61 protein-coding genes and 3 pseudogenes (1 of these 64 only partly in view) are annotated in these 55746 nt (G+C 67.8%); 26 read left to right on the top strand and 38 right to left on the bottom strand.

Annotated features, from left to right (window positions below):
• The 7 genes from ACIRPT_RS38555 to ACIRPT_RS38525 form a co-directional block, all read left to right on the top strand.
• On the top strand, nt 1-76 hold the 3' end of the coding sequence (locus ACIRPT_RS38555; RefSeq protein WP_403836194.1) for a hypothetical protein. It extends 119 nt beyond the left edge of the window; 76 of the gene's 195 nt are visible here — the last part of the coding sequence; its start codon lies off the left edge, out of view; it ends in the stop codon at nt 74-76.
• 189 nt (nt 77-265) lie between these two features.
• Nucleotides 266-1933 (top strand): ATP-binding protein, encoded by a 1668-nt coding sequence (locus tag ACIRPT_RS38550; RefSeq protein ID WP_403836192.1) that lies wholly within the window; start codon nt 266-268, stop codon nt 1931-1933.
• A 70-nt stretch (nt 1934-2003) separates the two neighbouring features.
• A complete protein-coding gene (locus ACIRPT_RS38545; RefSeq protein ID WP_403836190.1) occupies nt 2004-2489 on the top strand; it encodes a roadblock/LC7 domain-containing protein in 486 nt (161 codons plus the stop codon).
• A 1-nt stretch (nt 2490) separates the two neighbouring features.
• Complete coding sequence (locus ACIRPT_RS38540) at nt 2491-2868, top strand: DUF742 domain-containing protein (protein ID WP_403836188.1); 378 nt, start codon at nt 2491-2493, stop codon at nt 2866-2868.
• A 37-nt stretch (nt 2869-2905) separates the two neighbouring features.
• Nucleotides 2906-3463, top strand: a complete 558-nt coding sequence (locus tag ACIRPT_RS38535; protein WP_403836186.1) for a GTP-binding protein — start codon at nt 2906-2908, stop codon at nt 3461-3463.
• A complete protein-coding gene (locus tag ACIRPT_RS38530; RefSeq protein ID WP_403836184.1) occupies nt 3460-4014 on the top strand; it encodes a GAF domain-containing protein in 555 nt (184 codons plus the stop codon). Before ACIRPT_RS38535 ends, ACIRPT_RS38530 begins: the two co-directional genes overlap by 4 nt.
• A 21-nt stretch (nt 4015-4035) precedes the next feature.
• Entirely contained in the window at nt 4036-5334 is a 1299-nt protein-coding gene (locus tag ACIRPT_RS38525) for an acyl-CoA dehydrogenase family protein (protein ID WP_403836182.1), read from the top strand.
• Between the two features lie 162 nt (nt 5335-5496).
• Here ACIRPT_RS38525 and ACIRPT_RS38520 read toward each other — a convergent pair whose 3' ends face one another.
• From ACIRPT_RS38520 to ACIRPT_RS38505, 4 genes are all read right to left on the bottom strand, one after another.
• Complete coding sequence (locus tag ACIRPT_RS38520) at nt 5497-6684, bottom strand: amidohydrolase family protein (protein ID WP_403836180.1); 1188 nt, start codon at nt 6682-6684, stop codon at nt 5497-5499.
• A 61-nt stretch (nt 6685-6745) separates the two neighbouring features.
• Complete coding sequence (locus ACIRPT_RS38515) at nt 6746-7873, bottom strand: MAB_1171c family putative transporter (RefSeq protein WP_403836178.1); 1128 nt, start codon at nt 7871-7873, stop codon at nt 6746-6748.
• Entirely contained in the window at nt 7870-8262 is a 393-nt protein-coding gene (locus ACIRPT_RS38510; RefSeq protein WP_403836176.1) for a hypothetical protein, read from the bottom strand. The genes ACIRPT_RS38515 and ACIRPT_RS38510 overlap by 4 nt, the downstream gene beginning before the upstream one ends.
• Nucleotides 8263-8462: 200 nt before the next feature.
• A complete protein-coding gene (locus tag ACIRPT_RS38505) occupies nt 8463-8903 on the bottom strand; it encodes a helix-turn-helix domain-containing protein (RefSeq protein ID WP_403836174.1) in 441 nt (146 codons plus the stop codon).
• Between the two features lie 813 nt (nt 8904-9716).
• Between ACIRPT_RS38505 and ACIRPT_RS38500 the strand changes: the two genes are divergently transcribed.
• The 11 genes from ACIRPT_RS38500 to ACIRPT_RS38450 all read left to right on the top strand — a co-directional run bounded on the left by ACIRPT_RS38500 (nt 9717) and on the right by ACIRPT_RS38450 (nt 17498).
• On the top strand, nt 9717-10076 hold the full coding sequence (locus ACIRPT_RS38500) for a hypothetical protein (RefSeq protein ID WP_403836172.1): 360 nt from the start codon (nt 9717-9719) through the stop codon (nt 10074-10076).
• A 2-nt stretch (nt 10077-10078) separates the two neighbouring features.
• Nucleotides 10079-11098 (top strand): hypothetical protein, encoded by a 1020-nt coding sequence (locus tag ACIRPT_RS38495; RefSeq protein ID WP_403836170.1) that lies wholly within the window; start codon nt 10079-10081, stop codon nt 11096-11098.
• Nucleotides 11098-11883, top strand: a complete 786-nt coding sequence (locus ACIRPT_RS38490) for an ATP-binding protein (RefSeq protein WP_403836168.1) — start codon at nt 11098-11100, stop codon at nt 11881-11883. The genes ACIRPT_RS38495 and ACIRPT_RS38490 overlap by 1 nt, the downstream gene beginning before the upstream one ends.
• Nucleotides 11884-11984: 101 nt before the next feature.
• Nucleotides 11985-12575: a WhiB family transcriptional regulator gene (locus ACIRPT_RS38485; RefSeq protein ID WP_403836166.1), complete on the top strand. Its 591-nt coding sequence runs from the start codon at nt 11985-11987 to the stop codon at nt 12573-12575.
• Complete coding sequence (locus tag ACIRPT_RS38480; protein ID WP_403836164.1) at nt 12572-13405, top strand: DUF2637 domain-containing protein; 834 nt, start codon at nt 12572-12574, stop codon at nt 13403-13405. The genes ACIRPT_RS38485 and ACIRPT_RS38480 overlap by 4 nt, the downstream gene beginning before the upstream one ends.
• Nucleotides 13402-13584 (top strand): hypothetical protein, encoded by a 183-nt coding sequence (locus ACIRPT_RS38475; RefSeq protein ID WP_403836162.1) that lies wholly within the window; start codon nt 13402-13404, stop codon nt 13582-13584. Before ACIRPT_RS38480 ends, ACIRPT_RS38475 begins: the two co-directional genes overlap by 4 nt.
• Nucleotides 13585-13686: 102 nt before the next feature.
• The gene (locus tag ACIRPT_RS38470) at nt 13687-13911 is read left to right on the top strand and encodes a hypothetical protein (protein WP_403836160.1); all 225 of its coding nucleotides are present in this window, start codon (nt 13687-13689) and stop codon (nt 13909-13911) included.
• Nucleotides 13908-14531 (top strand): MobC family plasmid mobilization relaxosome protein, encoded by a 624-nt coding sequence (locus ACIRPT_RS38465; protein ID WP_403836158.1) that lies wholly within the window; start codon nt 13908-13910, stop codon nt 14529-14531. The genes ACIRPT_RS38470 and ACIRPT_RS38465 overlap by 4 nt, the downstream gene beginning before the upstream one ends.
• Before the next feature lie 2 nt (nt 14532-14533).
• Nucleotides 14534-16285, top strand: a complete 1752-nt coding sequence (locus ACIRPT_RS38460) for a relaxase/mobilization nuclease domain-containing protein (RefSeq protein ID WP_403836156.1) — start codon at nt 14534-14536, stop codon at nt 16283-16285.
• 75 nt (nt 16286-16360) lie between these two features.
• The gene (locus ACIRPT_RS38455; RefSeq protein WP_403836154.1) at nt 16361-16768 is read left to right on the top strand and encodes a hypothetical protein; all 408 of its coding nucleotides are present in this window, start codon (nt 16361-16363) and stop codon (nt 16766-16768) included.
• A 94-nt stretch (nt 16769-16862) separates the two neighbouring features.
• Nucleotides 16863-17498 carry a hypothetical protein gene (locus ACIRPT_RS38450; protein ID WP_403836152.1) on the top strand — a complete coding sequence of 212 codons (636 nt, stop codon included), beginning with the start codon at nt 16863-16865 and terminating at the stop codon, nt 17496-17498.
• Between the two features lie 359 nt (nt 17499-17857).
• Here ACIRPT_RS38450 and ACIRPT_RS38445 read toward each other — a convergent pair whose 3' ends face one another.
• The 3 genes from ACIRPT_RS38445 to ACIRPT_RS38435 all read right to left on the bottom strand — a co-directional run bounded on the left by ACIRPT_RS38445 (nt 17858) and on the right by ACIRPT_RS38435 (nt 18850).
• Complete coding sequence (locus tag ACIRPT_RS38445; RefSeq protein ID WP_403836150.1) at nt 17858-18190, bottom strand: esterase; 333 nt, start codon at nt 18188-18190, stop codon at nt 17858-17860.
• Between the two features lie 86 nt (nt 18191-18276).
• Nucleotides 18277-18501, bottom strand: a complete 225-nt coding sequence (locus ACIRPT_RS38440) for a hypothetical protein (RefSeq protein ID WP_403836148.1) — start codon at nt 18499-18501, stop codon at nt 18277-18279.
• A 58-nt stretch (nt 18502-18559) separates the two neighbouring features.
• Nucleotides 18560-18850 carry a hypothetical protein gene (locus ACIRPT_RS38435; protein ID WP_403836146.1) on the bottom strand — a complete coding sequence of 97 codons (291 nt, stop codon included), beginning with the start codon at nt 18848-18850 and terminating at the stop codon, nt 18560-18562.
• A 343-nt stretch (nt 18851-19193) separates the two neighbouring features.
• Between ACIRPT_RS38435 and ACIRPT_RS38430 the strand changes: the two genes are divergently transcribed.
• Nucleotides 19194-19382 (top strand): hypothetical protein, encoded by a 189-nt coding sequence (locus tag ACIRPT_RS38430; RefSeq protein ID WP_403836144.1) that lies wholly within the window; start codon nt 19194-19196, stop codon nt 19380-19382.
• A gap of 120 nt (nt 19383-19502) precedes the next feature.
• On the opposite strand, the gene ACIRPT_RS38425 is transcribed toward ACIRPT_RS38430, so the two are convergent.
• The 15 genes and pseudogenes from ACIRPT_RS38425 to ACIRPT_RS38355 form a co-directional block, all read right to left on the bottom strand.
• Entirely contained in the window at nt 19503-20357 is an 855-nt protein-coding gene (locus ACIRPT_RS38425) for a DUF317 domain-containing protein (protein ID WP_403836142.1), read from the bottom strand.
• Between the two features lie 528 nt (nt 20358-20885).
• Nucleotides 20886-21359, bottom strand: a complete 474-nt coding sequence (locus ACIRPT_RS38420) for a hypothetical protein (RefSeq protein ID WP_403836140.1) — start codon at nt 21357-21359, stop codon at nt 20886-20888.
• Nucleotides 21360-21584: 225 nt separating this feature from the next.
• On the bottom strand, nt 21585-22196 hold the full coding sequence (locus ACIRPT_RS38415; protein ID WP_403836138.1) for a DUF4913 domain-containing protein: 612 nt from the start codon (nt 22194-22196) through the stop codon (nt 21585-21587).
• A 90-nt stretch (nt 22197-22286) separates the two neighbouring features.
• Nucleotides 22287-23186: a DNA cytosine methyltransferase gene (locus tag ACIRPT_RS38410; protein ID WP_403836252.1), complete on the bottom strand. Its 900-nt coding sequence runs from the start codon at nt 23184-23186 to the stop codon at nt 22287-22289.
• A 16-nt stretch (nt 23187-23202) separates the two neighbouring features.
• The gene (locus tag ACIRPT_RS38405) at nt 23203-23496 is read right to left on the bottom strand and encodes a DNA cytosine methyltransferase (RefSeq protein WP_403836136.1); all 294 of its coding nucleotides are present in this window, start codon (nt 23494-23496) and stop codon (nt 23203-23205) included.
• Complete coding sequence (locus tag ACIRPT_RS38400; RefSeq protein ID WP_403836134.1) at nt 23486-24094, bottom strand: hypothetical protein; 609 nt, start codon at nt 24092-24094, stop codon at nt 23486-23488. The genes ACIRPT_RS38405 and ACIRPT_RS38400 overlap by 11 nt, the downstream gene beginning before the upstream one ends.
• On the bottom strand, nt 24091-25281 hold the full coding sequence (locus tag ACIRPT_RS38395; RefSeq protein WP_403836132.1) for a DnaB-like helicase N-terminal domain-containing protein: 1191 nt from the start codon (nt 25279-25281) through the stop codon (nt 24091-24093). Before ACIRPT_RS38395 ends, ACIRPT_RS38400 begins: the two co-directional genes overlap by 4 nt.
• The gene (locus ACIRPT_RS38390; protein ID WP_403836130.1) at nt 25278-25526 is read right to left on the bottom strand and encodes a hypothetical protein; all 249 of its coding nucleotides are present in this window, start codon (nt 25524-25526) and stop codon (nt 25278-25280) included. Before ACIRPT_RS38390 ends, ACIRPT_RS38395 begins: the two co-directional genes overlap by 4 nt.
• 107 nt (nt 25527-25633) lie before the next feature.
• Nucleotides 25634-27427, bottom strand: a complete 1794-nt coding sequence (locus ACIRPT_RS38385) for a type IV secretory system conjugative DNA transfer family protein (protein ID WP_403836128.1) — start codon at nt 27425-27427, stop codon at nt 25634-25636.
• Between the two features lie 96 nt (nt 27428-27523).
• Nucleotides 27524-27949, bottom strand: a complete 426-nt coding sequence (locus tag ACIRPT_RS38380) for a hypothetical protein (RefSeq protein ID WP_403836126.1) — start codon at nt 27947-27949, stop codon at nt 27524-27526.
• A 25-nt stretch (nt 27950-27974) separates the two neighbouring features.
• Nucleotides 27975-28472, bottom strand: coding sequence for a hypothetical protein (locus ACIRPT_RS38375; protein WP_403836124.1), 498 nt, complete (start codon nt 28470-28472; stop codon nt 27975-27977).
• A gap of 44 nt (nt 28473-28516) precedes the next feature.
• Nucleotides 28517-29284, bottom strand: coding sequence for a hypothetical protein (locus ACIRPT_RS38370; RefSeq protein ID WP_403836122.1), 768 nt, complete (start codon nt 29282-29284; stop codon nt 28517-28519).
• Nucleotides 29285-29311: 27 nt separating this feature from the next.
• Nucleotides 29312-30025 (bottom strand): hypothetical protein, encoded by a 714-nt coding sequence (locus ACIRPT_RS38365; RefSeq protein WP_403836120.1) that lies wholly within the window; start codon nt 30023-30025, stop codon nt 29312-29314.
• 404 nt (nt 30026-30429) lie between these two features.
• Nucleotides 30430-31165, bottom strand: a pseudogene (locus ACIRPT_RS38360) (IS5 family transposase); the annotation flags it as partial.
• Between the two features lie 128 nt (nt 31166-31293).
• The gene (locus ACIRPT_RS38355; protein ID WP_403836118.1) at nt 31294-31800 is read right to left on the bottom strand and encodes a hypothetical protein; all 507 of its coding nucleotides are present in this window, start codon (nt 31798-31800) and stop codon (nt 31294-31296) included.
• A 363-nt stretch (nt 31801-32163) separates the two neighbouring features.
• Here ACIRPT_RS38355 and ACIRPT_RS38350 point away from each other — a divergent pair, with 363 nt between their 5' ends.
• From ACIRPT_RS38350 to ACIRPT_RS38325, 6 genes are all read left to right on the top strand, one after another.
• Nucleotides 32164-32460 (top strand): alpha/beta fold hydrolase, encoded by a 297-nt coding sequence (locus tag ACIRPT_RS38350; RefSeq protein ID WP_403836116.1) that lies wholly within the window; start codon nt 32164-32166, stop codon nt 32458-32460.
• Nucleotides 32461-32712: 252 nt separating this feature from the next.
• Complete coding sequence (locus tag ACIRPT_RS38345; protein ID WP_403836114.1) at nt 32713-33417, top strand: class I SAM-dependent methyltransferase; 705 nt, start codon at nt 32713-32715, stop codon at nt 33415-33417.
• Nucleotides 33418-33485: 68 nt separating this feature from the next.
• Nucleotides 33486-34001, top strand: a complete 516-nt coding sequence (locus ACIRPT_RS38340; RefSeq protein WP_403836250.1) for a nitroreductase family protein — start codon at nt 33486-33488, stop codon at nt 33999-34001.
• The gene (locus ACIRPT_RS38335; RefSeq protein ID WP_403836112.1) at nt 33970-34323 is read left to right on the top strand and encodes a DUF6092 family protein; all 354 of its coding nucleotides are present in this window, start codon (nt 33970-33972) and stop codon (nt 34321-34323) included. Before ACIRPT_RS38340 ends, ACIRPT_RS38335 begins: the two co-directional genes overlap by 32 nt.
• 799 nt (nt 34324-35122) lie before the next feature.
• Complete coding sequence (locus tag ACIRPT_RS38330) at nt 35123-36217, top strand: hypothetical protein (RefSeq protein WP_403836110.1); 1095 nt, start codon at nt 35123-35125, stop codon at nt 36215-36217.
• A gap of 493 nt (nt 36218-36710) precedes the next feature.
• Entirely contained in the window at nt 36711-37085 is a 375-nt protein-coding gene (locus ACIRPT_RS38325; protein WP_403836108.1) for a hypothetical protein, read from the top strand.
• A 172-nt stretch (nt 37086-37257) separates the two neighbouring features.
• On the opposite strand, the pseudogene ACIRPT_RS38320 reads toward ACIRPT_RS38325, so the two are convergent.
• The 10 genes and pseudogenes from ACIRPT_RS38320 to ACIRPT_RS38275 all read right to left on the bottom strand — a co-directional run.
• Nucleotides 37258-37392 (bottom strand): annotated as a pseudogene (locus ACIRPT_RS38320) (IS5/IS1182 family transposase); the annotation flags it as partial.
• A gap of 63 nt (nt 37393-37455) precedes the next feature.
• Nucleotides 37456-38202: a class I SAM-dependent methyltransferase gene (locus ACIRPT_RS38315; protein WP_403836106.1), complete on the bottom strand. Its 747-nt coding sequence runs from the start codon at nt 38200-38202 to the stop codon at nt 37456-37458.
• Between the two features lie 219 nt (nt 38203-38421).
• A pseudogene (locus ACIRPT_RS38310) lies at nt 38422-38808 on the bottom strand (FAD-dependent oxidoreductase); the annotation flags it as partial.
• A 949-nt stretch (nt 38809-39757) separates the two neighbouring features.
• Entirely contained in the window at nt 39758-41266 is a 1509-nt protein-coding gene (locus ACIRPT_RS38305) for an ATP-binding protein (RefSeq protein ID WP_403836104.1), read from the bottom strand.
• A 19-nt stretch (nt 41267-41285) separates the two neighbouring features.
• Nucleotides 41286-41741, bottom strand: a complete 456-nt coding sequence (locus ACIRPT_RS38300) for a DUF6238 family protein (RefSeq protein ID WP_403836102.1) — start codon at nt 41739-41741, stop codon at nt 41286-41288.
• 45 nt (nt 41742-41786) lie between these two features.
• Nucleotides 41787-43256: an SCO6880 family protein gene (locus ACIRPT_RS38295; protein WP_403836100.1), complete on the bottom strand. Its 1470-nt coding sequence runs from the start codon at nt 43254-43256 to the stop codon at nt 41787-41789.
• Between the two features lie 94 nt (nt 43257-43350).
• A complete protein-coding gene (locus ACIRPT_RS38290) occupies nt 43351-44745 on the bottom strand; it encodes an ATP-binding protein (RefSeq protein ID WP_403836098.1) in 1395 nt (464 codons plus the stop codon).
• Between the two features lie 31 nt (nt 44746-44776).
• Nucleotides 44777-45466 (bottom strand): hypothetical protein, encoded by a 690-nt coding sequence (locus ACIRPT_RS38285; RefSeq protein ID WP_403836096.1) that lies wholly within the window; start codon nt 45464-45466, stop codon nt 44777-44779.
• Nucleotides 45466-45774: a DUF6112 family protein gene (locus ACIRPT_RS38280; protein WP_030068283.1), complete on the bottom strand. Its 309-nt coding sequence runs from the start codon at nt 45772-45774 to the stop codon at nt 45466-45468. The genes ACIRPT_RS38285 and ACIRPT_RS38280 overlap by 1 nt, the downstream gene beginning before the upstream one ends.
• Before the next feature lie 84 nt (nt 45775-45858).
• Complete coding sequence (locus tag ACIRPT_RS38275) at nt 45859-46980, bottom strand: C40 family peptidase (protein WP_403836094.1); 1122 nt, start codon at nt 46978-46980, stop codon at nt 45859-45861.
• Between the two features lie 601 nt (nt 46981-47581).
• On the opposite strand from ACIRPT_RS38275, the gene ACIRPT_RS38270 reads away from it, so the two are divergent.
• Nucleotides 47582-48331: a DNA-methyltransferase gene (locus tag ACIRPT_RS38270; RefSeq protein ID WP_403836092.1), complete on the top strand. Its 750-nt coding sequence runs from the start codon at nt 47582-47584 to the stop codon at nt 48329-48331.
• A 95-nt stretch (nt 48332-48426) separates the two neighbouring features.
• On the opposite strand, the gene ACIRPT_RS38265 is transcribed toward ACIRPT_RS38270, so the two are convergent.
• The 6 genes from ACIRPT_RS38265 to ACIRPT_RS38240 form a co-directional block, all read right to left on the bottom strand.
• A complete protein-coding gene (locus ACIRPT_RS38265; RefSeq protein WP_403836090.1) occupies nt 48427-49344 on the bottom strand; it encodes a DUF5655 domain-containing protein in 918 nt (305 codons plus the stop codon).
• A 369-nt stretch (nt 49345-49713) separates the two neighbouring features.
• A complete protein-coding gene (locus ACIRPT_RS38260) occupies nt 49714-50532 on the bottom strand; it encodes an immunity 49 family protein (protein ID WP_403836088.1) in 819 nt (272 codons plus the stop codon).
• A 32-nt stretch (nt 50533-50564) separates the two neighbouring features.
• Nucleotides 50565-51425 (bottom strand): immunity 49 family protein, encoded by an 861-nt coding sequence (locus ACIRPT_RS38255; RefSeq protein ID WP_403836086.1) that lies wholly within the window; start codon nt 51423-51425, stop codon nt 50565-50567.
• Between the two features lie 288 nt (nt 51426-51713).
• The gene (locus ACIRPT_RS38250) at nt 51714-52553 is read right to left on the bottom strand and encodes an immunity 49 family protein (protein ID WP_403836084.1); all 840 of its coding nucleotides are present in this window, start codon (nt 52551-52553) and stop codon (nt 51714-51716) included.
• 276 nt (nt 52554-52829) lie between these two features.
• Nucleotides 52830-53699, bottom strand: coding sequence for an immunity 49 family protein (locus ACIRPT_RS38245; protein WP_403836082.1), 870 nt, complete (start codon nt 53697-53699; stop codon nt 52830-52832).
• A 37-nt stretch (nt 53700-53736) separates the two neighbouring features.
• Nucleotides 53737-55746, bottom strand: a 2010-nt coding sequence (locus ACIRPT_RS38240) for a hypothetical protein (protein WP_403836080.1), incomplete at its 5' end; no start/stop codon positions are given.

The raw sequence follows: 55746 nt of genomic DNA, 5'->3' as shown, positions 1-55746 counted from the left end.
CGGTACCTCGTTCGCGCCGAGCATCAGCCGCATCGTCCGGAGCGTGGCGGACGTCATCAGCCAGATCCGACTCTAGAGCGGGCAACCGTCCCGGCCCTGCCATTGACCACCAGCAGCGCCCCTTGCGCCCCTGCCTTGGTGGCTCTTCCCCACCCGCCCTTCTTTGTTCCGGGCCGAGTGCCCAAGGATGCAGATGCCTGACCTTTTCCCCTCTCCCGATCCCCTTCTTCGTCCTTCCGGCCTGCGTCGTGGTCGGCGCCGCCGTATGGCTACGGTGGAAGGCCGGGGCATCGAAGAGGACCTACGCTCACGGCTGCGGCTGTTGTCGATGGTGCCAGGGCTTTCGGTGATGGTGCTGCTGTGCGCCACCTGGGCCCTTCACGTCCTGGCGGGCACGGCTGTGCCGTTGCTGGTCGTGGGGGCCGGCCTGGGCTGCGGGGTCGTGCTGCTGCTCAGCGACCGGGTCGCCGTCGCTATTGCGCAGGATGCCGGTGGACGGGTCGGCCGGGAGCTGGAACGGCGACAGCGTGCGCAGGAGAGGTTGGTGCAGGAATCGCTCCAGCGCCTTGAATCCGTGGTCGAGACGGGGCGTACGGACCTCGTCGCGATGGTGGAGCAGGTCGAGCGAGGGGAGGCCCCCTGCCTACCCAGGCTCGACCCGGCCGCGGGCAGGACCGGTCATCCGTTCGCCGATTTGGAACACGTGCTGCTCCAGGCACAGATCGAAGCGATGGAAGCGGTGGTCAAGGTCGGCGCGCAGCGTCGGAAGCAGGTCGGCCTTGAGGCTGAGGCGTTCGTGTATGTCGCTCGGCGCCTGCACGCCCTGGTCAGCCAGGCACTGGCCCAGCTGTCGGTCATGGAGAACAGCTGGGAGGACACTGAACTCCTCGACGCCGTTTTCAAGCTCGACAACCTGGTGACCCGCACCCGCCGCGCGGTGGAAAGCATCGCCGTCTTGGGCGGCGAGATCGCCCGCCGCGTCAAGAAGCCGCTCCTGCTGGGGCACGTGTTGCGCCAGGCCGTCGCCGAGGTTGAGCAGTTCGCGCGGGTTCAGCTGCACGTCCCTCGCCAGGAAGTGGTCTTTCCCGGGCCCACGATGACGCAGATCGTGCCGTTGATGGACGTGTCTCTTCCGGGCTACGCGGGACCGGACATCATCCACCTGCTGGCGGTCCTGGTCGAGAACGGCGCCAACTTCTCTCCGCCAGAGACAACGGTGTGGCTGCGGGCTGAGGAGATACCCGCGGGGCTGGCCTTCGAGATCGAGGACCGGGGCCTGTCCATGTCGCCGGGCAAGCTGGCCCAGCTCAATCAGTTGCTCGTCTCACCGCAGCACACAGATCTCCACCGCCAGGTGCGCGATGGACAGATCGGCCTGCTGGTCGCCGCACGGATCGCGAAGCGGCATGGCATCCACGTCCAGCTCCGGCAGAACCCGCGCGGCGGCACACTGGCAAAGGCCGTCGTTCCGCGCGCGTTGCTGGTTGCCCCGCCAGAACCTGCACAGCCCCAGGCGAACACCCGTACCTCAGTGGCCCAGTCGGGGACCACGGGGCCGGTCCTCGCCCCGGGACCTTTGCCCGCCGAATCACCGGACGGCACAGCCGAGTTGCGACAGCAGCAACCTCCCACAGCGGACGTCCGAAAGCCCCTAGCACCTGCACTGCCACAGCGGCGCAGGCAAACCACAGGGAGCCCCTCCACGATCCGTGCCGCCGCCGCACCAGATGGAGACCGGCCGCCCTTGCCCCGCCGCCGCGAGGCGCACAGGGCCCCGGACCTGCCCGAGCCTGGCCCAGTTCCGACTCCGCGCCGCGCAGTGTCGTCCAGTCCACCGACCGCCAGCTTGATGGCCCGCTACCGCGACGGCATCCGGCGCGGGGTCAATGACACCGCCGCAGAAGAAGCATGCTCACCCGGCTCGGCGGACTGATGTCCGGCGCCTTGCACCTTCCGCTGTGCCCGGCCGATATGCCGTGGCACCGAACCGTACGGAGATCTCGATGACGAACGATGTGCCCACCAATGGGACGGGCAAGGACCTGAGCTGGCTGCTGGAGAACTTCCTCAGTCGGGTGCCCCGCAGCTCTGGCGCCCTGCTTGCCTCCCGCGACGGGATGAGACTGGCCGTGGCGGGAGTGAGCGTGGACCAAGCGGATACCATGGCCGCGGTGATGTCCGGCCTGTACTCCCTGGCCGCGGGCGTCGGCCGGATCAAGGGCCCGGCCGGTGAAGTGCGGCAGGTGGTCACCGAACTCGACATGGTGAACATGTTCGTGATGAGCGCCGGCGACGGCCTGCCGCCTGGGGCGCCGTTCCAGCCGGTCACCGATCTGGGGAAGGTCGGCAGCATCCTGGGTGTGCTGACCGAACCCGACGCGGACCCGGGCGTGGTCGGACACGAAATGGCGGCGCTGATCACGGCTGTCGCCGAGCACCTGGTCACCCCCACCCGCGGGCGCGAGCCGCACCTCGGCGACGGCCAGTGACATGGCCGGTTTCAACGGCCCGGCGTGGACGGACGAAGAAGAGCAGGACGTGCGTCCCTACGCCGTCACGGGCGGGCGAACGAAGCCCCGGCACACGATGCGCCTGGAGTCCCTGCTGGCGGCAGGGCCCACTGCGTCTGCCGGTGACCTCGGGCCGGAGGCCAGCCAGGCTGTTGCGCTGTGCCGCAGTGGCCCACGGTCGGTCGCCGAGCTCGCCGCGGTTCTCCGCCAGCCCGTGCAGGTCACGAGGGTCGTGCTGTCCGACTTGATCGACTCCGGTGCCCTGCGCCTGGCCATATCCGATACCTCGTCCAACCCCCACGACCCGCAGCTTCTGGAGGCTCTCCTTGCGCGTCTCGAACGCCTACCCGCCGCCTGAGCCGGCCGGCCCCGGAGCTGGCGCGGACCTGGCGTGCATGAAGATCGTGATTGCGGGTGGGTTCGGGGTTGGGAAGACCACGCTGGTTGGCGCAGTCAGCGAGATTCCTCCGCTGACAACGGAGCAGCTGCTGACCGACGCCAGTAGCCGGACCGACAGCCTCGTCGGTGTGGAGAGCAAGACGACCACGACTGTATTCATGGACTTCGGACGTATCACCTTCGACGCCATGGTCCTGTTCCTGTTCGGCACCCCGGGCCAAGAACGCTTCTTGCACGTGTGGGACGACCTGTCCCACGGCGCCGTCGGCGCCGTCGTCCTCGCAGACACCCGTCGGCTCGAGGACAGCTTCACCGCCGTCAACTACTTCGAACAGCGCGCCACCCCGTTCGTCGTAGCGATCAACGAATTCGGTGACGCCTACCAATACCGCACCGACGAAATCCGGCACGCCCTCGAACTGCCGGACGCCGTGCCCCTCCTGCGGTGCGATGCCCGCGACACCCGGTCCGCCATCAACGTGCTGACCGCCCTCGTCCGACACGTCCTGTCCACCACTGCCTCCTGCTACCCCGCCCTGGGAGCCCGCCCATGACCTTCGACAGCGACTCCGGCCTCCACCTCCCCACAGCCGACGACGAACTCGACCAGCGGATCGACCTGCTACGACAACTCGGACTTGGCGACCTGGATGACGAGTTCGACCGCTTCGCGGCCCAACTCGCCCGTGACGCCGGCGAACCGTACGCCATGGTCAACCTGATCACTCACGAACAGCACTTCGTTGGCCTGCACACCCCGCCCGGCAGCGAGTTCCCCGTGGTGGGGCGGACCATGCCCCGCGACCACGGCTACTGCCCCGACGTCATCGCCCGCCGCAAAGCCTTGCCGCTGCCCGACGTATGCGCTCACCCGCGGTTCGCCGGCAACGCCGTGGTCGACAAAATCGGCATCCGCACCTACTTCGGCGCGCCCCTCATTCACCAGCCCACCGGCACAGTCCTGGGAACCGTGTGCTTCGTGGGCACCACCCCCCGCCCCCTCTCCACGGGCCAGGCATCGCTCCAGCTCATCAAGGAACGCGCCAACACGCTCATGGACCTCATCCACCAACGCGCTCCCCGCATCCACTGCCCGCGCCCATAGCTGCCGAAAGGAGAGAACACGATGCCCACGCCGTACCTCACAGACGAACACGAGCGCCTTCGCACCTGGGTACGCCACTTCGCGGAGGCCGAAGTCGCCCCTCGTGTAACGGAAATGGAAACCGCTGCGGACGTCGACCGTGACCTGTCCGCGCTGATCGCTCAGCAGGGCTGGATCGGCGCCACCATCGACCCCGCCTACGGAGGGATGGGCGCCGGCCACATCGCCAAGACCCTGATCATCGAGGAACTCTCCCGGGTCAGCGGCGCTATGGGGGCCATGGTGCAGGCATCCCAGCTCGGCGTCGCCAAGATCATTCACTTCGGGAGCGACGAACAGAAGCGGACCTGGCTGCCCCAATTCGCCGACGGCTCCTGCCTGCCCACCATCGCGGTGACCGAATCGGGCTCCGGCAGCCACGTACTTGGCATGCACTCCACCGCACGGCGCGTGGGCAAGCACTACGTCCTCAACGGTCACAAGATCCATGTCGGCAACAGCCACATAGGGCAAGTCCACGGCGTTGTCGTCCGCACTGGCCCCGGCTCCAAGGGGCTGTCCGCCTTCCTCGTCGAATCCGACCGACGCGGCTTCTCGCTCACTCCCCACCGCAATGCCATGGGCCTGCATGGCTTCAGCTTCGGCGAACTCCGCCTCGACAACTGCCGCGTACCGGCCACTAACCTGATCGGACAGGAAGGCGACGGCCTGAGCATCGCCTACTCCTCCAGCACCCTGTACGGCCGGCCCAATCTGACCGCAGTCGCTCTCGGCATCCATCAGGCAATCATGGAAGAGGCCGTCCGCTACACCCAGGAGCGGACCCGATATCGCCAACCGCTGGCCAAGCTGGGCACGGTCCACCGAAGGCTGGGGCAGATGCAGTCCCGGCTGATGACCGCACGGCTGACCGCGTACCACGCTGTGCATCTTCTGGACCAGGGCAAGGCGTGCGACGAGGAGCTGATCAACGCCAAGTACGTCAACATCAAGATGGCGACGGACTCTGCTCGGGCTGCGATGAAGATCCACGCTGCCGCCGGTCTGCAAACCGACCGTCCCGTGGAACGTCTCTTTCGGGATGTCCACCACCTGGATGCGCCCGCCGGCACCGGCGACATCCAAATCCATCGCTTGGCCGAAGCGGCTCTGGGCATCTCGCGTGGCCAGTGGTCTCAGCGGTTCGCCCACCTGGCAACAACCTGCCAAGCCAGCACGCCGGCCACCGGCTCTCGCGATGACGGGGCGCTCAAGCCGCTCCTTGTAGATCACCGTGGTGTTGCCCCCAACAGCGGACGTGTCACACAAAGCCACGCATGACGCACGAAACCCCGCACGCCGCCGTGACCAGGCGACCGCGAAGCGGCCATCCGCCCAAGGCGTCGCCGCCTTCGGCGTGGACGTCATCGTCCTCGATCCTGCCGGGCCCGTCCTGATCGGACAGCACCGGTCGGGCACGCGGAGTTCGGATGCAGGGGCAGTTCACCGGCGGACGGTTTTGCCGCCCGCAATCACCAGCTGAACGTTGCGCAGGGCAGTGATGTCGGCGAGAGGGTTTCCATCAACGGCGAGAATGTCCGCGCGGAGCCCCTTGGCCAGGTGGCCGGTATCAGTGCTCTTTAGCGCCTGGGCTGCGTCGGTGGTGGCCATGTCGAGGATCTTCGCGTTGGGGATTCCCAGGTACTGGTAGAACTCCAGGCTGTTGACGAACTTGTCGAAGACCGCCCGCGTCACCCCGGCATCAGTGCCAGCGATCATGGGAACTCCTCTATCAGCCATCCAGCGCATGGAGGAGAAGAGATGCTCCGCGCGGTCGTGGCCGACCCGTTCGGCGAACGCCCTCCAGTTGGGGCTGGTCGCGGTGCACACGTAGATGCCTTGGCTTTTGATTTCGGCGAGGAGGTCGTCCCGAAGGTCGAATTCGCCGCCTTCGGTCATCCAGGTGCAGTGCTCGATGGTGTCGACGCCGGCGGCAACGGCGGCTGCGATGCCGTCCGTGCCGTGGGCGTGGACGGCGACGGGTAGCTCGAGGCGCTGAGCTTCCTCGACCACAATGCGCAGCTCGTCCTCGGTGAACTGGTTCTGCCAGATGGCAGGGCCGCCCTTGGTCATGCCACCGCCCGTGCCCATGATTTTGATGACGTCCGCTCCGAGACGGGCATTGCGTCGCACCAAGTCCCGGATAGCCTGCTCGCCCTCGACCTCTCCGCCGAAGAAGTTGCAGTGGCCGCCGGGGGAGGTCAGTGGTGTCGCTGCCGACAGGATGCGCGGTCCGGGCAGGGCGCCAGAGGTGATGGAGTCGCGCAGGCGGATAGCAAGGCCGTTGCGGTCCCCCAGGTCCCGAACGGTCGTTACGCCGCTGTGGACCAGTTGCTCAGCGCGCTCGGCCATGCCCTCCAGCAGTTCCTCGTCACTGTTGTCCTGGACGGCAGCTACGGGGTCGGCACTCGCGTCGAAGATGAGGTGCGTGTGCGCATCGATCAGGCCCGGCAGCACCGTGCCGTCCGGAAAGGACAGGGTGCGGAGCTCGTGGAGTGCGAGCTGCTCGACCTCCTCGCGCGGGCCGACCGCGGAGATGCGGTCTCCGCGGACGAGAACGGCGCCATCGGTAACGCTGGTGCCGTTGGGCCCGGTGATGACCTGGCCAGCCGTGATCAATGTGTCCGTCATGGTGCCGCTCCTCGTTATGGGTCGCTTGTCGGTCTCGTCCGGCTGCATGCCCGGGTGTTGGCTACCGCGCTTGCGCATGCGGTTTGAGCGCATCCGACAGCGAGATCAGCTGTTGGACATCGGCATCGAGGTCGTCCTCGCCCGGGAGTGCCACGGCAACAGCTTGCGACGACGTCGCCTCGCCCTTGGCCTGGGCGCGCAGCGCGTGTCGTAGGTGGTCGGCCAGAGACGCGTGCGGCGTGCCGTCGGTCACGCCTTGCTGGGCCAAGTACGGGCTGATTCTCACCAGGCCGTCACGGCATTCGATGACCCGGCGGTAATAGCGGTAGTGGGTGCCACGCAGGGAAAGGATCTCCCTCCAGCCGCTGGTGGGCACGCGACTGAGGGCGTCTTGCGGAAACGCATGGTGCAGTGCTTCCCACAGTGGGCGAAGACGCCGGCACGCCTTGCGGTGACATAGCCAGACCCGCACTCTCGCCAATCGCATCGCGGCGCCGGAATAGATGACGCCGACGATGAACACGGGGACCGCAAGCGCCAGGAGGCCCTGCGTACCGTGGTGCAGCCACGCCGGGACGTGTGCACCACGCCACCGTGTCACATCGATACCGAGGCGGCCGAGGTTGGCCATCACCATGCCGGCCAGGGCCCCCACCGTGAGCCACAGACCCGTGGACAGCGGTCGGAGGGACATCCGCGCATACCGCCAGGTCCACCACAGCGCTGCAGCGAGCGCGTAGATCAGGTAGAGCAGAGCCGCCATGAAAAACAAGGCCACTGGCGTTGCGGTCACGTCAGCGGCATCGAATTCTCGTCCCCTGAGACTGACCGGCGTGGCGACGGTCGTCAGTACAAGGACGAGAACGGCCGATGCCAAGGGCAGGGCTTCCCAGCGGGCACGGCGGCCGGCACGCTTCCGCTCCTCCGCGGAGAAGAGGTAGACGCACATCAGACAGTAGACCGCGCCGAGCAACAGGACGTTCTGTACCAACCGCGCGGATCCTGGGCCCACCAGGTCGTCCACGAGACGAGCGGCGGAATCCAGGCCGAGCGCAAATGAAGCGCGGGTGCAGATGAGGCACAGGGTCACAGCGCGGAGAGGAAGGTCGTGGGGATCCCGGGCGAGCTGAACGAGCTTCCACACCACGGCCAGGTCGAGGATGACAGCGGAAAAGAGAAGGCCGGTCACAGCCACCCCTGCCGGTCACCCAGGGCCGCCTGCACGCGCCGCAGAGAGGGGGAGGCGGCCCGACGCGGCGCGACCCGGTCCAGAACCGAAGCCCACTCCAGAATGATGGTGGCAACCAACTCGGCCTGACGTTCATGCTCTTCGTCATAGGACGTCCGCCGCAGGAGCCGCTTGACCGATCCTGACGAGAGGTCCGGGACTGCGCCTTTCCAGAGCGCGACATCGTCGACTTCGTCGCTCTGGTGATCCGCCAGGATGTGGCCCACTTCGTGGAGGATGATGTGCCGCTGATGACTCGCAGTGGTCTCCTGCTGATACAGGATGTAATCGGTAGACGGGGTGGCGATCCACGCACCGAACGGCCCTGGCACCGGCATCGGGTGCGACACCAACCGGATGGGGCGGCCACGCCGTTCCCCTAGCTGCTGACAGAGCACGTCCACTTGCAAGGGGGGCTGGATGCCAAGGGCTCGCAGTTCTCGTTTACAACTTCTGCGAAGCTCTCGCTCTTTCACGGTCAATCTCCCGCACACGACACGTGTCGCGGCAACAGCATCCCCTCGCCGCGGAATCACGCCGTGACGGCGCGTCATTCGCGGTGCTCTGCCTGCTCCAACTTGTAGACAACGTCAAGCAGGTCCATTACCTGCTTTCTTCGCGCTTCCGACAGTTCGCCGGCGCGCATTGCCATCAACTTCACATCGCGGTCTTCGAGTGCCTCGTTGACGCTCACGCGCTCGGCTTCCATTTGAGCCAGTCGGCCATGGACTTGCCCAGCTACGGCGTCATCGAAAAAGTACGAGATCGGCACACCGAAAAAGTTCGCCAGACCCTGCAGGTGGCGCACGGTCGGGTTGTCCTTCTTCCCCTTCCGCAGCTGCCAGATGTAGCTCATGGAGATGTTGATCCCCGTCTGGCTGATGGCGTTCGCCGCGTAATCGTTGCTGTATTCCCTGCCGGCATCGTCCTTGATCGTCGCGAACAGATGGTTGATCTTCTCCGCCAAAGAGCGGCCTGTCTCCTCACTCACCACTTCCCCTCCTCTCTTCGAGAGTCGATCAACCAGTGTACACGGGTGAATGACGCACGGGTTGATTCCTTTACCTCAGTTGAGTGCTTGGCGATCCCGAGATAGGGTCCCCATCAGCATCTTCCACTGAGGTGAAAGGCTTGGAGGTGTCGATCTTGTATTTGAGTGAAGGAAGCGATCAGTTCGAGCGTCAGTGCTCGACGTGGGGTGATCCGGTCTCGATGGCCGGCTTCCGCTCGGGCCGCTCTCGGCGCCCCGGTGAACACTTTGCCACCCTTCGCCCGGCGGGCGGATCTCGCTTCGGCGCGGACAGTCGACGCAAATCGCCCTTTTCGTCTGCGCTGAGAGAGGGGGATTCCAGCGTGAAATTGCCGCGACCAGCGCCGCAAGAAGATCGAATTACTTTCGGGGGTTGCGCGGAAACTCTGCGCGCTGTGACGGACCCCTCGAAGTTGTTCGCGGACCGTCAGCCTGCCTGCGGGTGCGGTCGGCGGAGTGGCGGTGCGGGCCTCTCGCTGGGCGCGAGGGAGGCACTCCCGGTTATCTCTGGATCTTGGCGCGGAAACTGCATATGTTGCTGGTCCCTCGGCGGCGCAGCCGAAACGCGAGCCAAACAACAGGAAGGATGGAGAGGGCTGAGTAAGCGTCAAATCCCAGACTGCCAAGGGAAATGAAGAAGGCGCCCAGAAGTTAGCAGCTTCCGGGCGCCCACCCCGCCACCCCGAAGGGGGCGGATGCATAACCGGGGCGAGTCGGCTGACCTTTTCGACGAGAACGGCCGCCTCACCCCGCCTACGAGTGAGGAATTCTCGCATGCCCAAGTCTCCAAGCGGAAGGCGCCTCGCTGCCCCGCAGGCCAAGGCCGGCGAACCCACAGCTGGCGCCCGTCGGCACCGCCTGGCTGCGCTCCTTGCGGACATGGTGCCCGGAGCCCGCACCATCCGCGTCGCGCAGCGCCAACCCGGCCAGAACTGGCCCAGCCCGTACGCCCGCGCTTATGACGCCCAGGGGCAGCTCGTAGCCCTCAACCGAGCCCAGCGTCTGTCGGCCGCTCGCTGGGTGATCCGCGCCCACCCCGACATGAGCTGGTACGAGACGTACGACCTCGACCTGGCCACCGGCGCTCTCCGGCTCGCCGTCGCGGCATCCACCCCAACGGGCGACGGCCGCTGAGCATGGCCAGGATCCGCACCATCAAGCCCGAAGCATTCACCAGCGAGTCGCTCGCTGAGGTGAGCGTCCACGCCGAGCGAACCTTCTTCGGCCTCCTCACCCAAGCCGACGACCATGGCCGATTCCGCGACAACCCGGCCGTCATCGCCGGGCTGCTGTGGCCGCTGCGCGCTGAGCACACTGCGGTGCACGTAGAGGAAGACCTGCAGCAGCTGGCCGACGCGGGGCTGATCTGCCGGTACCTCGGCTGCGACGGCCGCCGGTATCTGCACATCGTCACCTGGTTCGAGCACCAGAAGATCGACAAGCCCTCGCAGACCCGTATCCCGGCTTGCTCGGACCACCACGCCAAAGAGCGCTGCGGATCCTGCAAGGGCACCTGCAGTGTGTTCACCGAAGGCCAGACGAACACGCACCGAGGACTCCCCGAAACCTCGGCGAAGGCTCCCCGGACCCTCGATCGGCCGTCGAAGACTGCTGTGACACCTCCCGCCGCCCGATCCTCGAGCACGAGCGGCCAGCAAGCGACGCTCGACGGCACCATCGATGCCTCCAAGCGGATCGCAAAGAAAACCACAGGTCAGAAGCCTGCAAGGGCGGATTCCCCGAAGGCTCCCCGAAACCTCCCCGAAGGCTCGGCGCCTGGATCTAGGATCTTGGATCCTGGATCTTCTAATCCTTCGGGGCGCACAGCGCCCGCACCCAGCCCGTCGGCTCAGGATCTCCTCGGCGAGTACGTCGCCGCGTGCACGCAACGCCCGCCCGGCGACGTGATCGGCCACCTCGGTCGCATCACCAGGAAACTCCTGGACGAGGGCATCGCCCCGGAGCACATCCGGAGCGGCCTACAGCGCTTCGCCGCCAACCCCAAGCACCCCAGCGTGCTGACCAGCATGGTCAACGAAGCCATGAACGCCTCCCCAGCCGGTTTGGTGCGGCTCGAATCGCGGCCTAACCTGCCCGGTCACCGGGCCTGGGCCAACCCCGCCGACCCTGCCGCCGCCTACGCCGAGGAGCTGTGATGCGCGACCACGACGCCCAGCCCGTCGGCGGCATCGCCCGCCGCCTGGCCCACATCCTCACCACTCGGGGCATCGACCCGAACGCCCAACTCACCGACCCGGCCGAGCCCGTACCCGCCCTGCAGGCGGCGCAGGCCCGCATACCGGCCCGCTACCAGGCTGCCCTCGCCGACCACCCCGCGGTCACCGCCTGGGTTAGCGAGGTCGCTCAAGCTGGACGTCCTGGCCCCAAGGGGGCTCCGGGCATAGCCCAGGGCCGCTCGCTGCTGATCGTCGGCACCACCGGGACCGGCAAGACCCACCAGGCATACGGCGCCGTCCGGTCCCTGCTGCTGGCCGGCGTCCGGCTGCGCTGGAAGGCGATCACGGCCGCCGACCTGTACGCAGAACTGCGGCCCCGCCCCGGCCACGACGGCGAGCGGGAGCTGAGGGACCTCTCCCGCTGCCCGCTGCTGATCATCGACGACCTCGGTGCGGCCAAGAGCAGCGAGTGGACCGAGGAGATCACCATGCGGCTCATCAACCGCCGCTACAACGAGATGCTCCCGACCCTGGTGACCACCAACCTCGGCATGGCCGACCTGCGCCAGCACATCGGCGACCGCGTCGCCTCCCGCCTGACCGAGATGACCGACAAGGTCATCCTCGACGGCCCCGACCGCAGAAGAGCCCTCGCCGCCCAGCGCCTCAGCCCCGCTGCCACCGCCGTGCCGACAACGCGTAGCGAACCCGTCGCACCAGCTGCTGCCACCGCGGTGCCGGTTGCGCGCCGCCTCGGCCGCTAACAGCCTGCTCGCGACCGCCGGCACCGGCCGCCTCCCTCACCGACCAATCCCCAGACGCTGCTGCCCTGCCCGAATACGCCCTGGGGCAACGGAGACCTCCCATGCACCACACCGAGAACCAGACGCCGCGCACCCTCGGCGACCTCACCTGGCACGACCACGCCACCTGCCGCCCCACGAACCGGGACCAAGCCGACCCAGACATGTTCTTCCCCGAACCGGACGAGATGGACCGCATCCGCGCCGCCAAAGCCCTGTGCTCAGAGTGCCCCGTCCGCAACACCTGCCTCGACGCAGCCCTCGAAAACGGCGACAACGTCGGGATCCGGGGCGGCATGACCGAAGAGGAACGCGCCTCTCTGCACAGCAAGTTCCAGCGCCGCCTCAACTACGCCCGCGTCAACGCCGTCCTGGCCGGTCATGACGTCCACCTCACACACGCCGAACGACACGCTGTCGTCCGCGCCGCCTACCTGGACTCGGTCCCAGCCGAAGAACTCGCCCGGATGCTCAAGATCACGAAGGAGCACGCCCAGAAGCGATACCGCAAGACCCGCCGTGAGATCCGCGACCGCGCGATCGACCAGGAGAAGGAGGCGAACAAGGGGAAGAAGAAGCCCACAAGCCAGACCTCGGCGCTCAAGGACCCCAGGACGAAGACGTCGCGCGACGACCTCGGGACGGCCGCGTGAGCCACACCGTGCCGATACCCGCGAGGATCAACGGCTGGGACCGGGCCGCCATCGTCGCCCTGGGCGGTGCCGGGTGCGCCCTCTCCTACGACGCCCTGCAGCAGATGGCCATCGCCATCCACATCCGCGGATTCCTCACCTACGTCTTCCCCCTGGTGATCGACGGGTTCATCGCCTACGGCGTGCGCGCCCTCCTGGTCCTGCGGACCGCGCCGCTCGCCGCGCGGTGCTACGTCTGGCTGCTGTTCGGCACCGCGACGGCGGCCAGCATCTGGGCCAACGCCCTGCACGCCGTACGCCTCAACCAGCAGCAGGCACAAGGGGCGGGGCTCCGGCTTGGCGACGTCACCGTCGGCATCTTGTCCACCCTCGCCCCACTCGCCCTGGCCGGAGCAGTCCACCTGTACATCCTCATCGCCCGGCGAATCACCGACCCGGCCGGACAGCCGGGCACCACCAGTGTCCAAACTGACCGGCTCACCACCGACCGCCAAGTCACTCCCGTCGGCCAGGCCAAGCCGCGGCCGGCGCCGGTCACCTCCGGACACCCGGTCGAGCTGTCCGCCCCGGAGACCAGCCGCTCAGCGGTCACCGCCGGGCAGAACATCCAGGAGGCAGTTGCCTCGCAGGACCCGTTCGGACAAAACAGGATGGTCTGGCCGAGCCGGAGCACGGCGGTCGAACCTTGGACCTGGGCGGACACCCGGCAAGCAGACCCGCCCCGGTCACCCGCATCCACCCGGCCGCACCGCCTGCCGAACAGTCGGAGACTGCCGCGGTCACCGCGGCGCAACACGAGGACAACCGCACTTCGGACACCGATCCGGTGACCGAGGAGCTCCTGCCGATCGCCCGCCGGGCGGTCACCGAAGCGGGCAAGGTCACCCGCCAGGTCGTCGCCGACGCCATCCGCGGACAGAACCGACCGCTCAACAACGACCGGCTGACCGTCCTGATGCGCCGGCTCCGGGCCGAGACCAGCACGAAGCCGGTCACCAAAACGGGCTGACCGAACCCACGACGCGGCGCCGGTGACCGGGCCATCCAGATCGCCGGTCACCGGCCCCGTGCACCCCACCACCGACTTCTCCACACACGGGCAAGGACCACGATGCGCATCACACCGGCCACCCACGCCGAGGCCGACGCCTGGATCACCGTGCTTCGCGACCACGGACACCTCCACCGGGCCGAACCCGGGCCTGAGGGCAGCTGGACTGTCCAGCGAACGCAGGCAAGCACCCCCAGGACCCTCCACCACCCGGTCCTGGCCATGGACTGGATCGAAGAAATCCTGCGCGAAGACCAGCACCACTACACGGAGCCGGGCCAGTGACCACCTCCGAGACGCCGGACACCACCTCTGAACTGCAGCAGGACCACTGCCCGGCACGAGGCCGAGCAAGCTGTACCTTCCGAAACTCCTCCGCAGCCCCTGGCAGCGGAGGAGTTTCGGAAGGGCTTGCCCCCGCCCCAAGGGGGGCGAGGGAGGCCCGGCACCAGGGGGCGCCAGGCACTGGGACTGCGACCGAGGGCGGACCGCAGCCGGAAGGGGAACCGCGCGCGCACGCCACGCTGCGCACGCGCCCCCGTCTGCGCCAGAGCGAGCACCGCGACCAAGTCCGCAGCGTCCGCCTGACCCGCGACGAACTCGAGTCCATCAAGTGTGCCGCCGAAGCGGCTGGTCTGATGACCGCCGGCTTCATCGCCGACGCCGCCGTCGCGGTCGCCCAGGCCCACGGCGGTCCGAAACCCTGGCTGTTGGACCAGCGTGGCCGAGTGGAGGAGCTCATGGCCGCCGGTGCACAACTGGCCCGCGTCGGCAACAACCTCAACCAGATCGCCCGCATTCTCAACTCCGGTGGCCAGGCCGCCTACGTGGACCAGGCAGTAGCCCGCATCCTGCGGGCCGCCGCACGGGTCGAGGAAGCGGCCGTCGGGATGGCGAGGCGCTGACCGTGGTGCCCGACATCTCCACCGGCGGCCGCACCTACGGGCTACTTGCCTACCTCTACGGTCCTGGTCGCCGGGAGGAGCATACCGACCCGCACCTGGTCGCCGCCTGGATTCCCGAGCTGGCCCCCGACCCCGGACGCGACCCGGCCGCCACGCTCAAACAGCTCACCGACCGACTCGACCTCCCCGTCCTTGCCCTGCCCAAGCACCGCCGCCCAGCCCAGCACGTGTGGCACTGCCCCGTACGCACCGCCCCGGGCGATCGCCATCTCACCGACGCCGAATGGGCCGAAGTCGCCCGCCGTATCGTCCACGCCACCGGCATTTCCGAAGACGGCGACGACAAGGCGTGCCGCTGGATCGCCGTACGCCACGCCCACGACCACATCCACATCGTCGCCACCCTCAAGCGCGAGGACGGGCGCAGCCCCCGCCGCCATGAGGACGGCATCCGCGCGCAGGCCGAATGCCGCAAGATCGAGAAGGAATGGGGCCTACAGATTCTCAACGAAGGAGACCGCACCGCCGCCCAGCGCCCCACCAGTGCTGAACGTGCCAAGGCCGAACGCGCCGGACGCACGGCAACGGCCCGCGAAATCCTGCGCGAGCGCGTCCGCCAGGCCCTTGCCGGAGCGGCGAGCGAAGAGGAGTTCTTCCGCCGCCTGGCCGAGGCCGGACTCCGCGTCGACAAACGTCTCGCCCCCTCCGGAGACACCCTCGGATACAAGGTCGCCTTGCCCGGAGACCGCAACCGCCACGGCGAACCCATCTGGTTCCCCGGCTCGAAACTCGCCCCGGACCTTTCACTCCCCAAGATCCGCCAACGCCTCCATATAGGTCCGCCCGCCGACACCCCGAAACTCGGCAGCCGTCCTGGCGAACACCTCCCTCGGCCCGCTCGCGCTCGACGCGAAGCCACCGACGTTGCCGAACAGGCGACCGTGGTACTGGCAGGGGACAACGATGCAGAATCCGCCGCACACCTGGTCGGCGTCGGCGAACTCCTCGACGGACTCGCCCAGGCCTCCCCACCCTCGACCCGCAAGGAACTCACCGAAGCCGCTCGTGCCTTCGAGCGCGCAACGCGCTCCCACATCCGCGCCGAAAGCGCCGACAACCGCGCCCTCCGCTCCGCCGCCCGCGGCATCATCCGCGCCGGCAACGCCCTGGGCAAAGGCGAAGACGGTGGCGCCACCGCCATGCTCCTGTCCACCATGGTCCTCGTCACCATCGCCGCCGCCCGCTGGCACTCCGCCCGCGGCCACGCCCAACAAGCCGCAGCAGCACAACAGGCCGCTCAACACCTCCGAAGCGCCTACCGGCAGGCTGCCGCCACCCCCATGATCGCCATGCGCGAGCAGGGCCGCAGCCTCCCGGAACCCATGCGACAGCGCTACGCCACCAGCCTCGAAGCCGCCCTGCCCGAGCAGGCTGGCCATCTCCGGCGCGAACCGGGGTGGGATGCACTCGCCGCCACCCTGGCCCTGGCGGAGCGTGCCGGACACGACCCCGACGCCCTGCTCCAGCAGGCCATCGCACTGCGTGAACTGGAAACCGCCGACAACATCACCGACGTACTGGTCTGGCGACTACGACGTCTCGGCAATCTCCCCATCACCGCAGGAACGCCACGCGTGCGTACCGGCCAGCGCGTCACCCCACAGCCCTCCCGAGCACCGCAGCCGCAGGCGTACCAGCCCCCCGACCGGACCGAATCCCACACCTCTCACCCGCGCAACGCGAGGGGGCGCTGACCAGCACAACAAAGGACTGGACACCACAACTGCTGTCAGCTACGGCTGGTCAAAGAGAACAAGGAGACGACGCCGATGCTCACCAACAACCTCCAGACCCCCAGAACCGCTACGCCCCCAACGGCCACCGACGATGTCGACCCACTGCTGCGGCTCCAGCAGGAGACACAGCCGGCCAACAACGACATCGGACTCCGCGCCACCACCCACCCCGAGGAAATCCGGATCACCGGCATCACGGTCATGTGTCCCAAGTGCGGCGCCCGACGCGACTGGATGGTCATCTGCGACCGCAACGAGATCAGCATCCGATGCCGATGTGCCCACCAATGGGTCGAACGCGAACTGACCCGCGTCGAGTACATGGCGATGATCAGCGAGGGCATCGGACAGGACTACCCGAGCCTGGAGGTCGCAGCCCAGGCCGTGGGGTACGACGGCACGCTCGCTGGCACCTACCTCAACGAGCCTCGGCCTGCCTAGTGACCTGAGTCGGAGATTCGGTGGCACAGAGCTGGCCATGCCTGCCGCTCTGATCGGGCAAACTGCTGCCATCGACGCGGCGAGAGGTGCACCTATGTGGAACCCCGACACCCAGCTCCAGGAGCACGCCCAGCAGTACGCAGCGGCGCATGACGGGCGGCACCCATACACCGATGCCTGGCCATGGGCCGAGGCAATCGTCGCTTGGCAGGAACAGTACTCCGACCGGTCCCGCCGGATGCCGCATCTGGAGCCGGAGGAGCGTGTTCTGGTCGTGGCCGGCGTCGCTGAGTCACTGCGGCTGGCGATGGCGCGTGGCCAAGCCGTTGGAGACATCGCGCTGTACCAGCTCAAGGACGAGCTGTTGACGTGGCTGTGGCTCGGGGAGGAATTCCCCGTCCCTGGTGAAGCCGGCTGGCCCGCGCCGTCAGGGCCGCACGCCAACCAGTGGCGGGCCCTGATGAACCTGGTCCACGCAGCCCCCGAAAGGGGCCGGATCATCACTCGGGCCGGCCGTGTGATCCTTGGCGACCTCTGCAACTACGGCGGCCACCGTCCGCACCTGCCGGGCGCCGCCTACCGTGAACTGACGGAACGCCGATTCCGTGCGCGTAACTACGACGTGGTCTCCCTGGCCGAGGTGGCCCCGGCCCTCGGCCTCCCGGCCCTGGTCGCAGATCCCGGCTGGTACGAGGGCGTCATCGGCCTCGTAGCTGAACACGCTGCCTGACCGGCTGCGATGGGGAAATACAGATACGGCAGCGCCTGATTCGTGACGCTCTGGTTTAAGCCTGCGCGTAGTGCCGTCAGCACTCACGCGGTCCGGGAGCCGGGTCTTGGCCGGTGTCCACGGCCGGTACGTTGCCCCGCGCGCCGTTGTCGAGCTGCGTCCAGTACCAAATGTCGTTCCCGCCAGGTGCGGGTCGCCATGTCCCCAGCACTGGAACCAGTTGAATGTCCCCACGAGCGTTCCACGCGTCGCCGAACGGTAGGAAGGGTTCGGCCGCGGGTGGTCCTTCCGTGAGCATCATCAACCGAGAGGGCCGCCCAATGGGTGGGCGGCCCCCGGGTGATCGGAGTGAGCGGTTGTTAGGCGGCGGCCAGGTCGTTTGCCAGGTTCAGGGCGTCGGTGGCTACGGACAGCGCGGCGTGAAGGCCGGTGACCTCGAACAGTGTGGGGTGGACGAGAGGTATCCAGTCGCCGTGGAGCGCTGGCCAGATGGCGAGCGTGACCTCCGCGGTGGCCAGGCCGAGCAGCGCAGTGACGTCCATGCCTCCTTCGGCGCCAGGCTTCCAGATCAGCAGGATGGAGCCAGGACGGAGTCGGCTGGGATTGCCGGTGGGTGACCAGATGACGCGGATCGGTTCGGTGGGGAGCGGCGGCACTGAACGGAGGAGGGCGCCGCGGGCGGTCTCGGGCATGGGGCGATGGACGAGATCGCGGAGCGAAAGGTTGCGGTCTGCGGTGTTGGTAGGGATGGCTGGCTGATGTGGACGCGGGTGGCGGGTCATACGTTCGCCCAGCTCAGCTGGGTGCGGACGGCGGGGGGCAGAACGCCTTCCTGGCCGTCCTCGGCGATGTAGACGGCGCCGTCCGGCCCGGTGATCTGGACGATCTGGCCGATGCGGTGGGTGTGGGGCCAGTCCGGGTTGATGGCGAAGTATGCGGGCAGTTCGGGGTCGAGGGTTTGAAGCTGGTGGATCAGCTGGCGGACGGTGAGCTCGTACGACACGGCAGGCTCCATGAGAGAACGGGGTCGAGGAGAAGCGGGGGTGAGGAGTGTGCACCTCTCAGTCGGCGTCGAATTGCAGCAGCTCACGCAGTGCGGCAGGGCCGTGCGCCGAAGTTGGGGATTTCGCCTGGTGCTGTGATCCGCGGTGCCGTCTGCCCATTTCGGTGGCGTAGTTCTTCGTGGACGAGGGGTTGCCAGTCCATTTCTTGCAGCTGCAGGTCGCGAGGAACATCGTCCGGCCGGTGCATCCCTCGGTGAGGGGTTTGCCGCTGGTGGTGTACCGGTGATCTGAGGGGCAGACGGTGCGGTCCGGGTGATACGCGGTGACGGTGATGGAGTGACGGGGCATGGGGGTCTCCAGGGCAGGCGGGGAGTGCTTCCCGCATGAGCCGGGTGGGTGGTCAGATGAAGGCGCAGTGGCGGCGGGGGCCAGGGGAGGGAGGTGTGGCAGGAGCTTGGAACGGGGTGGCAGCGGTGAGCATCACGAGTAGCAATTCCTCCATTGAACTGCGACTTTTCGTGGTGCCAGTACGTTGACATGGCCTGCGAGGGGGTCTCCAGTCCTGGCCGGCCGTGTGCGTCTGCCTTGGGCGAACTGGCAAGGGGAGCGGCTGCTGATGTCCGTGCAAGGGGGAATGGATCGGTCGCCCCAGGGGCTGTTCCGGGGGCGACCGAATGCTGAGGGAGGTTGGGTGGAGAGCGAAGACATCCGTACGTACTACGAGGCGGTCGACGATGAGAAGGCCGGGTCCGTTGGCCGGGCCCGCATGGCCGATGCCAGACGTATCGAGCTGACCGTGGACGAGCTGGCGCGGCTGCTCGGCGTCGAAGCCACAGGCGAGCGTGGCGCGGGCCAGCATGGTGCGATCGATGCCGCTTAACAACGGGGCGAGCGCACCTCGTTGTCGTGTGGACGGCGTTCTGCGTATCGGGGGAGACGCAGACCTCCCTGTACGGGGTGTAGGTGAAATGGCGGAACTCCAAGGTGCGGGGTGGCGCGGTCAGCGCTGACGACGTGAGCCAGCAGTGGGGGGCGTGAGCGGAGCGGCTGCGGGGGCCGGGAGCTGAACGGTGGGCACCGCCTCGGTGCGCGGACTGCGTGCCCGTGCCGCTTCGGCGCGCGGGGTGACGTCGCCCTGTAGCACAGGCCGGACCTCGACCAGGGAGCGGTGACGATCGGGGATGTGGTCTGCGGCGCGGATCACGGGCTGTGGATCGATGAGGGCGGTGGCTGAGGCAGTAATGAGGTGCTCGGGGGTGTAGCCGCTGAAGTACGCCTGCCAGCTCGGCGCGGTGAGCGAGTCGGGACCGGCGGACATGCGCCAGGTCGAATTCCGCGGGTCGAGCAGCTCGTCGTATTCGTGGAGCCAGCCGCTGCGTATCCGGAAGGTGGCATATCCGTCGGGCGAGACCGTACAGAACGGCCCGGCAGCCTGAAGGGGCTCCCACTGACGGTTCGCGAACACCTCGGCGGGTGACTGCCCGGTGTGGTGCTTGCCGCCGCTGAGGTTGTCGGCGAAGTGGTTGGGCAGTCCGTCGACGAGGGTGTCGGTGAAGGCCGCCACGATCTCCTGCGGGGCGTTGCGGTCGAAGGTCGTGATCCAGTCCGAGACGCCGAGCGGGTCCTCGGCATAGGCGATCGTCCAGCCGCCGTAGCGGCTCTCGACGGTGTTGGCGATGCGGACGCGCTGGCAGGGGCTGGTGTAGTACGTGTCGGCGCCGAAGGTCACCCTCTTCCAGCCTGCGGCGGTGTCGAGGGTGCGGGCGATGGCTTCGCCGGTGCCGGGGCCAGCCAGGTAGCAGGGGGTGACCAGAACCTCGGTTTTGGTGCGGGAGTGAGGTTCGTTGAGGGGCATGAGGCGCAACTCCGGTGAGCGGCGGGTGACGGGCCCCTGCGCACTTCGCGATGGAAGGCGCGTGGGAATTGATCCGGTTGCGAGGTCTGGCCGCGGACATGTCGATCACCTGGTCCGGGAGGGGTGGGAGAGGGCGGTGATGTGCGCGGGGACGCGCGGCTGGGCTACTGAGGCGGTGCGAGAACATCCCGGAGAAGGCCGAAGGATTGCGTAGTACGGCTGTGTTCGCCCGCTGCGTGTCGACGGTGCCGAGGATGGTGCTGCCGATTCCTCGCCCAATCGCCTGCAGCTCCCGGTAGGCGGAGCGGGAAGCTTGCACGATCTTGTGATCGAGTTCGGCGGTCTTCCAGGCGGCATCCACGATGAGGGCCGCCATCTGTTCTTGGGGGCTGAGGAAGTTGTGCCAGGCCAGCAGATCGGCAGGGCGGTCGACGTCGAGAGCGTCGGCGACCAGCCGGGTGCCGAGCCCCGGCGGGGTAGAGGAAGGCATGGGGCGTCCTTCGTGCGGTGGTGCGAAGCGGGGGTGGTTCAGCGGGCGCGGCGGGCGCGTGGCTGCGAGGCGGGAGCCACAGGCGCGGCCGGGCCGACGTTGTTCCCGGAGGCGGTGCGGTTGTGCGGGGAGCGGGCCCTGGCAGCCTGGGCACGATGCTCGAGAGGAGACCTGCGTGCGGTCGCCTCGCGCTCACGCTCCAGTCGGTGCGCCGCGGTGCGGTACGCCGCCTGGTCCTGACGCTCACCGACCGCCAGGAGGTAGATCTCCCGGCGGTGTTGGGAGGAGGCGGGGGCGTCGCGGTACTGGACGACCATGCGCCAGCGAGTTTCCGGATCGACGTAGACCTTGTGGCAGCCGGCCAGCTCGCGCTGCAGAGCGGCGCCGCGTTCATTGCCGTGGACGAGGTGCTGCAATTCGAGCAGGGCAAGGTCGCGGATGTTCTCCGGGGCAGCGCGCAGATCAGCGAGGGCTTCAGGGTGGGCCGCGAAGGCGTAGCGAGCCCGGCTCACGACGCGCTCCGACCAGGAGGCGCTTGCGCGGCAGCCACTGCTGACCATGGCCGTACGACCGGAGCCGGAGCCGCTGCGACGCCAGCACCCTTGACGGCCGAGCGCCCACGAGCAGCCTGTGCCCGGCGGGCAACCGGGCCCGGCAACGCAGGGGTGTTTCGCTCCATGGCCCACGTATTCGCGGCTTCGGCGGTGGCGAAGGCAGGGGCAGATGCATTGGCCATATCAGATTCCGCCTGGCTCGGGCGCGGCCAGGAGCCGATGGCTGGGCCGGGCGGGGCTTGTGGTGCAGGCACCGAATGGCCCGTCTGCTGCGCGTAGTTGCAGCAGGGTTGGGTCGAGATGGTCGCGGTGCCAGGTGGAGGGGCCGGTGAGGCCGGCCTTGACGGCGGTGAGCTGTTGCCAGGCCAGCCACAAGGCGTGCAGCCGAGCGACGGCCTCGGGGTGCTCCTGCCACTGTTGGCACCAGGGCCGGACGGTGGCGATCTCCCGTCCGTAGACCGGGAGGAGGAGGTGGTGCACCCAATTCGTCAGCGCGGCGAGTTCTTCCGCGTACGCCGTGCCGCCGAGCGCCAGGATGAAGATCGAGGACGGCTCCTTGCTCGGAGCGCTCGGCTCATCGTCTCCCGCGGAGGCGGAGGGCGACGCCGTACCGTCGGCGTGATGCGGGTCGGCCTGCTCAACAGGCTCCTGGGGTGGCTGCTCGTCAATGAGTCGTGCGAGCGTCTCGCCCTGTTTGCGGCTCTCCGTGACGAGTTCCGTGACCGTGGCGACGAGGTCGTCCAGATCGTGATCTGGTATGCGTACCGGCTCGCTCTCGTGAGCGGGTTCAGACATCGAGGCCCCTTCGTGTGCTGTATGGGGTGTCGAGGTTCCGGAGAAATCCGGGTTTGGTGATACCGGAAATTCGGTGTTAGAAGGCGCATCTCAGAGCGAGGTGCAATGGCCGCAGGCTCCAAGCGGCGGTGCCAGGATCTGGAGGGCTCGGGCGGCCTGTTGTGGCACAACACCGTTGCCCAGAGCGGCCATCTGTGCGGAACGCCCAAGCCCAGGGGTGGCGGTTACCCAGCCGGGATCAAGACCCTGCATCCACTCCACGAACAGCGGGCTCAGACGGCCTGCGCCATCGGTCGGTGGCGGCGCGGGGCGGGTGAGGTTCTCCCATCGGGCGATGGAGGCGGCGTATGCCCCCCAGGCCCCGGCCCGGTCTCCGCGTCCGCCGACGTCGCGAACAGCGGCAGGAACCGCGCCAACGCCCCCTGGCCCGCGGTCCCCTCCTGCCCCTGCACTGTGCGCGAGTGTTTCACACCGGACGGGCGTGAGAGCTGGGCTGCTGCTGACGACAGGGCCACGTCCCCATTGCCGTGGCGTTGGTTGGGTGAGGCCTTGGTCCCGGCGGTGGCTTCGGTGGTGGGCAGGAGCCACTCGACCTCGTCCGCCAGGTTCGGGCCGTGGCCGCCCTGCTTCCGTTTCGCCGGGTGCTGGCTGCCGCCGTTGGTCGCCAGATTGCTGGTCGGTGTCTTGAGCAGCGGCGGTCCGCCCGGACGGCCAGGCGGCGAGGAAGACCCGTTCCCGTCGGTGCGGGGCGCCGACGTCGGAGGCGCGAAGCACGCACCAGCGTGCATCGAACCGGAGGTCGGCCAGGGAGCCGAGTACGGCACCGAGTGCGCGCACAGCAGGCTGGCCTGTGCCGTCTCCCAGACACCACGGACAGGGTTCCACGTCGCCAGGGGAACCGGCGGGGGAGGACAGGAGTCCTCGGACATTCTCGATCACCACCAGGCACGGGTTGAGGGCGTCGATGGCACGGACGACGCGGTGCCACAGGCCGGACCGGGTGCCCTCAGCCAGTCCGGCGCGGCGGCCGGCGACCGAGACGTCTTTGACAGGGGAAACCGGCCGTCAGGACGCACACTCCGGGGACGTCGGCCCAGTTGACGGTCGTGATGTCGCCGAGGTTGGGCACGGCCGGCCAGTGGCGGGACAGGATCCGGGACGCCCCCGGATCGATCTCGGCGTGCCAGGCAAGCGTGCCGCCGCCCAGGGCGGCCTGGACACCCAGGTCCAGGCCCCCGTATCCGGAGCACAGACTTCCGATCAATGGCGAGGTCGGCGGCATCGTCAGGTCAGCGGGCATGGCGGGGGGCGGGGGTGTCGGCGAGCCGGGTGGGCGTTGGTGTGGGGGCGTGGGGTTCTGGAGCGATCCGGTAGATCGAGTTCGTCGGGCGGGCTGAGCGGCTCAGTGCGGCCAGGATGCGTGGTGGCGTGTTGTCGATGCGGTCGGCCGAGCCCCGCAGCGTGTTGGCGGCTTCCTTCAGATCGTCGCGGACGTAGATCATCCGCTCTTGGCAGACGCAGAATGCGGCCAGTTGGGCGTCCCGAAGGTCTGCGGTGGCGTGGGCTTCGGGGAAGCGGCGCAGGAATCCGAGCTGGGCGTATGCCTGGGTGTAGTTCTCCATGGCGCGCCCGGCGGGCACCGAGGCCGAGGTGTAGGCGTTGATGACCAGTCCGAGGTCGAGCTCGGGGGAGTCGTTTTCCGCGCTGTACCGGACGGCCTCCGACAAGTCCTTGGTCAATCCCGCCAGGGTGGCCAGTTGCTTGGATGCGGTCGTGAGGTGGGGAAGCCCGCTGGGTGCCCCGGGAACGCTGATCGTGGTGCGCAGCTCGTCGAACTCGTGGGCAACGGCGTACAGCCCTTCGCGCTCCAGACCGGCGCGGCCAGTGTGATCGGTCATGACGGACTCCGGCGGTGAGGACGGTCGAGGACAGCGGGATGCGAGGCCGCGGTGGATGCCGCGGCAGGGGCGGCGTTTGAGAGGGGAGGGCGGCTGCGGGATCGGGCCGCTTCGATGCGGGCAGCAGGCGGGTCGGCGGCCGTTTGGTCGGCGGCGTTGCGCGGCTCGGCCTGGGTTCCGGTGGCGATACACCAGCGGCGGCGGACTTCCTCCAGCGGACCGAGTGCGTGGAGGGCGTAGCCGATCAGCCGCCCCGGTGCCAGTGATTCGTCGTCGGCCAGTGCCCGCACCTGGCGGGCCGAGGCGGCTGCCGTCCGAACGAGGGAGGCTCGCACGACCTGCTCGCCGACGTACTCCGCCGACCCTGCGAACGCCGAGGGGTCGCAGATCCGCAGCACGCGTTCGGCATCGAGGGTTCGGTCGGCCAGGGCGCCGCGGCGTTGGGTCTCCCACAGGACGGTGAGCTGGTCGATGGGCTCGCCGCGATGGTGCAGGGCGCCCAGGGAGTGGTAGATCTGCTGATGGCCGGCATCGGCGAAATCGCCGGGGTGGAGCCAGCCCACGACCTCGTCCAGCTTCTGGGGACGCGCACTGAGGCATCCGAGGAGGAACTCCTCATCGGCCAGCAACTGCTCATCCACCACCTGCGGATGAGCAGGAGGAGGTGGTGCCGATGCAGGGGGTGCTACGGGCCGGGGTTCGCCGCCCCAGCGGCGTGCGAGATCGGCCAGCACGTCGGACAGAACTTGGGCGTCGTGCACCGTTTCCTCAGCGCCGCCGCGGATGGCGTCGGCGCGGGCGGTCTGGTGCAGTCGTGTGGCGTGCTGGGCGACGCTGCGGTGGATGGCGCCCTCCAGCACCATTCGTCCGTAGATCGCTGCGTGTTCCGGCCGTGGACAAGCCGCCACCAGGGAGTGCGCGTAGGAGGCGGTCAGGCCCCGGGTGTGCTTGCTGGCCTCGGTGACCGTGTCGGTCATCCATGACATCGGGACGGGGCCGCCAGCGTCCTGGGCCTTCGAGGCGGGGTGGTCGTCGGCTCGGAGCTTGAGCATTGCGGCGTAGATCGCGGTGTGTGCCGGACGGGAGAAGTGCTCCGGCCGAAGCCAGGGCGAAAGGCGGTCAAGCTGGCCGGGAGCCAGGAAGACCGAACCCAGGACGGCCTGCTCAGCTTGGACGAGCGGCGTCACCGTCGAACCTCACGAACGGGAGTGCCGGAAGCGTCGCGTTCGCTGCGCAGATCAGCGACGGCACGGTTGGCGGCGGCCATGTCGGTGGCGAAGCGGTCCAGTTCGCCCGTGAAGGCGCGGTCGGGGGCGAGAACGGCTCCGGAGGACGATACGAGCCACCAACGGCCGCCGCGGCGTACGACGGGAGCGTCGGCCAGCCGCTCGGATTGGCTGAGGCAAGCCCAGGACGATGCGGGGTGTGACATGGGAGAGCACCTCGTGAAGAAGGCGAAGGCCAGGAAGTGGACCGGGCGGCGCGGCGCGAGGGCCGCGCCGCCCGGTCTCGCCCGGGTGCGGAGTTGCGCGGGGCCGGTCATGCCGCGGGAGTGAAGTCGTTCTGGCGCAGCGCCTTGGCGGCAGCGCGTTCGCTGATCGCGGCCGTGGCCTTGGCGGACGCGGCGCCCAACTTCTTGGCGTCGCGGCCCTTGTACCAGGGCTTGAGGTCCATGAGCGCGAGGCGGATACCGGTGGCCATCAACACGGCGGTGCCCTTGGGCATTGCTCGGAGCACATCCAGTGGCAGCACCCGCTCCTGGCGCATCGAGACCGAGGTGGACTTGCCCGACTCGCCGGTGGAGACCGAGACCGTGCGCACGTCGTGCTCACCGCCGAGGCGCGAGATCTTGTCGGCGAAGTCGGCGTCGTCCATGCCCGAGCCGATCACCTTGATCGTCGCGGCGGAGAGCAGCGAGTCCATGCCAGCCTGGCCCCAGACCCTTACGCCCTGCTGGTAGGACTGCAGGATCGTCATCGGGATGACGCCGCGGGAGCCGAGATGCGAGTACAGATCCGGCAGGTCGGCGATCTTGCAGACGTTGGCGGCCTCGTCCAGGATCGCCAGCAGTGGAGCATCGAGACGTCCGCCGTCGCGTTCGGCCTGGATGACGGCGGCGCGCATGATCGCATCGGCGGCTGCGGCGATGATCGCCGAGGCGGAGCCGCCGCCGTCCTTCGACAGCAGGTACAAGGTGTCCTTGCTGGTCGCGAACGCTTCCGGCTTGAACTCCCGTACTTTTTCAAGGCTGTTGGGCCGGGTGACCCAGGCGGCGATGCCGGGGTCGAGGAGGCAGCTGGCGTACTGCCGGGCGGTTTCGAATATGCCGTCGCGGGTTTCGACGGCGCCGGCCACGGTTCCCTGGAGCTGGGCGGCGACCGCGTCGAACCCTGCGTCCTGGAGCAGATCGATCGCGGTGCGGTCGGCCGGTGAGGCGAGCCATGCCAGGACGTCCGTGATCGGGCGTCGGGCTTGGGCGGCGGCCAGGAAGAAGGCGGTGAGGGTGTTGGCGGCGGCCGTGGACCAGAAGTCGCCTGCACTGGATTCGTCGACGGAGGCGGTGACGAAGTGCCCGGCGAGCCGCCGGGCTCCGGCGAGATCGCTTGCGCCGGCGAGGATGTCCCACCACATGGTCTGCGGCGCATGGGCGATCTGCTGCGGATCCAGCGTCCACACCGTCCCGACCTCGGCGCGTGCGTCGATGGTTGCGGTGTAGGCGTCGCGCGCCGCCTTGTTGGAGGTCAGCAGCACGGGGCCGGGGGCACGCAGGATCGCCGGGATGGCCAGGCCGGAGGTTTTGCCGGAGCGGGGGGCCATGATCGCCAGGACCACGTCCTCCCAGGAGGAGCGGAGTTCGTCCTTACCCGGCTTGAGGGTGCCCAGCAGGACGCCCCGGTCGTCGGGGGCGACGTCCTTGGGCTTGGTTCCCTCCAGGCTGGGGCGCAGGTCGATGGCCTTGGCGGCGATCTGTTTCGCCAGGAGAGGTTCCAGGTCACGTCGGGTGGCCAGCCTCGACGGGCTGCTGCGGTAGCGCAGCCAGACCTTCGCGGCGACGACGGCGGTGGCTGTGAGGACGAGGGTGGGAAGGACGTAGCAGCCGGTGATCAGGGCGGGCTGCGGCAGATGAGGCCAGACCCGCTCCGGGTGGAGAAACGTTTCTTCAGGGTGGTAGGCGGCCCAGGGGTCGGAGCCTGCGATGGCGTTGGTGAGGTTGCCGAACAGCCAGGCCAGTGAACCTCCTGCCATGCCGAGCCCGGCGACGGCGAGCAGCAGGTAGAGGAGGAGGTCGGTACCGGTGGTGGTCGAGGGCGTGCTGGTGCGTGGGGACGACAAGGTGAGTTCCAGGTGGCGCGGCGCGGTGAGGGACGGCGGGGCGGCGCGTTGTTCTGGTGATCACGAGGGCTCCTGGAGGCTGGTGAACGAGGTGGTCTACGGGCGGCGGGACGCGGCGGTCTGTGTGCTCGTCGCCGCGTGCGTGTCGGTGGTCGGGCTGATGGGCCGGCCGGGGTGGTCCGGGCGGCGGTCGCGGATCTCGGCCCATGTGGCGGCGAGCGTGGAATCGCAGACCAGGCGGGAGGCGATGTCGGTGTAGTGGCCGGCATGGAACAGGTGGACCACGGCCTGGGTGGCGCGGGCCTTCTGTTCCGCCTCGCTCAGCCCCTCGGGCAGGCGCAGACGGAAGGCTGTGGCCGTCCTTTCGAAGCCGCAGGCCAGGAAGATCCGGCGGGCACAGTTGTTGCGGCAGTCGGCGATGACCGCGCCGCTGGTCGGGGCGCGGTAGATCTCGGCTTCCCGCCCGTACACCTCGTACAGGGAGGAGATGCAGCGGGACGGGAATCGGGTGATGCGGGACATAGGACGGCCTTTCGGGGGAGGCGTTTTAGAAGTGGGGATTTTCGTTCGGCCGGTTGCTCTCGGTGGCGGCGTCCAGCAGTTCTGGCAGGTCGGCGGCGTCGGCGTCGCGCTGGTCAATCCACCAACTGGCGCGGGTCAGGTGCCTCACCGCGTCCTCGATGGCCTCCCATTCCGCTTCGCTGGTGGTGCCTTCGAGGACGAGGGCGGTGTAGGCGGCGGAGACGAGCCGGTCGCGGCACCAGGTGCCCCAGGCGGTGGCACGGTCGGTGCCTTCCAGATCGGGCATGCGGTACTGCTCGGACCACTCCTGGGCCTCGGCCTGCCCGGCGGCCCGCTTCTTCGCCAGCCACCCGGCCCTCGACTCGTCCTCCTCGCCCCAGGAAGCCCGCCAACAGTCCGTGCAGTCACGGGCCGAGAGCCAGCGGGCGTAGCCGGCACGCCGGTCGGCCGAATGGTCGGCAAGGTCGGTCTCGGTGGTGTGTCCGCAGGCGTGGTCGATGCTCCACAGCGTCTTGACGACCATGGCAGGAACTCCTTCTTCCGTGTTTCTGGGGTTGGAAGGGATGGTCAGCGTGTACGGCGGGGGCTGGGCGGCGCGTCGCGGGAGCGGGGTGCTTCATCCGGGGCCGCAGCAAGGTCGGCTGGGCGTTTCGGTGAGGAAGCCACGGCCGCACGGGCACGGGCGGTGTGTGTGACAGAGGGGACGTCGTGGCGCTTCGGGAGCGGCACGTCGGCCAGCGGCGGGGCATCCTTGGGTGTCACATCCGGCATGACCGACAGATCGAGCTGCGCGTCGGCCAACCGGTCGTCGAGGAAGGCGACATGGTGCGCGATCGTGCGCAGGTGCTGGCTCAGCTCCCGGCCGCCCGGGGTATCGAGTCGCTCGCACCAGGCGGCGGTGTCGACGAACTCCTCCAGATCGCCGACGGCACCGTGGTGCTCATCGAGAATCTGCTCCAGAACCTCGGCGACGTCGGCCGAGCGACGCAGCTCGTGCAGCTCGCCGGTCAGGGCGGTCAACGACTGCCCAGGCTGCGTTGTACGTGCGGTCACGCCGTCTGGTGTGGGGACGGGGGGCGGTAGCAGGATGCGGGGATCGGCAGCGACGGTATGACCGGAGCGCTGGAACACGCGGGTGGCGGCGGCCACGGTCCGGACCGCGGTGTTGTGTGGTGTGCCCTCCGGCAGGAGGTAGACGTCCAGGTCCTTGCTGTAGCGGAAGTGGTGCTTGCGCAGGATCTCGTCCAGGTGCGGCCGGTCATCCGCTACCGCGGCGGCCACACTGAGATCGGGGTGGACTCCGAAGGCGACGTCGGGGTTGTTGGGGAGGTTCATCGCGAAGGCTCCTTCGAGGCTGGGGCGTCAGCGGGCGCGGGCCGGCTGCTGGGTGGGGGTAGCCGGGCGGAAGGTGACGGTGGCGGCTGGCTGCTGCGGCAGGGCGACCCCGGCGCGGGCTGGGGAGATGGCGGTGGCGGCCTGAGCGCGGCGCTGCATCATCGACGACCTCGGGTCCCGACGCTCGTTGCCGGGCATCGAGTAGAAGGCGTCGAACGCGCGGCCGGTGTGCTCCAGCCGGGCCTCGACGTAACGCCGATCGCCTTCGCCGTGGAGCAGCAGTCCCTCGCGGGTACGTACGTCCGTGCCGACTGCGCGCAGCGTTCCCTCACGGTCACGGACCTGGTCGTGCACCACGATCTGAGCAGCCCGTATGTCCGCGTCGAGCGCGCGGGCGGAAGCGAAGGCCGCCTGCCCGGCGCTGTGCACCTGCGCGGCGGAACGATTCTCCAGTCGGCCAAGACTCTGGTGGGGGGTGAGCGGGGTGTGGGGGTTGAGCTCGTACGCAGCGTCGGAGGTGACGTGGTACTGCGCGGCCCGCAGGGACTGGACTGCCTGCTGTCCTCGGCGGGTTGGGTCGCGGTTCGGTTCGGTGAGGGCGTAGAGGTTGCTGCCGGGCAGCCGCTCGAAGCCGACCCGCCGCAGCATGTGGTCGGCGATGTGGTGTTCGTGCGAAGCCGCTGCCACGACGCCGAAGCGGCCGTGGTGGCTGACGGTGATGTGCGGACGTGTTTCCGCCACGAGAAGTGCACCTCGCAGGGGTTGGGGCCGTGCGGACGACGAGGATGCGGCCCAAAGACGGGTTTGGTGATGCCGGAAAAATGCGCTAGCGCGAGTGAGGCCGACGGTCGTGCCCATGCACATCGACCGGCGCCGCGCCGGCGCGATCGGCTTCAGCCATGACGGGTCCCAGCGCGATCACGAGCGGTCACCTGGCGTGCAGCACTCGTGCGGCGAGTCTCATCCAGGACGCTGAACGGGCCTGTGGCCAAAGGGATGTGGCTATGGGCGGCGTTGGCCTTCGCGGCGTCGATGTAGAGCTGGACGAGCCGAACGTGCGGCACGGCGGATGGTGGTCTGCAGACGCATGGGACGGATTCCTGATGCTTGGGAGGGCGGATGGCGGAGGGGTCAATTCCTTAGCGGTCGCGGCCGAAGCTGGCGGACCTGCCGCCTTTTCTGCCTTTGCGTCGCCGGTTGGCCCGTTGGTCCCTCGGTTCCGGGATCGTGTGCCGGATGTGGCGTCTTCGCAGGTAGCGGCGGTTTCGGCGGGAGCTGTATGCCTTGTCGCCGCTGACGTGCTCGGGCCGGGTCCGGGGCCGTCCGCCCAGCGGCCTGGGGGCCCGGATCCGGTCCAGGACCTCGACCATCTGCGGGGCGTCGCCCCACTGGCCCGGCGTGAGCAGAAGGGCCATGGGGCGGCAGCCGCCTTCGCCCGCGAGGTGGATCTTGCACGTCAGGCCGCCCCGGGACCGTCCGAGTCCCTCGTCGGGGCCGTGGTGCCGGGGCGTCGTTCTTTTTTCGGGACCCGCGGCTTGGCTTTGCGGGCGCCGGCCGCGTGCTGGTGGGCCCGGCAGGACGTCGAGTCGACTCCGACCATCGACCAGTCGATCCGGCCCGCGAGGTCGGCGTCGGCCTGGACCGACTGCAAAATCCGGTCCCAGGTGCCGTCCGCCGACCAGCGGCGATGCCGCTCATAGACGGTCTTCCACGGCCCGTAACGTTCCGGCAGGTCACGCCACGGAACACCGGTCCGGATCCGGAACGGGATCCCATTGATCACGGTGCGGGGGTCGTTCCACCGGCCGCCCCGCCACCCGGCGGAGGCAGATGCGGCTCCAGCAGAGACCACTCGCGATTCGTCAGATCCCCCCGACCCAACCAACGAGCGACCGGTCGGAAAGTCACATGATCCGCCGGACACCTCCTAGGGGCGGGGCGCCTTGCTCGAATGAGGCCGGGCCCCGCCCTTGGGACCTCTTTCCTTCCCGCTGCAAATCAGGCCTTTATTACCAGTTGATCACCTTGCGGTTATCGATGTTGACGGCCCATCCCTTGTTCCCCAGTGGGTCGTACAGAAAGTTGTAGCCCACATGCCCCGAGCTGGGCGGCAGCCGGAGGGAGACCCACTGGAACGGCTCTTCCTTCTGCCGGTACTGGCAGAGGATCTTGAAGGCCTCCTCAGGCGTCATCGTGACGGTGCCATGGATCGCCGAGTTCCCCAGGAACTCTTCCTGGTGAACCTCAATATCGTTGATCTCTCCCGTGCTCGTGTCACCGTCGGCCTCATACGACCACAGTTCCACCTCCTCCGGGCTTTCGTTGTCGGTAGGTGCGGGGAAGTCATTGAAGACGATCTTCCAATGCGTCACCTCCTCCATGTTCGTCGTCGGGCCGCTCGGGCACTCGCCCAAGAGGAGCATCAGCTCCTGAACCACACCCGGACGCTTCGAAGCCTCCTCCTTCACTCTCGCCCGCGCGCTTTCGGCCAAATCCCACAGACTCACCGCTGCCATATACCTCTCCTTGCTCTCAATGTGGTGCGACGCTCAAAGGATGCGCCCCGTGCCGGGCTCGCCGGGGATTCGACAGGCATTCATAACCCGAGCGAGTGAAGGGAAGTAGAGGCTGGTCCGCCTTTCAACGCCGCAGGCGGCGAGAAGCCCCTTGCCCCTATTCCGTGCCGAAATAAATCTTGGATCTGACCGGCATGTCAGGTCAAAAGGGCGTGCCGGTCACGTATTCACGCTCGGACACTGTGTCAAATTCCTTCGTAGATTCCGCTTGGTTGGCTTCGGAGCATGAAGCGGTCCACGGAGGGGCTCTGTTTGGAATGGTCTCCGATATGTGGTGCGCATCGGACGCTCTACAGAAATTCAGTGGGCGGACGACGAGGCGGCCTCGGTCTGCCACCCGGCGGCATCAGCGGCGTGCGGGGCCTTTGCTTCACCGGCGAACACGCCGCTTTCGTTCCACCAGCCCTCAGCCGCGAAGTCGCCGCGACGATCGAGGACTGCCGGTTCACCCTCATCCGCGCAACCGACCACCTCGCCCACCTCGAACGCGGCGAGGAGTACGCCAGGCTCATCGCCGCATACTTCACCGACCAGCCCCTCGACGCCCTCGACTTCCTCACCCCCTCGAAAGCCCCTTCCTCACCCCACGCCACCCCATGACGTCGACCAGGCCCACGGGAAGATCCGCACACACGCTCCGGCAGCCGGTGGTGTTGGGGCTCAATGGCGGTGTAGTCCAGGAAGTCGACGACAACGAGAGCTTGCCCCGGCCCCGGCGCTTGGGCGAGGCCGGACTGCACGCGACCCCAAGGACCGATGGGGGCGCCATCTGAGGCAGATCGGCCACGGGTCGGTGTGTGAACGGCTGCGGGCGGGGACGGATGCGACGTCCTGTAGACGGCGGGAGGCCCATTGGTTCAGCAATACGACGCGATCGCGGTGCGGGATGCCGATATCGAGCGCGTGATGGGCCCCTACCGGAAGCGGGTGGAGATGCCTTCGTTGCTGCGGGCGCTGGGACCGGTCGAGGGCGCGTGCGTGCTGGACGTCGGGTGCGGCTCCGGTGAGTACACGCGGATGCTGAGACGACAGGGAGCATCCCAGGTCGTGGAGGTGGACGTGTCTGCGCCGATGGTCGCCGAGGCGCGGCGCGCGGAGGAACGGGAGCCCGTGGGGGTGCGTTACGAGGTGCACGACTTTGCCACTCTGCCGGTTCTGGGCGAGTTTTCGGCAGCGGTCGCCGTCGCGGTTCTCCACTACGCTGACAACCGTCGCACCCTAGCGCGGATGTGTGAGCGCATCTGCGCCAACCTCGCCCCCTCGGGCCGACTTCTCGCACTGGTGGGCAATCCGCAGAGGCCCACGGACATCCCGCTGGCGAATGGCTTTCTTGTGCACCGCCCCATGCACATCCGGGACGCGGACACGTACACGATCTCCGTACCCACACTCCCCCCGACCGCATTGCACGTGCACTACTGGGCCTGCAGAACGCTTGAGGACGTCCTTCTCTCCTCGGGGTTCGCCGACGTTGTCCGGGAGCCGCTGCAGGGCCTGGCCGACGGGGACGGTGGCGACGAGCCGGTGAACCTACTCCTGAGCGCACGCAAGGGGTAGCAGTGGGCGAACGGCAACCGGAACCGGATACGCAGGCACAGCCTGCCCCTGTCTCCTGCGGGGAGGCCCTGGCAGTCATCCGCACGCGCGGGGCCGTGCGCTCGTATACCACCGAACCGGTTGGCGACGAGGTGCTCGAATCCCTGTTGGAGGCGATGCTGGCGGCTCCATCGGCGTCCAACAAACAGGCATGGGCTTTTCTGGCCGTGCGCGAACCGAAACGGGTGCGGCGCATCCGAGCCTTCGCGCCCGGGATCATCGGTCTGCCCCCGCTCGTCCTGGTCGCCTGCATCGATCGGGCGCGGATGACGGGCGACCCCCACCTGCGCGACGCCGGCTCCCTGTGCGTGGCCATGGCGGTGGAGAACTTCCTGCTCGCCGCACACGCGCAGGGCCTGGGAGGCTGCCCGGTGAGCAGCTTTTTGCCCGAACCCGTCCAGATGCTCCTGGACCTGCCCAGCCACCTCGAACCCGTCCTGCTGGTCCCCGTCGGCCGACCTGCCCAGCCCCTCCGGCCTTCCCCTCGCCGCGCACGACAGGAGGTGGTCTGCCATGAATCCTGGCACCCCCCGCACCCCGGATGACCACAGCCATCAGGCCCAGGAAGAGTTGGCTCTGCTGGCCGCCTACTTCCTCAGCAGCGCCCGCCGGCTCCTGCAGGAGCCCCCCTACTACGCCCTCTACCGGCTGATGGACGGCGCCCGCCGCGTCCTTGCGCTGTACACGGACGAAGGCGGCAACTCTCCCGAGCTGGCCTCGGTACGCGCCAGCCTGGACGACCTCATGCATCAGGCACCCACGGAGGAACGCGACTACGCTGCCCTCCTTGACGACATGTGCCGGCAGACGGCCACCGCCCTCCAGCTGCCTTCACCCCAGACCGCCGCGACTGCTCCGCCTCCCTGAAACGCTCTCGCCGGGTCGCGCCCCGGCCCCGGGGCGCTGCCGACTGAATTCCTCTTGTGGCCAGCTCGTCGCCAACGGGGGCGCAGCTGCATACAGCTGCCCGGGGAGGAGTTGGGCAGGCATGGGAGGATCTGATGTCCTCTCACGCTGTCCTGAGCGGCGTTCTCGGCGCTCCGCGCTACGCGTACCACAGCACCTGCGGGCACGCTCTCCGACGCTCCTTGCCCTCGATCGGGCCGCCCCAGAGATCACTCGAATAGCCGCGTACACATACGAACAAAATTGCGGCGCGCCACGCCAAGGGCTTACCTGATCAAGGACTGCAAACCATCCGGCGTCGCGTGAACGCCTTCAGCACAGCACTCAAGACCTGGCGACCGTCACTGTTCACGGCCGTCACCCGCCTCCGGGGCAGGGAGACGTCCAGTCTCCTCCGTTACCGAAGCATGCGGCGATTCTCGCGAGCAAAGATCGCTGTGCTGAGCATCGCATGGGAGGCACCGTCATGCACCGGGCTGAACGACGCGGCACCCGCACGGACCGCACAGCGAGCAAAGGTACCGCTGATACGCACATCGCCACCGTCCACCACCACCGGAACGCCCCTTACCCACACGTCCAGTTGAGCCGGCTCAGCGCGGGAGGCGGACTACACTCCCTTCCCGGTGTCGCGGGTGCGCACTTCGTCCCCCTCCTCACCACGGCAGGCGTCGGCACGGGACACCGGCAAGAGAAGCAGAACCGGCAGGAGGAGAGGCTCCGCCACGCGTCGGCGCGCGCTGGGCGCAAGCTCGCGCGCGTGGCCACGCTCCTCGGCAACAGCCATCCGGCAGACAGCGGCGGCGCGCTCTGCCTCCAGGTGGGGAACGAGGAGAACATCGTCGTCTTCTCCCAGGCTCACTTCGGCCGACGGCGGCACCACTTCCTCCACTTCCAAGGCGTCACGGCGGTACCCGGCGGCGGTACCAGTAGCCTCAACCAGATCAACCTGCTGACGGGCCCCTGCTTGTTCAGCGGGCGGGCCATGCGGTTCATCGACGCCTCCGGCGGGGAACCCAACCTCCTGTCGGCCAGACGGAAGCCCCTGTCCCACCGCCTCACCCACCTGTGGGCAGATCAGGACCTCTCGCTGTACGAGTACGAGTCCGTCCTGCGGCAGAGCCGGGTCGTCGCCGATGTGACCTCCGCCCTTCCGCCCACAGCACCCCTGACCATCACGATCGACATTCCGCGCGTCCAGTACTACCTCTACCTGCTGGACGCCTTCAGCCACGGTATGGCAAGCCCCGACCTGGCCTTGGAGTGGTTCCACCTCGTCGATGTGCGACACGCCCGTATGGCCGCGTTTTTCCGGGACCGCCTGCTCGCCGAACTCGCGGGCGTCCTCCGCGGCGACATTACGCTGCGCGAATCCGACCCCCTGGGCGCGGTCGGCGCCTGCATACGCGAGGCCGTCGCCAGGAATACCTTGCCCCGGCTGGAAGACCTCCTGGACGAGTTGGCCGCCACCGGCGACCCGGTCTGGAAGCTGCTGCTGGAAGTCCAACCGCCCCGGGACCTGGAAGCGCTCGGTACCGCTAGCTACGTCGTCGAGGAACTACGCGCAGCCGCCGTACACGAGGACAGCGGACCGAACCTCGGAATCCTGGTTGAGAACTATCCGGAGTGGAAGATCCTCCACCAGACCGACCGTCTCCTCGACCGCATCAAAAAGATCGGCCGCCAGACCAGCCCTGGGAACCTGCTCGGCATGTACCCGCTGGAACGCCTGATCAACGTCAACCCCTCCGGACAGCCAGAGCACCTGTACTTCCTCGACCCCGGCCGCCACGCCCTCGACGAGCGAGGCAACGCACTGAACCTCTTCGACATCGTCGATTCGCTCTATGAGTGATCAACGCCTCCGAGGCAGCTGAAGTCCCGGCGATTTCATGGCCGACGCTTCTGCTTGGTCCACCGCAGCCCGGTTTTGCCTGGTCCGGGACGTTCTCCCTGACACCATGTCCAGCGCCGGACGGCCTCTGTCGCGCCGTCCACTCACGCATCGCTCACCCATGGCGGACTGCTGACCTGCGGTTCCGCGCTCGTTCCGGACGGCAGCGCGGCCCTTCTTGTGTGGGCTAGGTACACCGAGCCGCCCAACACCTCGTCTTCATATACGGAATTCAGGCCAGCTCAGCAGCGAGGCTACGAAGAGGGACAAGCTCCAGGGAGTCTCCGCGCGACGCAGACTGCATCAACTCCGTGACAACGACGAGCTGTGCGATGCGTCCAGGCTCCGACGTCAGGACCGGGAAGGTCTCGCGGACGCGGTCTGCGAATCCAGGGGCGAGCAGCGAGTAGGCCAGCAACATGGCGGCGGCGTATCCGACTGGGGAGCCCATTCGGTGATCCGTGGGGCGGGAAGGTCGAGGAAGCGCGCCCTCGCCACCGATGGCCGCACCGCCATCAGCGCCTACCGCGACCCCGACACGGATACGACCACCATCGCCCACGACGGCGCCATCCTTGGCCGCCTCGAACTGTCCGGCGGCTACTTCGGCGGCCCCTCCAGCAGCGTAGACACCACCCACCCCATCATCGGCTCCCTCACTGTGGCCGGCTTCGATGCCTCCGACGCCTGCGAACCCACCGGCGAAGCCGACACCGAAGAGCCCGGAGGCTGCCTCATCCTCGCCGTACGCGACCTGACCGGCATAACCCTCACCGCAGCCGACTTCCAGGACCCCTGGACCGGTGCCCTCCCCCGCACAGCCTCCTAACCCGGGGCCTAAAACCACCTTGTAGATCAGGTGAAGCGCGGGCAAGCCCGATGAGCTGTTAGCCGATCACCAGGGCCACGGGGGAAACTAGGCCCGACCGGAACCCCTGCAAACACCAGAGGGAAGAGCCAACACTGGTGGGCGCTGCGACGCACCCCGGAACAGCGCACGTGCCGGTCCTCTGGCGGAAGAAGATGCCGTTGATCACCCTGCGATGGCTCTTCCGACGTCCGTCCCGCCCTACGCTTCTCGGCAGCTGTGGCTCCGGCAGAGCCCACTCTGCCTTTGACGGATCACCCCGCCTCACACGGACCCGAACGACAGGGCCGCGGCTTGGTCACCGGACCCGTCGGACACTGCCCAGCACGGTTTACGACAGGTGAGCGCGGTAAACCAAGGTGTGGTAGGGCATCTCAAAGCTGGCATGCTCTTCCCTGCAGACCCGGCTGCGGATCAGCCGCTCGATCTCCCGTTCCAAAGCAACCTGCTGGGAAGCCTTCGCCGTGATGTAGTACGAGTGCGTCCGGTAGAAGTTGATGAGTGCGGCCAGTGTGCGCGTCACGGCGTGCGGGAAAAGCCTCCGGACGGCCGGCATGAACATCGGCTCCAGGACGGGATCACTGACCTCGCCCTTTTCTGTACCGTCATAGCGGCTGAGGATGGCTGTCAGCGCAGCCACCCATGGTTCTCCCTCATCTTTGACGTTCCACATGAGTACGACAGCTCCGCCGGGCTTGAGCACGCGGGCGATCTCAGGGTGTGCCCGGCCGGTGTCGAACCAGTGGTAGGCCTCGCCCACAACGACAGCGTCCACGCTGCTGTCCTGCAAGGGAATGTCCTCGCCACTCCCCGGAAGGATCTGTACCCCAGTCGTTGCTTGCCGAAAATACGCCCGCATCTGCGAGTCCGGTTCCACCGCAGTGCAGTGGTGGCCGAGTTCCACCAGCTGGCGTGTGACGATGCCCGTCCCCGCCGCCAGGTCAGCTACGTGCAGGGAATCCGTGCCCAGCGCCCACTTCAGAGCCGCCTCCGCATACCGCGGGCGGTAGCGGTCGTACAGGGCAGCAACTTCACCAAAAGACTGACAAAAGCTCGGGGAGGCCGACACTGCTTCCATTTTTCGCGTTCTCCGAAGATCTTGGCGAACACCGTCCAGACCCTTTTTAGCCGAGCCCACTCTCGATCAGGCAGATCGCCCCGCCCCATACCGGACCGAACGACCCCTCACTGGGCCCGCAATCCGGCCCACCGGACAGCACACCTGGACCGTGTCCGACGGAACCGGTGACCGAGCCGCCGCCCTGTCGTTCGGGTCCGTGTGAGGCGGGGTGATCCGTCAAATGCAGAGTGGGCTCTGCCGGAGCCACAGCTGCCGAGAAGCGTCGGGCACCTTCTTCATGCGGGCGAAGGTCGGCCACGGCGCGGCGGTGACCGTCTCCTTGTACTTCGCGGCCCGCTTGCCGGTCAGCACGATCCGGCGCGGGCTGTCGTCGGGGTGGGTGAACTGCACGACGGCGTCGTTCCTGCCCAGGCTGACGGGTGTGTGGTAGTAGCCGAAGCGGAAGGGCCTGGGCTCCTTGCCGGCCAGTACCCGCAGGATCGAGAGGGCCGCGTGCACGCCGGTGGGCATGCCGCCCTGGCAGGTCCCGTGCATCACGCCGTAGCCCTGACGGATCGCCGCCGCGTCGCCCACCGCGTACACGTCCGGATGGGAGACCGAGCGCGGCCGATCGCCAAGGTTGAAAGTCAATGTACGTTATCACAACGCAGTCATACTGAGGCTGGATCGTTACCCTCTATTCCTCCTCAGATGTAATGCGGCCCTAACTCTCGCTGTTGTGTAATCAACACAGCGTCATAGCAGGCGCGTTGGGATCCCAACAACTCATCGCAATATGCCTCGAAAGGAATTGACCCAACGTGAATCTCAATGACCCTGGCGCTCAGGCGAGGGGCCCTCGATACTGGAGCACGCGCACGGCTCGGTGGTTCTACCGCCATCGAGACATCGTGGCGCTGAACACGCTGCGTGGAGCGTCATACGCAGCGGGGACCAGCCTTGTCGGTCTGATCGTCTGGTGGGTCGAATCCCACTACTGAGCCGATCGTGCCGCTGGAGGTGGGCTTGGCAAGGCCCACCTCCAGCGATCTGTGTTGACGGCTCACGTCTCCCTAACGGCGGGCGTGAAGGTCGCTCCCTTGCCTTCTCCCATCTCAATTAGTCGTTCAAGTAAGAGGCCGCCCGCGGGGTGCTGATCGAGATGTCCAAGGGGATGGGCTGTCTTCAGCCCTACCTGCCCGCGCCCGGCGATCCGGTTCCCGGACCACCACCCGGGAACAACTGGGGCAGCAGATTCTCCGTCGCCGGATCACCCCGATCGGCGACGGGGGCCTGCCCCCCTTGGCCTCGTTCTCCGTGCCGCGGGCGCGCTAATCCACTGCGGGTGAGCGTTGAGTGCCATCGAGGGAGGGCCGGCAGCGGCGGCGGAGAGCGCCATGACGGTGGACAATTTGGTGACGAAGCACTTGGACAGCGGCATCTCCACATGGTGATGATCTGCACCGCTCCCTCTGATCCTCCAGCGCTCTACGGTGCGGGCGTGTATGTCATGGTCGGAGCCGAAGTGCGGCTTCGACTCCCTCCGCGGCGTGAGCCCGGCCAGCGGATGCGCTCAGGCGGACATCCGGGCGTCTGTGTCGAACAACTCGCGTTCGCGCGGATGGAGGAGATGTTGAGTAATGAACGACCTGCCTGCGACTTTCCACAGGCCCCGGCCCTTGGTGAGGGCGGCCACGGCCTGCGTTTCCACGCCGGTCAGTCCCAGTAGCGCTGCGGCGGAGGTGAGTTGGTCGGCTTCCTGGCGGTAGATGATGCGGGTCGAGCAGTCGGTGAGCAGACCCTCGGCCAGTGCCCGGCCCCGGGAGCCGGCATCGCCTGCGGTCAGCAGATCGCTCAGGCGGTGGATCACCATGAGGTTGGCGATGCCAAGACCACGTGAGAGCTTCCATTGGCTTTGCATGCGCTCCAGCAGGGCGACGTGCCGCATGACGCGCCATGCCTCGTCGTAGATCACCCAGCGCCGCCCGCCGGTGGGGTCGGCGAGCGCGGACTCCATCCATGCCGAGGCGCAGGTCATGGCCAGGACGAGCGCGGTGTCGTCGCCGGCCCCGCCCAGCCGCGAGAGGTCGATGGACAGCATCGGCGCGCTGGGGTCGAAGGACACGGTGCTGGGGGCGTCGAACATTCCGGCCAGGTCACCGTGGACGAGCCTGCGCAGTGCGTGGGCGAGGTCTTCGGCTGCGTGTCCGAGGCGGCCGGACAGCTCGCCGAGCGCGGAGTCGAGCCGGTCGGGGGAGCCGAGTACGTGCGCGACGTCGCCCAGTAGCGGGGTGGTGCCGTTCGCCTCAGCATGCGCGACGGCCTGATCGAGGGCGACGTCGAGAGCGGTGTGCTCCATCGGGTGCAGATCCCGCCGCAGGACCGTCTTCGCGAGTGAACCAAGAAGAAGAAGGCGCCGCTTGCGGACCTCATTGGCCCAGTCCTCCTCACCGACGCCGTGCGGCCTGGCAGGCGCATCCAGAGGGTTGAGCCGTCCGGGCAGGCCGGGGCCGAGGGCGATGGTCTGGCCACCCAGCTCCTGGGCGACAACGGTCCACTCGCCCTTGGGATCGCAGGGGACGTAGATCCGGTAGCCGAAGGCCACAGCCCGCAGAGCGAGGGACTTGGCCAGGGCGGACTTACCCATGCCGATGATCCCGGCAAGCAAGATGTTCGGATTCGTGAATCCGTCGAGACGCCCGTACAGCGCGAACGGGTCGTACGTGAATGCCGCCTCGGCATGGACATCGCGTCCGATGTAGATCCCTTGGGCGCCGAGGCCACCCTCGGCGAGGAAGGGGTAGGCGCCGGATGCGGTGGCGGTCGTCATGCGGTGGGCGGGGAGCTTGAGGCGGCCGCCGCGGGCGGAGTGCGGGCCGGGTCGGCCGGCGGCTGGGTAGGTGGCCCGCAGCTCGGGGTCGATGCCGGGTTCGGCACGGCGGGCTTGGGGACGCGCGGCATGGCGGGCTTGATCGCGGGCGGTGACGAACTGGTCACGTGCGGCGCGGGCGGTGCGGCGGTCGCTTTTGCGGGGGACGAACAGCGGGCTGGCGCTGGCGCGGTCGCGGGTGTGGGTGGGCATGACGGGGTGCTCCAGCAGGTCAGTGGCGGGTCAGGCCGGTGAACGGGTCGCGCAGATCGGCCGGCGTGTGGTCACGGCGGACGTGTGCGGCGGTGGCCAGGTGGCGCTGGCAAATGGTCAGTTCGGGCGCGCCTTCGGGGAGCCGGGCCCGGCACGCCTCCCGCGTGGGATGGCGGTCGGCGCCGCGGTGAGGGGCTGAGTGGTAGGCGTCGTGGAGGTGTTCGGCGGCTTGCCACAGGCGGACTCGGCAGGCTCGCAGGTGATCGCCCTCGGCCTCGGCCACCGGAGTGGTGCGGGCGGCGTGGGTGTCGAGCAGGCCGTACAGGGCGGTGAGGTGGGCGTGGAGGGCGTCCAGCTCGGTGCGGTGTGCGGCCATCGGCCCGGCGGGGAGGTTGATCGCCCGGTGGAAGTCGAGCGCCGCGGTGGCGAACGGGACGAAGTCCGCGGCCAGGTCGGGCAGGGGATCGGTCGGCATGGGAGTGGCCCTTCGGTTGAGCGCGATGGGTGGTGCTGGAAGGCGCTAGGGGCGGGCCAGCGGGAGGGCGGCGTTGGTGAAGGCTTCGGCCTGCTGCCAGGTCAGCAGCCGCAGATCGAGCAGGGCGGCGACAGCGGCCGTTTCGATGGCGGCGCAGGCGGAGTCGAGTTCGTCGTCGGTGTCGGCGCTGACGGTGAGCAGGCCGGTCAGGGCGACGTCGGCGTGGCCGGCGATCAGCTGGCGTTCGCGCTGCTTGATGTCGGCGTACTCGACGGAGTCCTCTTCGGAGTCGACCTGGCCCTTGCGCTGCCGCTCGGCGGCATCGGCGATCACGGTGGCCTTCTTGCGCTGCACGTCCTTGAGCGCGGCGTCCAGCCCCTTGGGGGCGTAGGTCAGCGACAGGGTGCGGCGCACCCCGGAGGTGAACAGGAGCTGGTGCAGGAAGCCGGGGGAGGTTTCGATGCGGGGCCAGTTCTCGATCCAGTACGTGGCATGGCGGGCGGAGTCGGTCTGGATCCGGTCGGCCTTCTCCACCAGAACGACCGGGCCGGCAGCCGCTGGGTCGGCCTGGGGGCGGCCTGCCTCGGACCACTGGTCCAGGGCTGGGGATGCCTTGGGGTCGTAGGCGGTGCGGATCACGGCGGCGATCTCGCTTGCCCCCAGCCAGCCGCTGGGCATGAGACCGGAGTTGCGGGCGGCCTGGTCGAAGGTGGAGGTGAGTTGGGACAGGACGGCGAAGGCGCCGGTGAGTCCGCCGCCGGCCTGGTTGATTAGGCGCCGGGCGGCCTTGAGATCGAGCGCGAGAGCGACGTACGCCTCGTGCGGGGCCGCGGCGGGACCGGCGGCGGCCAGCAGGTCGCTGTAGATGGGTCCGGCGAGGTGGGTGTCGGCGTTGCCGTGCTCGCTCCAGTAGCGGTTGAGTGCATCGCCGGAGTCGGGCACGGTCCGCTCCAGCACCTGGACCCGAGCGATGTGCCCGGAACGGGAGAGGGCGGCCAGGGTGCGGCCCCAGCCTGCGACGTTGCTGGTCTGGGTTGCCGGGTCGAGCAGGGCGAAGGCGCGGGAGGAAACCTTCACCACGGCGGTCAGGGTGCCGTGGTGCGGATCGTGCACCGCACCGAACCGGCCGTCCGGGGAGGTGACCACCCGCAGGGAGGCGGCTGTGCCGGGCAGGTGGAGCAGGCCCTCGCGTCGCGGTCGGCGGGAGGGGCGGGCGAGCCAGATGAGCTGGCCCTTGAAACGCCGCAGCGCATAGCGCAGGGCGATGGGTGCCCAGTCGGCGAGGGACCGTCCGCGGTGGCGGATGAAGACCCCCGCCAGGATGACTGCCCACAGCGGGATGAGCTTGAGCGCACCGGTGACGCCGGATTGCATCAGCACCGCGAGCAGGGCCAAGCCGGTGAGGGTGACGACGATGAGCTGGGCGACCGAGAGGCCGAGCAGTACGCCGCGGCGTGAGCGGTGGGGGAACTTCACGGTGACCGGTCCGTCAGGCAGAGAAGCGTCGGGATGCATGGCAAGGCCGTCCTTGGAACGTGGAGAAGGAAGGAAGAAGAGGCGGGGGCGGGCGGGCCGAGCGCGGCAGGCGCCCGCCCCCGTCAGATGAGGGCTACGAGCCCGATCCACCCGGTGGCTTGGGGTAGGTCCACCGCTGCGGAGTGCTGCCGCCCTGCGGAGGAGGCCCGCTTGCCGGTGGCGGACTGCTGGGCCGTGGCGCAGGCGGGTCCATCCGTGTACTCGCCGCGGCCGAGGCGCCCTGGGGCACCGGCGCGGAGGAGACCGGCGCAGTGGCCGCTCCCGCGCCTGAGGTGGCCGTCTGGCCGGGGCGCTGGATCAGGGGTTGGCCGCGGTCGCCGTCCGTGGGAGGCCGTTGGATCAGCGCTCGGCCCTTGTCGCCGGTGGCGTTGGGGTCCTCGCCGTAGCGGAAGCGGGTCTGCTTTGTCTTTCCGCCACCGCTTGAGCCGCCGGTTGGGTCGATGCCGGAGGCGACACCGTCCGTGCCCTGGCCCGGCACCTTCGACGGGCCCTGCGGAGCGGGTGTCCCGGTGCCCGCCTGCATGGCGAGCTGGCCTGCGGTCTTGGCCGCACCCGCCGCCACCGCCATGCCTGCCACGCCGGTGCGGTGCAGGTCATCGTGGCCCCCGCCATCCGCGGCCCAGTGGATGAACTTGTAGGTGGCGTAGGGGCAGAGCATCACCAGGACCATCACGACGATGCCCGCGATCGCATCCGACAGGGCAGCGAGCCCACCGTGCGAGTCGGACTTGCCCATGGCCGAGACGCCCAGCAAGAACACGATCGTCATCAGCAGTTTGCTGACGATCAGGGTGGCCGTGGCCTCGGTCCAGCCGCGGCGCCAGCGCCGGGCCACTTCCCAGCCGCCGCCGGCCCCGGCGAAGATGGCCAAGGTGACGAGGACGAGGATGCCGACCTTGCGGGCGACCATCACGGCCCAGTACAAGAACGCCCCGATCGCGCAGCCGAGCGCGATGATCGAGGGGACACCCCAGCCCAGGCCATACATCGCCCCCAGCTCGTTGACCTTGATTATGCGGCGGACCGCGTCATCGACGGAACTGTTGGCGGCTTTGAACAGACCGGCACTGAGCGCGTCGACCACGGTGATGGCGACGGTGGTGCAGGCGATGGCGGCGAAGGCGAAGAAGACGCCCACCATGGTCCCGAACGCGGCCTGGGCAAGGGCACGTTCGTCCCTGCGCCAGGCAGCACGGGTCAGCTGCAGGCAGAACGTGCCCACCGTCAGGATCAACCCGATCGGCAACAGCAGTTCGTAGTTGTTGCGGAACCACTCGGCGTTCAGGTCGATGGCGGTGGTCTGGTCGACCGCCTTGGACGCGAGGTCGGCCGCGGACTGGGCCACCTCGCCCATCGACTTGGCGATCCAGGCACCGATGCCGTCGGTGACCGCCTCGCCGGTGGAGCTGACAACGCCGCCGACGGCGTCGCAGACCGTATTCATCAGAGGAAGGTCGCAGGCTCCCATCAGGGCACCTCCTTCTCCGGGATCAGGGCGCTCATGGCGCGGCGTTGGGCAGGACGGCCGCCAGCGCGCAGTCCTGGTGCGGACGGCACTGGACGGCGAGGGTCATCGAACGGGCCTCGGCACCGGCTCCCGAGCCCTTCCAAGCCAGGGTCTGGTTGCCGGTGACCGTGACGGCGTAGAGGTACGCCTCGGTGATCGCACCGGGATCCTGAGCCAGCGCGGTCTTGAACGCCTGCGGGAAGTGACCCTCGCCGACGGTGGCGCTCGCGTGCTGGCGGTTGTCGTGCATCCGCGCCCACAGCACCGGGCTGGGCACCTGGTCCGTGATGGACTTCCAGTCGGCGTACTTCTTCTCGCCGCTCATCCACCGCTTCAGCCCGGCCAGATGCTCGGCCTGGGAAAAGGCGCGGGTGTCGTACGTCCACAGGACCTTCGTGGCCGCCTTGGCGAACTCGATCGGATCGCTCGTCTTCGGAGGATCCGCGACAGCGACATGCTTGCCGTCAGTCGCCTCGGGTGAGGGCGACGGCTCCTGGGCGGATGTCGATGGTGGGGAGGGCTTGGCCGAGGCTGGGCTGTCCGTACGGTTGAGATACGCGACCAGGCCGGCGACGGCCAGCAGCACGGCGAGGGCGATGCCGCCGATCAGCGAGCGCCGCAGGACCGAGGTCGGTTCTGAGTACGTGCGCTCCTCGGCATTGCGGAGACGTTTTTTCGGCATCAGTGAACCTGCGTTCCCATGGCGGAGAAGAACGCGACGATGCCGTTTGCGGCGCCCAGCAGCAGGGCGCATCCAGCGGCGATGGCTGTGCCCTTCTTGCCGTTCTGCTCGGCCTGGTGGCCGCCGCTGTGGTGGCCCCAGGCCCAGACGACCGCGGAGATGACCAAGGCGCCGACCGTGGCGATGATGCCGAACAGGTTGATGCTGCCTATCACGTTCTTCAGGACATCGAGACCGGGGAGCCCGCCCTGCTTCGGCGTGACGCCGGGGTTGTAGGCCAGGTACTGGGCGTGCTGCATGAGCTTCATGGGAACTCCAGTGCGAATATGGGCATGCGAAAGCCCGAAGGGGGAGAAAGGGGGAAGGAGGGAGAGAGGAGAGGAAAGGGCCGGTCAGGCGACCCGGCGGGCGGCGAGGATGTCCGGCCGCCAGGAGGCGAGGGTCGAGATCTTGACCACGTCGCCGGTTCGCGGGGCCTGCAGTACCAGCCCCTGGCCGATGAACATCCCGACGTGTTCCGGCACAGCGGCACTGCCGCGGGTGAAGAGCAGATCACCAGGCTTGAGGGCATCGACGCTGACCGCCTTACCCTCCTTGACCTGCGTGTACGTGGTCCGGGAAATCGAGACCCCACCGGCCTTATACGACGCCTGCATCAACGACGAGCAATCACAACGACCCATCGGATCCTGACCTCGCGGCTCGGTACAGCTGCCACCCCACTGATACGCAGTGCCGAGCTGACCGAGCCCCCAACGGATCGCCGTACGAACCGACTTGGGCGCATCAGCCGGAATCTTGTAGCCCTTGGGGACGGACCCGGCCGGGATCGGGCCGAACCCGCTCCCATCGCCTCCCGTCCCACATCCACCAGAGGAGACCTCCGGCTCGGCTTCCTTGCCAGAACTGCCCTTGGCGGGGAGGTTCTTGGCGACGGCCTTCTGCAGCGCCGTGGCCAGCGGTTCCCACTTGGCATAGGCGTCCGGGAACCCGCTCGCCTGGACCGCCTGCGCGGCCTGGGCGACGGTCATCGACTGCCAGCCCGAGACCTTCAACAGCCCCTCGTAGAACTTCGTCGAGGCATGCACCGGATCCCGGACCTGCTGCGCGGTACCCCAGCCCTGACTGGGACGCTGCTGGAACAAGCCGAGAGAATCCCGGTCGCCGTAGTCCAAGTTCCGCAGCCCCGACTCCTGCAAAGCAGTCGCCAGCGCAACAATCTGCCCGCGAGGGGGCACCTTCATCGCGACACCGGTGGCCAGGATCGTCTTGGCGTTCGGTATCTGCTCCTTCGGGCTGTCCAACCCCGCAACGGACACCGAACCCTTGCTACCGCCCTTCAGGATCGACTCCACATGTTCGGCCACGGCCTTGGCATCCACCGCACCAGCACCACCGGCGTCGCCGCAGGCGGCCTGGGCGTTGCTGGCACCGGCCAGGGCGACGGCAATGGGCGCAATCAGCAGCAACGGGGCGAGGACGACGCCCCCGGCTATCGCGGCGACCTTCTTCACAGCCGACCACCGGACGCTCGGCGTATCCAGATATCCGGCTCGGGGGAGGGGCGTGCCTGGGCATGCTGCATCGCAGCTCCTTACTCGTAGGCAGCGTGGTGCCGGCGTTCTCGTCGAAAAGGCCACCGGCACCACACCGGTTAAACACTCGAAAGTCCCCGAAGGGAGGGCCGCGCTTCGGAGCTGCTAACTCCGAAGCGCCAGCCCTTTCATTGCATGCGGCAGCCAGCCGCGCTCGTAATCTCAGGCACCACACGGTGAAATCCTCTCCTCGCATCCGTCAGGGCTTTCACGAGGGCAGAGCGGGCCGCCAATTGGACGAGGCAACACGCATCAGCACAGCTCAACAGGGCTGGAACCAGGGCCCGTCCTGCGAACACGCCGAGACTGTAGAGACAAAATCCGGCCACACCAAACGAGCCTGATCATGAAAGGAACGAACAGATCACGTCATTGGGTGTGGCCGGAGGAAAGGAGTTAACCTCCAGCCCACTGCCCGCCTAGGCAGCCGTCCATGCGGTTGCCTGAGCAGCCCTGATTCACATATCCCAGTCCGCGGATATGCGCATGTGGCTGTCCTTCGGAAAGAGAGATCCGCCGAATGTCGTCGTACACCCTGCATCGAGGCGATGCGCTCACCGTCCTCAAGTCCCTCCCGGACGAGAGCGTCGACGCCGTCATCACCGACCCGCCCTACAACTCCGGCGGACGCACCAGCTCCGAACGCACCGCCCGCACCGCACGAGCGAAGTACACCAGCGGCGATGCCCGCCACGACCTCGCCAACTTCCCCGGCGAAAATCGCGACCAACGCTCCTACCGGGCCTGGCTGACCGAACTGCTCACCGAGGCATACCGCGCCAGCACCGAACACGCCGTCGTCATGGTCTTTTCCGACTGGAGGCAGGACCCCACCACCTCCGACGCCCTGCAGATGGCCGGCTGGACCTGGTCGGGCACCATCTCGTGGATCAAGCCGTCCTCACGGCCCCGCAAGGGCGGGCCAAAGCAGGACTCCGAGTTCATCCTCTGGGGCGTCAAGGGCACCCTCGACAACACCCGGGACCTCTACCTGCCCGGCCACTACATTGCCTCCCAGCCCCGCAAGGACCGCGTCCACATCACTCAGAAGCCCGTCGAGGTCATGCAGCAGCTCGTTCAGGTCTGCCCGCCCGGCGGCACCATCCTCGACCCCTTCACCGGCTCCGGATCCACCGGCATCGCCGCGCTAAAGGAGGGGCGCAACTTCGTCGGCGTCGAACTGTCCGACCACTACGCCGGCATCGCCGAACAGCGCCTTCAAAGTGTCCTGACCCAGGACGAATTCGCACTCGCGGGACCCGAGGAATGAGAGCGGCGCGCCCCAACAGACCGGGGCAGGACACAGAAGAAGGGCGGTTGTGCCATCGAAAGCCCGATGACGCAACCGCCCTCGGCAGTTCGAGTTCAGCCCACCTCGACGCTCCGCCGGATGAGGTCACCTGCTCGTGCGAGATCCTGGCGCGATCTGATGCGCACCTCGACGCCGTCCTTGATTCCTAGGCAGCCCAGGCCACGGACGTCCCGGGAGAAACCCTCCTCCAACTCCACAGCATCCGGATCCAGCTTCAGGTTGACCACCACCATGCGGTTCCGCGGCTGGACACGCACCGTGGCGACATTCTTGATCCGCCGATAGGCGACGTAGTGCAGCTGCGGCTCCTTCTGCACATCCCCATGCGACAAGAGCACCTCGTCAAGGTCCGCGTACAGATCCTGAAGATCCTGCGGCGACTCGTCCAAGTACTGCTGAACCGACTTCGGTGAAACCGCACTGGAGACTCGAGAGGCGGCAGGAGCCCTTCCCCGGCCCGGAGCCGCGGCGCCAGCAACGGAAGCGACCAACTGCAGCGTCAGCACATCGTCGAAGACCCGGTAGCTCACCAGGTCGATGCGGCGGCCGATCATCTCGATGGCCACTGTGTCGTGGTGAGTGAAGTCGCCGGCGATGCAGACGAGTCGGGGATTGCTCCAGTCGATAGCCTCGGCCGTCTCGGTGCCCAGCTTCTCCTTGACCAGGCTCTCAAACTCATGGTGGTGGTCATGGAGCCACGACAGATACGACAACGCCTGATTCGTGACGTTCTGATCGCGGGAGCGCTTGTACTCCACGATGACCGGCGTCCCATTCTCATCCAAACCCAGAGAGTCGATCCGGCCCCGGTGCCGACCCGTCGCGTACTCGCTGACCAGGAACCGGATGCCAAGCATCGCCTCCATATTGGCCTCGATCAGCGACTGCAGATGACGCTCCAGCGCCACAGACGATCCCGGAATCTCCGTGGCCTGCCCACCGCTCACCCTGAACGCCTTCAAGCTGCTCATACGCCTCCCCCGGCTCCACTGCGATCACTGCAAACGAACAATCGAGCTCAGGAGGCATTTATTCCGGGTGGGGCCTCGGCGCCGGCGAATATCACGCCCCAGTGACTTCGCGCAGCGCGGCCCAGAGGACGCCCCATCCCGCTCGCCCACGCCGGGACCTGGTGTTCGTCAACGGTGCAGCGACCCGGCGCGGACCGGGCGGAATATCACTAATGCGAACGCCACGGCCGACCCGAGGCATGGCACCGCTCCCAGCAGATCGAGGTGTCCGCGGCCGCACTCAAGCCGGGATTGCTTGGTTCGCGACCACTGGCCAGGGACCGTGTTGCCGCCCGGGAGATCGTGGCCGTCGCCTGACGGTGTGCCTGCTTACGTGGGGAACTCTCCGCACCAGTTGCGCTTGATGAGGACGGCGGGCAGGTATTCGGACTCGACCTCGATGGGGATGCCCGCGTCGTGGGCGATACAGGCCATGGCGAGGGGCGCGAGGGCGACGAGGCCCGAGATCTGGAAGGCTCGCTCCTCCTCGCTCCAGTACTCCTTGTGCCACTGGAGGGCGTTGGCCAGCGCCCGGTTGAAGCCGTCCCGGTCCTTGCGGATGAAGCGGTGGAACATCTCCATTGGGGGGTACAGCAACTTGCCCACCGTCTCAGGGTCGTCGACACCTTCCGGTTCGGTGGCGTCAACCGCAGTCACCAGCTTTGGGACGAGGTCCTGACCTCCGAGCCAATAGGTCTGGAGAGTGTCGATCCAGGCGTAGTCGTACTCCCCGAAGCGCGAGCCGTTCTCTCGCAGCATGGACAGCGGCACCCGGCAGAGGGCTGTGATCCTGTCCTTCTCCCGGCACACCACCGCCAGGTAGAAGGCACTGAGCCAGGACCCCGGGTGCACGTACCACTGCGGGCCGGTGGCCCGGAGCGTGCGGTCCTTGTGCGCGATGCGGCACTGCACGTGTTCTTCGGTCGTGGTCGCGGCGGCGAACAGGGCGGAGCCGACCTGCATCGCATTCACCCAGGCGTCCCACGTGGGGTAGATCGCGGCCCGCGGGTCCATCAGGCAGTGTGCCTCCGCCAGAGTGAGCGTGGCGCCCAGGGCATCGCCCAGACGGGTGGAGCGTTCCTCCAACCCGTCGATCAGCTCCTGTGCGTTCTCCTGGAGCACGGCGATGCCTTCCACAGCGTTTCCCATGGGGAAGGGATGGCGGGACACGTTCGTATGTCTCACGTGGGGAACTCGCCGAGCCAACCGCGCCGCAGAAGATGCTTGGGCAGGTACTCCGACTCGACCTCGATCGGGATCTCCCCGTCGTAGGCGAGGCAGGCAACGGCGAGCGGGCCCAGAGCGATACGACCGTCGGGGTCCGTCGCCCGGTCCTCGTCGGCGGTCCAGTACGCCTTGTGCAGCTCCAGCGCCTCCACCAAAGCCTGGTTGAAGCCCTGTTCATCTTTGGTGACGAAGCGGTGGAAGAGGTTGATCGGTGGGTAGAGCACGGCCTGCAGCAGGGGTCGGGGAGTGACCGAAGCCGCGTCTGGGTGCGACGTCTCGATCGCGGCGATGAGCTTGTCCACCACACCCGGCCGCTGCAACCAGTACGTCTGCAGGACGTCCACCCAGTGGTAGATGTACTCGTAGTACGCCCCCTCTGGCGAACGGAGGCGGTCAAGCGGGATCTCGCACAGCTCCGTCATCCGCTTCTGGTCCCGGCACACAACCGCCAACCAGAACGACGTCAGCCAGTTACCCGCGTCAGCGAAAGAACTCGGACCGAGCGCTGGGATATTGCGTAGCTCCCGGTCGATTCGGCACTCGACAGTGCCCTCGCTCACGCCTGCCGCGGCGAACATTGCAGAGCCCAGCTGCATCGCGTTGACGACCGCTTCCCACGTCTCCAGCTCCGCGGATCGCGGATCGATCGTGCAGCGGGCTTGCAGGTACAGAAGAGCGGTATTGAACGTAGAGTCGATCATCTCCGAGGACTGCTCAAGTTCGTCGATATCCTCCAGAAGGTCCTGGCCCAGCTCCTGCGCCCATTCCGCAGCATTGGGGCCTGGCGCACCATGCCGGGCGACAGTAACGGTCACGGAAGACTCCTTGATTGCACGCCCGTATGGGCGACACAGCGACCTGTCAAACCTCCAGCCGTCCTGCGGCCGGGCGTGACTGTTCGCCGGTGCCTGGGCCGCTACCGCCTGCTGATGTCGCCTGTGTGGGCAGCGTCGAGGAGGCCCGGAACTCAAAGCCGCCGCGAGCTCTCTCGGGGCCATCACTCACGTCATCAATGCTCAGGTCATCTACTTCCGCCGACGCCGCGACACTGCGGCTGACTCCCGGCCACTGGCCCGCGAGGTGGCGGGGCGCGCTTGTGTGTCTCACGTGTCGAACTCGCCCAGCCAGGAACGATCCAGGAGCCGGATGGGCAGGTACTCGGATTCGACCTCGATCGGGATGCCGGCGTCGTAGGCGAGGCATGCCATGGCCAGTGGCCCCAGGGCGAGGTAGCCGGCGATGTCATCGGAGCGGTCTTCCCGGTTCCAGTACGTCTTATGGAGTTCGAGCGCCTCCGCGAGCGCCTGGTTGAAGCCCTCGTGATCCTTGCGAATGAACTGGTAGAAGAGGTGGATTGGTGGATACAGGATGCACTGGAGGAGGTCGCGAGGCGCGATCGTTGCGACGTCCGGGTCGGACATCTCTATCGTCGTCGTCAGCTTCTCGGCGAGTCCTGGCTCCTCGCGCCAGTATGTCTGGAGGCTGTCGACCCAGTGGTAGACGTACTCGTCACCCTGTGCTCCAGACGCCCGTAGGAGATCGAGCGGCACCTGGCACATGGCGTCCATACGTGCTTGGTCACGGCAGATGATGACGAACCAGAGCGTGGTCAGCCAGTTCCCGGCGTTCGCGTAGAACTGCGGCCCCGTCGCCTGGATGGTGCGAATTTCATCCGTGATGCGTGCTTCGATCGGTCCGTCGGCCGCCGCAGCGGCGAAGGCTGCCGTACCGACCTGCATCGCGGAGACAGTGGCCAGCCAGGTCGGGAGTCGGTTACCCCGGGGGTTGAGTGCCTGGTGCACCTGCACTTGCAGAAGCGCCTCGTTCAGCGCCACGCCGAAGACGGCCGACGACGCATCCAGGCCCCGGACGCTGTCCTCGAGATCTTCGGCCAGGCGCTCAACAGCCTCCTCGTCGGCCGAGGGGCTGCCCTGTCGCGCCACCGTCAAATTCTCCTGTCACTCAAAGCCACGGAGAGGGGGTTAGGCGCCCAGACCGAGCTGGGTTGCCGCCGAACGGCGGCAAACAGGGGCAGAACCGCCCCCCCCGTGGCCGGCGCACTCATGGGGAGGGAGCACAACGCTCACATCGGTGGTCGTGGCGGCCGCCCTTGGGGTCGGTGTTGTCGCCCATCCCCGCACGAATTTCCTTGGCCGTCATCGCGCGGTAGGTGAAGTGCTACTTGGGCGGCACGAGTTCTGCGATCGGCCGGTCGTAGCTCAAGCGTCGACCTCGCCGACCCAGCCGAACTGCAGAAGCTCTTTGGGCAGGTACTCAGAATCGACCTCGATCGGGAAGTCGTTGTCGTAGGCCATGCATGCAATGGCGAGAGGGGCGAGGGCCACCAGGCCATCGCCGTCCAGGGATCGCGCTTCGTCGCTGGTCCAGTACTGCTTGTGCCAGGTGAGGAATTCGGTCAGCGAGGCGTTGAATTTCTCGGTCTCCCCGCGGTTGTAGAGCTGGAAAAGCTCGAGCGGCGGATAAAGGATCTTCAGCAACGTCTCCGCGTCGGCGATCCGGGCAACCTGGGGGCTGGCGCCGTCAATCGCCTCGACCAGCTTGTTCCACATATCGTCCGCCCGGCGGAACCAATAGCTTTGCAGGGCCTCCACCCAGCTGTAGACGTACTCGTCGAACACGGCGCCGGACTCACGGAGGAAAGACACTGGCACCTGCATGAGCCTGTCGAGGCGCTCGTTCTCACGGCAGATCGTTGCCAGGTAGACCGAGGTGAGCCAAGCCCCCGCGTGCGTGTAGGAGGTTGGTCCGGTCGCCGGGAGATGCTTCGCTTCCCCGGCGATCCCGATGCGGCATGGCACGGGGCCTTCCGCCGCCATAGCCGAATCAAACAGCGCGGAGCCGACTTGCATGGCCGTGACCCACGCCTCCCATGTCTCCAACTTCGTTGCCTGAGGGTCGGCCGCGCAGCATGACATGGCCACGTGCAAGGTGCAGTCGAGGGCCCGGGAGCGGGACATCTCCGATTGTTCAAGGCGATCGATGACCCGGCTGGTGCTCTCCATGAGCGCTGCCATGTCCTCCTGGGTTGCCTCTGCCGGGAAGTCATGGCGGGGAACGCTCGTGACCACTGAATCTCTCCTCTAGGTAGAACTTGAAGTGCTTCAGCTAGTAGACCTTGAAGTGCTCCAGCACGGAACCATCGTAGACGCCCCCTTTCTCCTTCCCCTTGACCAGGACGTACTGCAGCTTCCCGTCCTCGAGTGCATCGATGAGCGCTTCTGCGAGTTTCCTGTCCTTGCCGCCTCGCTTCCACATCTCGTGGAAGATCGTCTGGAGGTACGGCTTGGTGCCTTGCTTGACCATCATGTTCGCAGCTGGCCCAGCACCAAGGCGGGGAGGATTGAGATCCGCCTTCGGCCCCTTTTCCTCGACGACGAGGTAGCTGCCATCGTCGAGCTTATAAAGGTCGTCGAGCATGTTGGCGCCATTAGGTGTCTTCGGAAGTCGGATCCATTCGGGGTTCTTATCCTTGAACAGCGTCGGGATGGCGTGGCGCCTGGCCGCCATCTCTCCAAGCTTCTCGGAGTGCTTACTGTTGTTGGGCACGTCACCGAGCTGATCATGATAGGCCTTCTGTGCGGCTTCGAGAACGCCCTTATTTTCGGCCGACGGATTCTCCTTGAATTCCCTCACCGCGTTGGTGAGATCCACGCTCACCCTGCTGTTCTTCGCCGCCTCATTAAGCTTCGGAAGGTGCGCGGAATCAGCGGAATCCGGCTTGAGCGGAGTCCGGCCGTGCTTGACCTCAGACGGTCCGTGCGGCAGATCGTACTTGGCTACAAAACTGCCATCGGGAAGTTTCTTCAGGATGGGCAGCTCGACGCCGTCCACCTTTACAGCCTTTTCCCAACGATGGCCGTCGCTGGCCCGATAGTACTTGTCGCGCCACTCGGGGTTGTTGTTAGCCAACCACACATGCCTGTCTTGGAGCTTCTTCCGCTCGGCCGCAGTCAGCTCTCGCTCTCCGACGTTGCCGTGATCGCCCGTCCCAGTGCTCGCGTCCGCATGGTTCGTGGGCGCGTCCGCGCCATCGCCCGCGTGCCCCGCTCCATCCGCCGCGTCGTCTGCGCCGTGAGCTGCGTCGTCCAGGCTCCCTGCGCTCGGGGTTTCCGGATGACCGGAGCCCGGGAGACCATTGTCGGCCGTCGAGCCGCCAGGGAGGTCGCGGCCGCCGCCCGCAGACGGGGAGTTTGGGCCGGTGCCGCCTGTGGACGGCGTATCCGTGTGGCCGCCTCCGGTCGTGGGGGTGTTGTCGCCGGTCCGGCCTGCTCCGCCTGCCCCGTTGTCCAGGTTGTTCGTGGGCAAGTGGGTGCCCGCGTTGCCGCCCGGGGCGCCATGGTCGCCGACGTAGCCCATAGGGGTGTTGTCGTGCGGGCCAGCGCCGCCGTGGCTAGCACGGCCCGAGCCGGGGATTTCCGAGCCGACGCGTGTGAAGTCGTCGCCCCGTCCGCCGACGCCGGCCGGGACCCGCTGTTCCTGGCGGGCCGGGGTCTCGACCTGTGGGTTGTCGGTGCCCGTGGTGCGTGGGGCGGGGTTCTCCTGGTGGGCATCCTCGGCGCGCTGGAAGAGGCTGCCGTCCGCGTTGTAGAGGTCGCCTCTGGGGACCATGTACTTGCCGTTGAATGGGTTCTTTACAGTCCCCGGCGGGAAGGTGACCGTGTCCTTGGGCAGTTCGATGCTGCCGTCGGGGAGTTTGGTCGCCCCTTCCGGGACGGCAGTGCCCTTGGGCAGCTGGATCGTGCCGTCCGGCATCTCGACGGCGCCTTCGGGCAGGCTGTAGGCGCCCTCGGAGATCTTCGGGACCTTGACGTGGCCGAGGTCCTTGAGGCGGGCCATTACGTCGCTGACCTTTGACAGGGTCGCGCCCGCGCCCTTGATGGCGTAGGTCATCGGGTCGACGGCGCTGCCGACCTTGCTGACGGTGGCCAGTCCCTTGGCGAGTGCGCCGGCCTTGCCTGCGCCCTCCACGGCGGCGCCGCCGCCGCGGGTGAAGACGGCGGTCACGACGTTGAAGGAGACGGCGCCGGCGGCCCGGGAGCCGTTCGTTTCCCATTGGTCCCAGGCCACAAAGGCCTTGCCGGTATCGAGCACCGCGGTTCGCGAGTCCCGCAGCCA

This window comes from Streptomyces sp. NPDC101227, from assembly GCF_044767545.1.
GTDB lineage: Bacteria > Actinomycetota > Actinomycetes > Streptomycetales > Streptomycetaceae > Streptomyces.
The sequence above is the reverse complement of the archived record's forward strand: the minus strand, read 5'-3'. Positions and strand labels throughout refer to the sequence as shown.

Coding starts and splice junctions, on each gene's coding strand:
- ACIRPT_RS38295 (WP_403836100.1), bottom strand. CDS start 43,256: ATGCATCCCGACGCTTCTCTGCCTGACGGACCGGTCACCGTGAAGTTC.
- ACIRPT_RS38280 (WP_030068283.1), bottom strand. CDS start 45,774: ATGAAGCTCATGCAGCACGCCCAGTACCTGGCCTACAACCCCGGCGTC.
- ACIRPT_RS38290 (WP_403836098.1), bottom strand. CDS start 44,745: ATGGGAGCCTGCGACCTTCCTCTGATGAATACGGTCTGCGACGCCGTC.
- ACIRPT_RS38380 (WP_403836126.1), bottom strand. CDS start 27,949: ATGTCCCGCATCACCCGATTCCCGTCCCGCTGCATCTCCTCCCTGTAC.
- ACIRPT_RS38540 (WP_403836188.1), top strand. CDS start 2,491: ATGGCCGGTTTCAACGGCCCGGCGTGGACGGACGAAGAAGAGCAGGAC.
- ACIRPT_RS38260 (WP_403836088.1), bottom strand. CDS start 50,532: ATGGGAAACGCTGTGGAAGGCATCGCCGTGCTCCAGGAGAACGCACAG.
- ACIRPT_RS38285 (WP_403836096.1), bottom strand. CDS start 45,466: ATGCCGAAAAAACGTCTCCGCAATGCCGAGGAGCGCACGTACTCAGAA.
- ACIRPT_RS38470 (WP_403836160.1), top strand. CDS start 13,687: ATGCGCATCACACCGGCCACCCACGCCGAGGCCGACGCCTGGATCACC.
- ACIRPT_RS38265 (WP_403836090.1), bottom strand. CDS start 49,344: ATGAGCAGCTTGAAGGCGTTCAGGGTGAGCGGTGGGCAGGCCACGGAG.
- ACIRPT_RS38375 (WP_403836124.1), bottom strand. CDS start 28,472: ATGGTCGTCAAGACGCTGTGGAGCATCGACCACGCCTGCGGACACACC.
- ACIRPT_RS38520 (WP_403836180.1), bottom strand. CDS start 6,684: ATGACGGACACATTGATCACGGCTGGCCAGGTCATCACCGGGCCCAAC.
- ACIRPT_RS38530 (WP_403836184.1), top strand. CDS start 3,460: ATGACCTTCGACAGCGACTCCGGCCTCCACCTCCCCACAGCCGACGAC.
- ACIRPT_RS38485 (WP_403836166.1), top strand. CDS start 11,985: ATGCACCACACCGAGAACCAGACGCCGCGCACCCTCGGCGACCTCACC.
- ACIRPT_RS38405 (WP_403836136.1), bottom strand. CDS start 23,496: ATGCCCGCTGACCTGACGATGCCGCCGACCTCGCCATTGATCGGAAGT.
- ACIRPT_RS38545 (WP_403836190.1), top strand. CDS start 2,004: ATGACGAACGATGTGCCCACCAATGGGACGGGCAAGGACCTGAGCTGG.
- ACIRPT_RS38500 (WP_403836172.1), top strand. CDS start 9,717: ATGCCCAAGTCTCCAAGCGGAAGGCGCCTCGCTGCCCCGCAGGCCAAG.
- ACIRPT_RS38355 (WP_403836118.1), bottom strand. CDS start 31,800: ATGGCAGCGGTGAGTCTGTGGGATTTGGCCGAAAGCGCGCGGGCGAGA.
- ACIRPT_RS38415 (WP_403836138.1), bottom strand. CDS start 22,196: ATGTCTGAACCCGCTCACGAGAGCGAGCCGGTACGCATACCAGATCAC.
- ACIRPT_RS38525 (WP_403836182.1), top strand. CDS start 4,036: ATGCCCACGCCGTACCTCACAGACGAACACGAGCGCCTTCGCACCTGG.
- ACIRPT_RS38400 (WP_403836134.1), bottom strand. CDS start 24,094: ATGACCGATCACACTGGCCGCGCCGGTCTGGAGCGCGAAGGGCTGTAC.
- ACIRPT_RS38425 (WP_403836142.1), bottom strand. CDS start 20,357: ATGCCCCTCAACGAACCTCACTCCCGCACCAAAACCGAGGTTCTGGTC.
- ACIRPT_RS38300 (WP_403836102.1), bottom strand. CDS start 41,741: ATGCCGACCGATCCCCTGCCCGACCTGGCCGCGGACTTCGTCCCGTTC.
- ACIRPT_RS38445 (WP_403836150.1), bottom strand. CDS start 18,190: ATGCCCGAGACCGCCCGCGGCGCCCTCCTCCGTTCAGTGCCGCCGCTC.
- ACIRPT_RS38315 (WP_403836106.1), bottom strand. CDS start 38,202: ATGGAAGCAGTGTCGGCCTCCCCGAGCTTTTGTCAGTCTTTTGGTGAA.
- ACIRPT_RS38270 (WP_403836092.1), top strand. CDS start 47,582: ATGTCGTCGTACACCCTGCATCGAGGCGATGCGCTCACCGTCCTCAAG.
- ACIRPT_RS38305 (WP_403836104.1), bottom strand. CDS start 41,266: ATGCCCACCCACACCCGCGACCGCGCCAGCGCCAGCCCGCTGTTCGTC.
- ACIRPT_RS38370 (WP_403836122.1), bottom strand. CDS start 29,284: ATGAACCTCCCCAACAACCCCGACGTCGCCTTCGGAGTCCACCCCGAT.
- ACIRPT_RS38450 (WP_403836152.1), top strand. CDS start 16,863: ATGTGGAACCCCGACACCCAGCTCCAGGAGCACGCCCAGCAGTACGCA.
- ACIRPT_RS38390 (WP_403836130.1), bottom strand. CDS start 25,526: ATGTCACACCCCGCATCGTCCTGGGCTTGCCTCAGCCAATCCGAGCGG.
- ACIRPT_RS38435 (WP_403836146.1), bottom strand. CDS start 18,850: ATGCCCCGTCACTCCATCACCGTCACCGCGTATCACCCGGACCGCACC.
- ACIRPT_RS38335 (WP_403836112.1), top strand. CDS start 33,970: ATGAATCCTGGCACCCCCCGCACCCCGGATGACCACAGCCATCAGGCC.
- ACIRPT_RS38495 (WP_403836170.1), top strand. CDS start 10,079: ATGGCCAGGATCCGCACCATCAAGCCCGAAGCATTCACCAGCGAGTCG.
- ACIRPT_RS38455 (WP_403836154.1), top strand. CDS start 16,361: ATGCTCACCAACAACCTCCAGACCCCCAGAACCGCTACGCCCCCAACG.
- ACIRPT_RS38535 (WP_403836186.1), top strand. CDS start 2,906: ATGAAGATCGTGATTGCGGGTGGGTTCGGGGTTGGGAAGACCACGCTG.
- ACIRPT_RS38490 (WP_403836168.1), top strand. CDS start 11,098: ATGCGCGACCACGACGCCCAGCCCGTCGGCGGCATCGCCCGCCGCCTG.
- ACIRPT_RS38550 (WP_403836192.1), top strand. CDS start 266: ATGGCTACGGTGGAAGGCCGGGGCATCGAAGAGGACCTACGCTCACGG.